General features: G+C 63.2%; 50 protein-coding genes and 4 tRNA genes. 40 read left to right on the top strand and 14 right to left on the bottom strand.

Features of this window, described 5'->3' with window-relative positions; genetic code table 11:
- The 14 genes from P0D96_RS39420 to nagZ all read left to right on the top strand — a co-directional run.
- Positions 1-362, top strand: a 362-nt coding sequence (locus tag P0D96_RS39420) for a hypothetical protein (protein ID WP_408319198.1), incomplete at its 5' end; no start/stop codon positions are given.
- A gap of 101 nt (positions 363-463) precedes the next feature.
- Entirely contained in the window at positions 464-1,063 is a 600-nt protein-coding gene (gene rpoE, locus P0D96_RS39415) for an RNA polymerase sigma factor RpoE (RefSeq protein WP_006051939.1), read from the top strand.
- Positions 1,064-1,146: 83 nt separating this feature from the next.
- Positions 1,147-1,779 (top strand): sigma-E factor negative regulatory protein, encoded by a 633-nt coding sequence (locus P0D96_RS39410; RefSeq protein ID WP_408181691.1) that lies wholly within the window; start codon positions 1,147-1,149, stop codon positions 1,777-1,779.
- Between the two features lie 4 nt (positions 1,780-1,783).
- On the top strand, positions 1,784-2,827 hold the full coding sequence (locus P0D96_RS39405; protein WP_132373576.1) for a MucB/RseB C-terminal domain-containing protein: 1,044 nt from the start codon (positions 1,784-1,786) through the stop codon (positions 2,825-2,827).
- 35 nt (positions 2,828-2,862) lie between these two features.
- A complete protein-coding gene (locus P0D96_RS39400; RefSeq protein ID WP_408181694.1) occupies positions 2,863-4,380 on the top strand; it encodes a DegQ family serine endoprotease in 1,518 nt (505 codons plus the stop codon).
- Positions 4,377-4,640 carry a glutaredoxin family protein gene (locus P0D96_RS39395; RefSeq protein ID WP_408181696.1) on the top strand — a complete coding sequence of 88 codons (264 nt, stop codon included), beginning with the start codon at positions 4,377-4,379 and terminating at the stop codon, positions 4,638-4,640. The genes P0D96_RS39400 and P0D96_RS39395 overlap by 4 nt, the downstream gene beginning before the upstream one ends.
- A 205-nt stretch (positions 4,641-4,845) precedes the next feature.
- A complete protein-coding gene (gene lepA, locus P0D96_RS39390; protein ID WP_132373579.1) occupies positions 4,846-6,639 on the top strand; it encodes a translation elongation factor 4 in 1,794 nt (597 codons plus the stop codon).
- 18 nt (positions 6,640-6,657) lie between these two features.
- Complete coding sequence (gene lepB / locus P0D96_RS39385) at positions 6,658-7,551, top strand: signal peptidase I (protein ID WP_408291718.1); 894 nt, start codon at positions 6,658-6,660, stop codon at positions 7,549-7,551.
- 174 nt (positions 7,552-7,725) lie between these two features.
- Positions 7,726-8,982, top strand: coding sequence for a ribonuclease III (rnc, locus tag P0D96_RS39380; RefSeq protein ID WP_408291716.1), 1,257 nt, complete (start codon positions 7,726-7,728; stop codon positions 8,980-8,982).
- A 55-nt stretch (positions 8,983-9,037) separates the two neighbouring features.
- A complete protein-coding gene (gene era / locus P0D96_RS39375) occupies positions 9,038-9,937 on the top strand; it encodes a GTPase Era (RefSeq protein ID WP_132373582.1) in 900 nt (299 codons plus the stop codon).
- A complete protein-coding gene (gene recO, locus P0D96_RS39370; protein WP_408181701.1) occupies positions 9,924-10,829 on the top strand; it encodes a DNA repair protein RecO in 906 nt (301 codons plus the stop codon). Before era ends, recO begins: the two co-directional genes overlap by 14 nt.
- Positions 10,826-11,590, top strand: a complete 765-nt coding sequence (pdxJ, locus tag P0D96_RS39365) for a pyridoxine 5'-phosphate synthase (protein ID WP_408181702.1) — start codon at positions 10,826-10,828, stop codon at positions 11,588-11,590. The genes recO and pdxJ overlap by 4 nt, the downstream gene beginning before the upstream one ends.
- Before the next feature lie 25 nt (positions 11,591-11,615).
- The gene (gene acpS / locus P0D96_RS39360; RefSeq protein ID WP_132373585.1) at positions 11,616-12,041 is read left to right on the top strand and encodes a holo-ACP synthase; all 426 of its coding nucleotides are present in this window, start codon (positions 11,616-11,618) and stop codon (positions 12,039-12,041) included.
- Positions 12,042-12,112: 71 nt separating this feature from the next.
- Positions 12,113-13,141, top strand: coding sequence for a beta-N-acetylhexosaminidase (gene nagZ, locus P0D96_RS39355; RefSeq protein WP_408319195.1), 1,029 nt, complete (start codon positions 12,113-12,115; stop codon positions 13,139-13,141).
- A gap of 103 nt (positions 13,142-13,244) precedes the next feature.
- Here nagZ and P0D96_RS39350 read toward each other — a convergent pair whose 3' ends face one another.
- On the bottom strand, positions 13,245-14,627 hold the full coding sequence (locus tag P0D96_RS39350) for a sigma-54-dependent transcriptional regulator (RefSeq protein ID WP_408181706.1): 1,383 nt from the start codon (positions 14,625-14,627) through the stop codon (positions 13,245-13,247).
- Here P0D96_RS39350 and P0D96_RS39345 point away from each other — a divergent pair.
- Complete coding sequence (locus tag P0D96_RS39345; protein ID WP_408319193.1) at positions 14,626-14,913, top strand: hypothetical protein; 288 nt, start codon at positions 14,626-14,628, stop codon at positions 14,911-14,913. The genes P0D96_RS39350 and P0D96_RS39345 overlap by 2 nt on opposite strands.
- 37 nt (positions 14,914-14,950) lie before the next feature.
- On the opposite strand, the gene P0D96_RS39340 is transcribed toward P0D96_RS39345, so the two are convergent.
- The 3 genes from P0D96_RS39340 to earP all read right to left on the bottom strand — a co-directional run bounded on the left by P0D96_RS39340 (position 14,951) and on the right by earP (position 17,599).
- Complete coding sequence (locus P0D96_RS39340) at positions 14,951-15,157, bottom strand: CsbD family protein (RefSeq protein ID WP_408181708.1); 207 nt, start codon at positions 15,155-15,157, stop codon at positions 14,951-14,953.
- Positions 15,158-15,438: 281 nt separating this feature from the next.
- The gene (gene efp, locus P0D96_RS39335) at positions 15,439-15,996 is read right to left on the bottom strand and encodes an elongation factor P (protein WP_074764902.1); all 558 of its coding nucleotides are present in this window, start codon (positions 15,994-15,996) and stop codon (positions 15,439-15,441) included.
- 409 nt (positions 15,997-16,405) lie between these two features.
- Positions 16,406-17,599 carry an elongation factor P maturation arginine rhamnosyltransferase EarP gene (earP, locus tag P0D96_RS39330; protein ID WP_408181709.1) on the bottom strand — a complete coding sequence of 398 codons (1,194 nt, stop codon included), beginning with the start codon at positions 17,597-17,599 and terminating at the stop codon, positions 16,406-16,408.
- A gap of 269 nt (positions 17,600-17,868) precedes the next feature.
- Between earP and uvrC the strand changes: the two genes are divergently transcribed.
- From uvrC to P0D96_RS39285, 9 genes are all read left to right on the top strand, one after another.
- The gene (gene uvrC / locus P0D96_RS39325) at positions 17,869-20,067 is read left to right on the top strand and encodes an excinuclease ABC subunit UvrC (protein WP_408319190.1); all 2,199 of its coding nucleotides are present in this window, start codon (positions 17,869-17,871) and stop codon (positions 20,065-20,067) included.
- Between the two features lie 144 nt (positions 20,068-20,211).
- A complete protein-coding gene (gene pgsA, locus P0D96_RS39320; protein ID WP_132373590.1) occupies positions 20,212-20,805 on the top strand; it encodes a CDP-diacylglycerol--glycerol-3-phosphate 3-phosphatidyltransferase in 594 nt (197 codons plus the stop codon).
- A gap of 216 nt (positions 20,806-21,021) precedes the next feature.
- A tRNA-Gly gene (locus tag P0D96_RS39315) sits at positions 21,022-21,097 on the top strand.
- A gap of 62 nt (positions 21,098-21,159) precedes the next feature.
- Positions 21,160-21,235 (top strand) — tRNA-Gly (locus tag P0D96_RS39310).
- Between the two features lie 105 nt (positions 21,236-21,340).
- Positions 21,341-21,414, top strand: a tRNA-Cys gene (locus tag P0D96_RS39305).
- Positions 21,415-21,494: 80 nt separating this feature from the next.
- Positions 21,495-21,734, top strand: coding sequence for a hypothetical protein (locus tag P0D96_RS39300; protein WP_408181711.1), 240 nt, complete (start codon positions 21,495-21,497; stop codon positions 21,732-21,734).
- 45 nt (positions 21,735-21,779) lie between these two features.
- The gene (locus P0D96_RS39295; RefSeq protein ID WP_408319189.1) at positions 21,780-22,538 is read left to right on the top strand and encodes a TraB/GumN family protein; all 759 of its coding nucleotides are present in this window, start codon (positions 21,780-21,782) and stop codon (positions 22,536-22,538) included.
- Between the two features lie 179 nt (positions 22,539-22,717).
- Positions 22,718-23,698, top strand: a complete 981-nt coding sequence (locus P0D96_RS39290; RefSeq protein WP_408319187.1) for a sensor domain-containing diguanylate cyclase — start codon at positions 22,718-22,720, stop codon at positions 23,696-23,698.
- 92 nt (positions 23,699-23,790) lie between these two features.
- Positions 23,791-24,285, top strand: coding sequence for a GNAT family N-acetyltransferase (locus P0D96_RS39285; protein ID WP_408291704.1), 495 nt, complete (start codon positions 23,791-23,793; stop codon positions 24,283-24,285).
- A gap of 60 nt (positions 24,286-24,345) precedes the next feature.
- Here the strand turns inward: P0D96_RS39285 and P0D96_RS39280 are convergent, their stop codons facing one another.
- Genes P0D96_RS39280 through P0D96_RS39270 form a run of 3 tightly spaced genes read right to left on the bottom strand, consistent with a single transcriptional unit; the run spans position 24,346 to position 26,297 of the window.
- Complete coding sequence (locus tag P0D96_RS39280) at positions 24,346-25,230, bottom strand: cytochrome c oxidase assembly protein (RefSeq protein ID WP_408181717.1); 885 nt, start codon at positions 25,228-25,230, stop codon at positions 24,346-24,348.
- A 17-nt stretch (positions 25,231-25,247) separates the two neighbouring features.
- Positions 25,248-25,709 (bottom strand): copper chaperone PCu(A)C, encoded by a 462-nt coding sequence (locus P0D96_RS39275; protein WP_408181718.1) that lies wholly within the window; start codon positions 25,707-25,709, stop codon positions 25,248-25,250.
- A gap of 18 nt (positions 25,710-25,727) precedes the next feature.
- Positions 25,728-26,297 carry an SCO family protein gene (locus P0D96_RS39270; RefSeq protein ID WP_408181720.1) on the bottom strand — a complete coding sequence of 190 codons (570 nt, stop codon included), beginning with the start codon at positions 26,295-26,297 and terminating at the stop codon, positions 25,728-25,730.
- 451 nt (positions 26,298-26,748) lie between these two features.
- On the opposite strand from P0D96_RS39270, the gene otsB reads away from it, so the two are divergent.
- Positions 26,749-27,498, top strand: coding sequence for a trehalose-phosphatase (gene otsB / locus P0D96_RS39265; protein WP_132373597.1), 750 nt, complete (start codon positions 26,749-26,751; stop codon positions 27,496-27,498).
- A gap of 55 nt (positions 27,499-27,553) precedes the next feature.
- Positions 27,554-29,014 carry an alpha,alpha-trehalose-phosphate synthase (UDP-forming) gene (otsA, locus tag P0D96_RS39260; RefSeq protein ID WP_408319184.1) on the top strand — a complete coding sequence of 487 codons (1,461 nt, stop codon included), beginning with the start codon at positions 27,554-27,556 and terminating at the stop codon, positions 29,012-29,014.
- Between the two features lie 105 nt (positions 29,015-29,119).
- Here the strand turns inward: otsA and P0D96_RS39255 are convergent, their stop codons facing one another.
- Positions 29,120-30,955, bottom strand: coding sequence for an ABC transporter ATP-binding protein (locus tag P0D96_RS39255; protein ID WP_132373599.1), 1,836 nt, complete (start codon positions 30,953-30,955; stop codon positions 29,120-29,122).
- Positions 30,956-31,646: 691 nt separating this feature from the next.
- Here P0D96_RS39255 and P0D96_RS39250 point away from each other — a divergent pair.
- The 3 genes from P0D96_RS39250 (at position 31,647) to P0D96_RS39240 (ending at position 34,431) form a co-directional block, all read left to right on the top strand.
- On the top strand, positions 31,647-32,711 hold the full coding sequence (locus P0D96_RS39250; protein WP_132373600.1) for a glycosyltransferase family 4 protein: 1,065 nt from the start codon (positions 31,647-31,649) through the stop codon (positions 32,709-32,711).
- Positions 32,712-32,960: 249 nt separating this feature from the next.
- Positions 32,961-33,815 (top strand): hypothetical protein, encoded by an 855-nt coding sequence (locus P0D96_RS39245; protein WP_408319182.1) that lies wholly within the window; start codon positions 32,961-32,963, stop codon positions 33,813-33,815.
- 151 nt (positions 33,816-33,966) lie between these two features.
- On the top strand, positions 33,967-34,431 hold the full coding sequence (locus P0D96_RS39240) for a DUF2214 family protein (protein ID WP_408319180.1): 465 nt from the start codon (positions 33,967-33,969) through the stop codon (positions 34,429-34,431).
- Between the two features lie 169 nt (positions 34,432-34,600).
- Here P0D96_RS39240 and P0D96_RS39235 read toward each other — a convergent pair whose 3' ends face one another.
- The 5 genes from P0D96_RS39235 to P0D96_RS39215 form a co-directional block, all read right to left on the bottom strand.
- The gene (locus P0D96_RS39235; protein ID WP_408319178.1) at positions 34,601-36,481 is read right to left on the bottom strand and encodes an ABC transporter ATP-binding protein; all 1,881 of its coding nucleotides are present in this window, start codon (positions 36,479-36,481) and stop codon (positions 34,601-34,603) included.
- A 488-nt stretch (positions 36,482-36,969) separates the two neighbouring features.
- Positions 36,970-37,044 (bottom strand) — tRNA-Val (locus P0D96_RS39230).
- Positions 37,045-37,092: 48 nt separating this feature from the next.
- Positions 37,093-37,827, bottom strand: coding sequence for a DNA polymerase III subunit epsilon (gene dnaQ, locus P0D96_RS39225; RefSeq protein ID WP_132373604.1), 735 nt, complete (start codon positions 37,825-37,827; stop codon positions 37,093-37,095).
- Positions 37,828-37,905: 78 nt separating this feature from the next.
- A complete protein-coding gene (gene rnhA / locus P0D96_RS39220) occupies positions 37,906-38,352 on the bottom strand; it encodes a ribonuclease HI (RefSeq protein WP_106283734.1) in 447 nt (148 codons plus the stop codon).
- Positions 38,349-39,224, bottom strand: coding sequence for a class I SAM-dependent methyltransferase (locus P0D96_RS39215; protein ID WP_408181731.1), 876 nt, complete (start codon positions 39,222-39,224; stop codon positions 38,349-38,351). Before P0D96_RS39215 ends, rnhA begins: the two co-directional genes overlap by 4 nt.
- Positions 39,225-39,243: 19 nt before the next feature.
- Here P0D96_RS39215 and gloB point away from each other — a divergent pair, with 19 nt between their 5' ends.
- The 7 genes from gloB to P0D96_RS39180 all read left to right on the top strand — a co-directional run bounded on the left by gloB (position 39,244) and on the right by P0D96_RS39180 (position 49,525).
- On the top strand, positions 39,244-40,035 hold the full coding sequence (gene gloB / locus P0D96_RS39210; RefSeq protein WP_132373606.1) for a hydroxyacylglutathione hydrolase: 792 nt from the start codon (positions 39,244-39,246) through the stop codon (positions 40,033-40,035).
- A gap of 156 nt (positions 40,036-40,191) precedes the next feature.
- The gene (locus P0D96_RS39205; protein ID WP_408181732.1) at positions 40,192-41,886 is read left to right on the top strand and encodes a transglycosylase SLT domain-containing protein; all 1,695 of its coding nucleotides are present in this window, start codon (positions 40,192-40,194) and stop codon (positions 41,884-41,886) included.
- A gap of 210 nt (positions 41,887-42,096) precedes the next feature.
- Positions 42,097-43,338 carry an MFS transporter gene (locus tag P0D96_RS39200; protein ID WP_408181733.1) on the top strand — a complete coding sequence of 414 codons (1,242 nt, stop codon included), beginning with the start codon at positions 42,097-42,099 and terminating at the stop codon, positions 43,336-43,338.
- A 439-nt stretch (positions 43,339-43,777) separates the two neighbouring features.
- The gene (gene carA / locus P0D96_RS39195) at positions 43,778-44,932 is read left to right on the top strand and encodes a glutamine-hydrolyzing carbamoyl-phosphate synthase small subunit (RefSeq protein WP_132373609.1); all 1,155 of its coding nucleotides are present in this window, start codon (positions 43,778-43,780) and stop codon (positions 44,930-44,932) included.
- A gap of 180 nt (positions 44,933-45,112) precedes the next feature.
- Positions 45,113-48,367, top strand: a complete 3,255-nt coding sequence (gene carB, locus P0D96_RS39190) for a carbamoyl-phosphate synthase large subunit (protein ID WP_342961240.1) — start codon at positions 45,113-45,115, stop codon at positions 48,365-48,367.
- A gap of 151 nt (positions 48,368-48,518) precedes the next feature.
- Positions 48,519-48,995, top strand: a complete 477-nt coding sequence (gene greA, locus P0D96_RS39185; protein WP_012433846.1) for a transcription elongation factor GreA — start codon at positions 48,519-48,521, stop codon at positions 48,993-48,995.
- A 20-nt stretch (positions 48,996-49,015) separates the two neighbouring features.
- On the top strand, positions 49,016-49,525 hold the full coding sequence (locus P0D96_RS39180) for a DUF4149 domain-containing protein (protein ID WP_408181734.1): 510 nt from the start codon (positions 49,016-49,018) through the stop codon (positions 49,523-49,525).
- A 139-nt stretch (positions 49,526-49,664) separates the two neighbouring features.
- Here P0D96_RS39180 and P0D96_RS39175 read toward each other — a convergent pair whose 3' ends face one another.
- Positions 49,665-50,192: a YhbY family RNA-binding protein gene (locus P0D96_RS39175; RefSeq protein WP_012433844.1), complete on the bottom strand. Its 528-nt coding sequence runs from the start codon at positions 50,190-50,192 to the stop codon at positions 49,665-49,667.
- 184 nt (positions 50,193-50,376) lie between these two features.
- On the opposite strand from P0D96_RS39175, the gene P0D96_RS39170 reads away from it, so the two are divergent.
- The 4 genes from P0D96_RS39170 (at position 50,377) to glmM (ending at position 55,487) form a co-directional block, all read left to right on the top strand.
- Positions 50,377-51,039, top strand: coding sequence for an RlmE family RNA methyltransferase (locus P0D96_RS39170; protein WP_132373611.1), 663 nt, complete (start codon positions 50,377-50,379; stop codon positions 51,037-51,039).
- A gap of 189 nt (positions 51,040-51,228) precedes the next feature.
- The gene (gene ftsH / locus P0D96_RS39165) at positions 51,229-53,118 is read left to right on the top strand and encodes an ATP-dependent zinc metalloprotease FtsH (RefSeq protein WP_006051983.1); all 1,890 of its coding nucleotides are present in this window, start codon (positions 51,229-51,231) and stop codon (positions 53,116-53,118) included.
- 170 nt (positions 53,119-53,288) lie between these two features.
- Positions 53,289-54,101 (top strand): dihydropteroate synthase, encoded by an 813-nt coding sequence (gene folP / locus P0D96_RS39160; protein ID WP_408319200.1) that lies wholly within the window; start codon positions 53,289-53,291, stop codon positions 54,099-54,101.
- Between the two features lie 27 nt (positions 54,102-54,128).
- Complete coding sequence (gene glmM / locus P0D96_RS39155) at positions 54,129-55,487, top strand: phosphoglucosamine mutase (protein ID WP_408181736.1); 1,359 nt, start codon at positions 54,129-54,131, stop codon at positions 55,485-55,487.
- Positions 55,488-55,564 lie beyond the last annotated feature (77 nt).

Below are 55,564 nucleotides of genomic sequence, written 5' to 3'. Positions count from 1 at the left end.
TCGTTGTGACGGCGACTTTGGCCGTCTTTGCTTGCCTCGCGCCGCATCTGGGTGCGTGGCAAGCAGTTCCGTTGACGCTCGCCGTGTGGGCGTGGCTCGCGCTTTGCGCGCTCCGGTACGAGCGCACGCGGCCCGTTGCGCTGAAAATCGGGCCGGACGGCCTGTCCGTCTGGGGCCGCACCGGCGCGTTGCTGGCGCAAGGCCGCATTGCCGGTTGTTCGCAGTGGAGCGGCCGCTTGCTGATTCTGGCGCTGATGCCGGAACAGGGGCGCTCGCGCACTTTGCTGCTTGCCGCCGACGCACTCCCGGCCCCCATCTTCCGGGAACTGGCCGTGCTGGGCCGGCGTGGCGCCGGCGCCTGACTGTAACGACTGTAACCGCTGTTACCGGCGTAACGTGCCCAGATGACGGGAACGCTACAATGGTGCCCCGCCATGCGCCCTATAGTTAACGGATTTATCAGGTGAGCGAAAAAGAAATTGATCAGGTGCTGGTCGAGCGCGTCCAGAAGGGCGACAAGGCCGCGTTCGAGCTTCTGGTCTCCAAATACCACCGCAAGATTCTCCGGCTGATCTCGCGCCTCGTGCGGGACCCCGCCGAAGTGGAAGACGTGGCTCAGGACGCCTTTATCAAGGCGTATCGGGCATTGCCGCAGTTTCGCGGCGAATCGGCCTTTTATACGTGGTTGTACCGGATTGCCGTCAACACGGCAAAGAACTACCTTGCGACCCAAGGGCGGCGCGCGCCGACCTCGACCGAAGCAGATGCTGAAGAAGCTGAAACTTTCTCGGACGCGGACCAACTAAGGGATATCAACACGCCTGAGTCGATGTTGATGAGCAAGCAGATCGCTGAGACGGTCAATGCTGCGATGGCGGTTTTACCGGAAGAGTTGCGCACCGCCATTACTCTTCGTGAAATTGAAGGTTTGAGCTACGAGGAAATCGCTGAGATGATGGGTTGCCCAATTGGCACAGTCAGATCACGAATTTTCCGCGCTCGCGAAGCCATTGCGGCAAAATTGCGTCCGTTGCTTGACACACCTGAAGGCAAGCGCTGGTAAACCACCAGCCTGCCGAACGGAGCGCGGGTGCAATATCTGGATTAGTGGTGTCACTACGGGGTATTTGTAAGATGGGGAGCATCATGGGGTCGGTCTCGATGCAATCGCAAGCCAGCTCGCGCGGCGAGCGTCTGTCCGCTTTTGTCGACGGTGAGCTGTTCGGCGAAGAGCATCTGAATCTGGATACGTTTATTTCCGGGCTGAATGGCGAGGATCGCACCGCCTGGTCGAGCTATCACCTGATCGGCGACGCGTTGCGTTCCGACGATCTGGCGGTCAGCCCGGCGGCGAGTAGTGCATTCCTGAACGGTTTTGCCGCGCGTTTCGACAACGAGCCGCACGTGCTGGCGCCTGCCGCCATGCCGGTCGCGCGTCGTTTGCTGGCGCTGCGCCGCCGTGTCGTGCCGGCCTTTGCCGTCGCAGCCGCCGCCGCCACGCTGACGTGGATCGTCGTGCCGCAACTGCAAGGCGTGCCGGGCGGTCCGGGCACGGCGCAACTCGCGTCGGTCCAGTCGCATGGCGACGCGCTGCAACGTGTGGCCATGGCTTCGGTGCCGGCGGCTACGGTCCAGCCGGCCGTGCAGGACGCCAACATCATTCGTGACGCCAGTCTCGACCAGTATCTGGAAGCTCACCAGCAATTCGCGCAACAACCGGTCATGCCGGGCTCGATGCCGCTGATTCGCGCTGCCGCAGTCTCTACGCAAGGCCAATAGTTTGATGCAGACTCCGCGGTTGAATAAAACGACTATCTGGGGGCGGCTGCCGGCATTTCTTTTCTGCGCAGCCGTATTGTTGTCCGCTACACCGCGGGTCTTTGCCCAAACCGACGATCCGCTCGTCGCCCGTCGCACGGCTGCGGATCTGCTCGATCGCATCCATCAGGCCGCGCAACAACAAAATTACGAGGGCGCGTTCGTCTACCAGCGCGGCAATTACGTTCAGACTTCGCGGATCGCGCACTATGCGACCCGCTCGGACGGCGAATTCGAGCAACTCGAAAGCCTCGACGGCAAGCCGCGCAAAATGCTGCGTCATAACGAAGAGCTCTACACGTTCGTGCCGGAGCGGCATCTGTGCGTCGTCGAGAAGCGTCAGAACAAAGATTCGTTCCCCGCGCTGCTGGCCGTGAGTGGCGAGCAGGTGCTGTCGGTTTACGAGCCCAAGCTGCTCGGCGACGACCGCGTCGCGGGCGTCGACAGCCAGGTGATCGAACTCGATCCGAAAGACGCGTATCGCTTCGCCTACAAACTGTGGGCCGACAAGAAGACCGGCCTCCTGCTGCGTGCCCAAACGCTCGACCCGAATGGCCAGGTGCTCGAGCAACTGTCCTTTTCGCAGATTCGCATCGGCGTGCCGGTCGACAAGGCCGGCATCGTCAGCGGTATTCGTAATACCGCGGGTTGGACAGTGGTGCGTCCGCCCGTCGAGCCGGTCGACATGGCCGCGCAAGGCTGGCAGATCACGCCGACGGTGCCGGGCTTCCGTAAGATTCGTGAACTGCGCCGGCCCATGGCCGCGCGCGATCCGGGCCAGCCGACTATTCCGGTGGACCAGGCGGTGTTCTCCGATGGCCTTGCGGCCATTTCGGTGTTCGTCGAACCGGTCGAGAACAACACGCGCAAGGAAGGCGCGGGAAGCAGCGGCGCCACGCACGTGCTCGTCAAGCGTCGCGGCGACTTCTGGATTACTCTGCTTGGTGAAGTGCCCCAGACCACATTACAGCAATTTGCGTCTGCCATAGAATACAAGGCTCCGAAGTAATCCTCCGAATCCTGAATCCCTCGGCTTGCTACGATATGACGACTTTCTCGGTGCGCAAATTCCTCGCGGCCGCGGTGGTAGCGGCGTGTTTGCCGCTCGTGCCGCATATGGCGTCGGCGGCTCCTGCCGCCAATCTGCCCGACTTCACTGATCTGGTCGACAAGGTCGGCCCGGCGGTCGTCAACATTCGCACGACTACACGCGTCTCGAACAGCGGTGCTCGCGGCGGCCTGCCGCCAGGTATGGACGACGGCGACATGTCGGAATTTTTCCGGCGCTTCTTCGGCATTCCGTTGCCGCAGTCGCCGCAATCGCCGGGTTCGCCAGGCACGCCGCGCGGCGGTGACAACGGCGGCAGTGGCGGCAGCCAGGACACGCCGGATAACAGCGACGCCGAGCAGAACAGCGGCGTCGGCTCGGGCTTCATCCTGTCGGCGGACGGCTACGTGATGACCAACGCGCACGTCGTCGACGACGCGGACACCATTTATGTCACGCTCACCGACAAGCGCGAATTCAAGGCGAAGCTGATCGGCGTGGACGATCGGACCGATGTCGCCGTCGTGAAGATCAGTGCCGCGAATCTGCCAACCATCACGATCGGCGACTCGAACAAGGTGCGCGTGGGCGAGTGGGTGGTCGCGATCGGCTCGCCATTCGGTCTCGAGAACACGGTGACGGCGGGCATAGTCAGCGCGAAGGGGCGCGATACGGGCGACTATCTGCCGTTCATTCAGACCGACGTGGCTGTCAATCCTGGCAATTCGGGCGGTCCGCTGATCAACATGCAGGGCGAGGTGATCGGCATCAACTCGCAGATCTATAGCCGCACCGGCGGTTTCATGGGCATCTCGTTCGCGATTCCGATCGACGAGGCCATGCGCGTGGCCGATCAGTTGAAGGCGTCGGGCAAGGTCGTGCGCGGCCGGATTGCGGTGGCGATCGGCGAAGTGACCAAAGACGTGGCCGACTCGCTCGGCCTGCCGAAGGCGCAGGGCGCGCTGGTCAGCAGCGTCGAACCGGGCGGCCCGGCGGACAAAGCCGGCGTGCAGCCGGGCGACATCATCCTGAAGTTCAACGGCCATTCGGTCGATACGGCAACGGATCTGCCGCGCATGGTCGGCGACACGAAGCCGGGCACCAAGTCGACGATCACGATCTGGCGCAAGGGCCAGACGCGCGATCTGCCGGTGACGATCGCCGAGATGCAGCCGGATAAATCGGCGAAGGCGGATCAGAAGAAGCCGCAGCCGCCGAAGCAGCGCGCCACGAACGCGCTGGGTGTGGCCGTCAGCGATATCCCTGCTGATCAGCTGAAGGCGCTGAAACTGCGCAACGGCGTGCAGATCGACGCCGCGGACGGTCCCGCAGCACGCGTCGGCCTGCAAAAGGGCGACATCATTCTGCGAGTGGGCGATACGGACATCACTAGCGCGAAGCAGTTCGACGAGGTGAGCTCGCACCTCGATCCGCAAAAGATGGTCGCGCTGCTGGTTCGCCGCGGCGAGAACACGCAGTTCGTGCCGGTCCGCCCGCGCAGCGTCCAGAAATGACGAAGGCGGCGCCGCTCACGCTTTACGGGCGCGCGTGGTGCCACCTTTGCGACGACATGCGTGCCGCGCTCGAGCCCTTGCTGGCCGAATTCGGCGCGCGGGTCGAATTGATCGACGTCGACACCGATCCGTTGCTGGAAGCCCGTTACAACGAACTGGTGCCGGTTCTGGTCTGCGAAGGCGTTGAACTGTGTCACTATCACCTCGACGAAGCGCGGGTTCGTGCCGCGCTCGCCACACGGGTTGCGGCGACGCCCTGAGCTTGGCTCAAGGGTTCGAACACAGCGCCAACGCCGCGCCGTTCACACCACGTTTCACGCCTCTCCTGAGCCGTCTTTTCCGCCCGAGCTTCGCAAGATGCGCCGGGCGATAGCCTTTTCGGCTAAAATAGATAGGTTTTTCACCTACTTACAAGGCGTGCTCCGCTATTGTCCGAGCGCGCCTTTTTTGCTTGATCGGCACTGAATGGATCATATTCGTAACTTCTCGATCATTGCGCACATCGACCATGGCAAGTCGACGCTCGCCGATCGCATCATCCAGATTTGCGGCGGCCTGTCCGACCGCGAGATGGAATCTCAAGTGCTCGATTCGATGGATCTCGAACGCGAGCGCGGCATCACGATCAAGGCACAAACCGCCGCACTGACATACAAGGCCCGTGACGGGCAAGTCTACAACCTGAACATGATCGACACGCCGGGCCACGTCGACTTCTCGTACGAAGTCAGCCGCTCGCTGTCCGCATGCGAAGGCGCGCTGCTGGTCGTCGACGCGAGCCAGGGCGTGGAAGCGCAAACCGTCGCCAACTGCTACACGGCGATCGAACTCGGCGTCGACGTGATTCCGGTGCTCAACAAGATCGATCTGCCGGCGGCAAATCCTGAAAACGCAATCGCCGAAATCGAAGACGTGATCGGCATCGACGCAACCGACGCCACGCATTGCAGCGCGAAGACCGGCCTCGGCGTCGAAGACGTGCTGGAAGCGCTGATCGCCAAAGTGCCGCCGCCCAAGGGCGATCCGGAAGCGCCGTTGCAGGCGCTGATCATCGACTCGTGGTTCGACAACTACGTCGGCGTCGTGATGCTGGTGCGCATCGTCAACGGCACGCTGCGTCCCAAGGACAAGATCCGCATGATGGCGACCGGCGCGCAGTATCCGGTCGAGCACGTCGGCGTGTTCACGCCGAAGTCGAAGAATCTCGAATCGCTGTCGGCCGGGCAGGTGGGCTTCATCATCGCCGGCATCAAGGAACTGGCCGCGGCGAAGGTGGGCGACACCGTCACGCTGGTGAACCGTCCGGCGCCCGAACCGCTGCCGGGTTTCAAGGAAGTGAAGCCGCAGGTGTTCGCCGGTCTCTATCCGGTCGAAGCGAACCAGTACGACGCGCTGCGCGATTCGCTGGAAAAGCTGAAGCTGAACGACGCCTCGCTGATGTACGAGCCGGAAGTGTCGCAAGCACTTGGTTTCGGTTTCCGCTGCGGCTTCCTCGGGCTGCTGCACATGGAGATCGTGCAGGAACGTCTCGAGCGCGAGTTCGACATGGACCTGATCACCACGGCGCCGACCGTGGTGTACGAAGTCCTGCAACGCGACGGCACGACCATCATGGTCGAGAATCCGGCCAAGATGCCGGAGCCGTCGAAGATCGAAGAAGTGCGCGAACCGATCGTCACCGTGAATCTGTACATGCCGCAAGACTACGTCGGCTCGGTGATCACGCTGTGTACGCAAAAGCGCGGCACGCAGATCAACATGCAGTATCACGGCCGTCAGGTGCAGTTGACCTACGAAATCCCGATGGGCGAAGTCGTGCTCGATTTCTTCGACCGTCTGAAGTCGATTTCGCGCGGCTATGCGTCGATGGATTACGAGTTCAAGGAATACCGCGCGGCCGACGTCGTGAAGGTCGACATGCTGATCAACGGCGACAAGGTCGACGCGCTGTCGGTCATCGTGCACCGTTCGCAAAGCCAGTATCGCGGCCGCGAAGTGGCGTCGAAAATGCGTGAACTCATTCCGCGTCAAATGTACGACGTCGCGATTCAGGCCACCATCGGCGCGAACATTATCGCGCGCGAGAACATTAAAGCGTTGCGTAAGAACGTGCTGGCAAAATGCTACGGCGGCGACATTTCTCGTAAGAAGAAGCTGCTGGAAAAGCAAAAGGCAGGCAAGAAGCGAATGAAGCAGGTGGGATCGGTCGAGATTCCGCAAGAGGCTTTCCTCGCGATCCTGCGTGTCGAAGACAAATAAGACGAACAACGGAACCCTATGAATTTTGCGCTGATTCTTTTTGTGCTCGTCATTTTGACGGGCGTCGCATGGGTCGCAGACAAACTGGTTTTCATGCCGCAACGGCGCCGCGCGGCGGAAGCCGCGGTCGCCGAGTTCGACCGCCAGCAGGCACGCATCGGCGAGCGTTTCGCCGACGAAAACGCGGCGCAAACGCGCGCGCGTCTGCGTGACGACAAGCTGCGTCAACCGTGGTGGCTCGAGTATTCAGCGAGCTTTTTCCCGGTGATTCTGGTGGTGTTCGTGGTGCGCTCGTTCGTGGTCGAGCCGTTCAAGATTCCTTCGGGTTCGATGGTGCCGACGCTGCTGGTGGGCGACTTCATCCTCGTGAATAAATTCGACTACGGCATCCGTCTGCCGATCACCAACACGAAGATCACCGAAGGCCGTCCGCTCCAACGCGGCGACGTGGTGGTGTTCCGCTACCCGAAAGACGAATCGGTCGACTACATCAAGCGCGTGATCGGCCTGCCGGGCGACACCGTTGCGTATCAGGACAAGCAGCTCACGATCAACGGCAAGCCGGTGCCGGAAACGCCGCTGCCCGATTACCTCGACGACGAACGCATGGGTTACGCGAAGCAGTTCGAAGAAGATATCGACGGCCGCAAGAACGCGATTCTGAACAATTCGGCCGTGCCGCCGTTCATCGTCGGCGCCGAAGATTATCCGTATCGCGATAACTGCACGTACAACGCACGCGGCGTGATCTGCAAGGTGCCGCCGGGCAACTACTTCATGATGGGCGACAACCGCGATAACAGCGCGGATAGCCGTTACTGGGGCTTCGCGCCGGACAAGAATGTCGTGGGCCGCGCGTTTTTTATCTGGATGAACTTCAGCAATCTGAAACGCATCGGCTCATTCAACTGAGTTCGTGTGCGTCGATTGCACGACACGCCGCGCGGTTGGCCTTCGCCAGGTCACGTGAGCCGCGGCGTGTTATCACGCTACTTTAAGATCCCGCGGTAACGTCGCTTCACCACGCTTTTTCCGCTGGCCGTCCCGCGTTTTCGCCGGGTCTGGCGCCCGCGTTATACTCTGCCCATGCCCCTATCTCCGTTGGAAAGCCGTCTGCGCTACGAATTTCGCAATGCGGAATTGTTGCGCCAGGCTTTAACGCACCGCAGTCATAGCTCCACGCATAACGAACGGCTCGAGTTTCTCGGCGATTCCGTTCTGAATTGCGCGGTGGCTGCGCTTTTGTTCCAACGTTTCGGCAAACTGGACGAGGGCGACCTGTCGCGCGTCCGCGCCAATCTGGTCAAACAGCAGTCGCTTTACGAAATCGCTCAGGCCCTCAATATCTCCGAAGGCCTGCGGCTGGGGGAAGGCGAGTTGCGCAGCGGCGGCTTCCGCCGCCCCTCGATCCTCGCTGACACGCTCGAAGCGGTGCTGGGCGCAGTGTTCCTCGACGGCGGCTTCGAAGCCGCTCAGACGGTCATCAAGCGCCTTTACGTGCCCATTCTGGATCACATCGACCCACGCACGCTCGGCAAGGACGCCAAGACGCTGCTGCAGGAGTATCTGCAAGGCCACAAGATCGCTCTGCCGACCTACACGGTCGTCGCCACGCATGGTGCGGCGCACAATCAACAATTCGAAGTCGAATGCACGGTGCCGAAACTGGACGTGAAAGTCTCCGGTTCCGGCGCGAGCCGTCGTGCGGCGGAGCAGGCGGCGGCCAAGAAAGCGCTCGACGAAGTGATGGCCGCGGCGCCTGCCGTGGTAGCCAAGCCCAAGCGCTCGAAAGGCGCTCGCGCGGCGAAGAACGCCGAGCCGGAAATCGTGCCCGGCGTGACCGGTGTGCAGGCCGCGCTGGATTTGCGCAGCCCGGATCGCAAGAACGAGCGCGGAGCGGGGCGCGGTGAGTCCCGCGCCGCCGCCGCGGCGGAACCGGTAGCCGAACGCACCCCGCTGACAGCCACCGCCGCGCCGTTGGCGGTGATTCGCGCCGCGCACGTGGAGTACAGCGGACAGGACAAAACCGAGCGCGCCGAGAAGGCAGAGAAGACGGCCGCTCACGTGGGCGACAAGTCCGCTGACAAAGCCGCAGCGGAGAAAGCCGCCGAAAAGTTCGACACCAAGGCCGCGGATGCGAAACCCGCCGAAGCCAAGTCCGCCGAAGCCAAACCAGAAGCCAAGCCGGAAGCCGCTGCGGTCCGCAGCGTCGACAAACACCGCAGCCGCGAAGCCACACCCGGTCCCGCCGTGCCCGTGCCAAGCGCAGCAGCGGCACCGACCGAACACGAACCCGGCGTAGCCGACGCGGTGCAAACGCGCGTCGCCGACGCGGGCCATTGATTGCCATCGGCGCGCCATTCCCGCGCGTCGATCTGAAACTTGCCGTAGCCCGAATATGAACGCTCCCACTCCCACTGGTTTTCGCTGCGGCATGGTCGCGATCGTCGGCCGCCCCAACGTCGGCAAGTCCACGCTGATGAACGCGCTGGTCGGCCAGAAAGTCAGTATCACGTCGCGCAAGGCGCAGACCACGCGCCATCGCATCACGGGCATTCATACGCTCGAAGACGCGCAATACATTTTCGTTGACACGCCGGGTTTCCAGACCAAGCACAGCGGCGCACTGAACCGTTCGCTCAATCGCGCGGTCACGTCCACGCTGACTTCGGTCGATGCGATCCTGTTCGTAATCGAAGCTGGCCGTTTCGGCCCGGACGACCAGAAGGTGCTCGACCTGATCCCGCCGTCGGTGCCCACGCTGCTGATCGCGAACAAGCTGGACCGCGTGTCGGATAAGGATTCGCTGTTCCCGTTCATGCAGCAGGTCAGCGCGCTGCACGAGTTCGCCGAGATCGTGCCGCTGTCGGCGAAGAATTCCGACGACATCAAACGTCTGATGGCGACCGTCAAGCCGTTCCTGCCGGAAGGCGCGCCGATCTACGGCGAAGACGACCTGACCGATCGCAGCGAGCGCTTCCTCGCGGCGGAAATCCTGCGCGAGAAAGTGTTCCGCTGGACTGGCGACGAACTGCCCTACACGAGCACCGTGCTGATCGACAAGTTCGAAACCGAAGGGCGCCTGCGCCGCATTTTCGCGACCATCATGGTCGACCGCGACACGCACAAGGCGATGATCATCGGCCAGAAGGGCGCCAAGCTGAAGCAGATCAGCACCGAAGCGCGCCTCGACATGGAAAAGCTGTTCGACGGTCCGGTGTATCTGGAAACCTTCATCAAGGTGAAGAGCGGCTGGGCCGACAACGAAGCCGGGCTCCGTGCGTATGGGTACGAATGACGCGTGGATGACGCTGAATTCCGACGCTGACCCGGACGATTCGGAGCCGGCAGTGCCGGCACGTGAGCCGTCCAAACCCGCTCGTAGCACCCGAAAGTCCTCGACTAAAAGCGCCCAGGGCGCCGAAGGCGAACCACGTAAAGCGCCGCCTCGCCGCGCGCCACGTACCTCCGCGTCCGACTACCGGATCGCGGAGCAACCCGCCTTCGTTCTCCATAGCTATCCGTATCGCGAGACCAGTCTGATCATCGACGTGCTCTCGCGCGATCATGGCCGCCTCGCGCTCGTCGCGAAGGGCGCGAAGCGTCCGCACTCCGCGCTGCGCGGCGTGTTGCAGACGTTTCAGCCGCTCGCGCTGTCGTGGTCGGGCAAATCCGAAGTGCGCACGCTGACCGGCGCCGAATGGGTCGGCGGCATGTTGCCGCTGGCCGGCGACGCGCTGCTGTGCGGCTTCTACGTCAACGAACTGCTGGTCAAGTTCTGCGCGCGCGAAGATCCGCATCCGCAACTGTTCCATCACTACGTCGTCACGATGACGCGTCTCGCGCACGATGAGCCGCCCGTGCAGGTGCTGCGTTCGTTCGAGCGCGTGCTGCTGCGCGAAACCGGCTACGCGATGGCGCTGGATCGCACCGTCGCGCGCAAAGCGGTGCTGGCCGAAGGCCGCTACGTGTTCGACCCGGAGCGCGGCGTGCGCGAAGCCTCCGACGATCTGCCCGCGCAATGGCCGGTAATCGCGGGGCAAACCTTGCTCGACATGGAACAGGACGATTACCATCGAGCGCAGACCGTGGCGCAAAGCAAAACGCTGATGCGCTTTCTGCTCAACACTTACCTTGGCGGCACGCCGCTCGCGACGCGCCAGATCCTGATCGACTTGCAGAACTTATGAGCTTCTTTCTTACGTCGCCGAATGTGATTGACCTGGGCGTGAACATCGATCACGTCGCCACGCTGCGCAACGCGCGCGGCACGTCCTACCCCGATCCGATCCGCGCCGCGCTGATGGCCGAAGAGGCCGGCGCCGATGTCATTACGCTGCATCTGCGTGAAGACCGCCGCCATATCGTCGACGCCGACGTGCACAAGCTGCGCCCGCTCCTGAAGACGCGCATGAATCTCGAATGCGCGGTCACCCAGGAGATGCTCGACATCGCGTGTGAAGTCCAGCCGCACGACGTCTGCCTCGTGCCGGAAAAGCGTCAGGAGCTGACGACGGAAGGCGGACTCGATGTCGCCGGCCAGTTCGAAGCGGTGCGTGCCGCCTGCAAGCAGCTCGCCGACGCGAACTCGCGCGTGTCGCTCTTCATCGATCCGGACGAAACGCAGATTCGTGCCGCGCACGAAGCGGGCGCGCCGGTGATCGAACTGCACACCGGACGTTACGCCGAAGCCCACGATCCCGCCGAACAGGAGCGCGAATTCGAGCGCGTGGTGCGTGCCGTCGAATTCGGCGCGACACTCGGCATCAAGGTCAATGCGGGCCACGGCCTGCACTACACGAACGTGCAGCAGATCGCGGCGATCGAGGGCATCGACGAACTGAATATCGGCCACGCGATCGTCGCGCATGCGATCTTCGCCGGCTGGGACAACGCGGTGCGCGAGATGAAGGCGATCATGGTCGCCGCGCGTCTCGGCGCGCGCGCCTGATGCGACCTGACATGGCAGCCCGCGCATGACGATCTACGGCATCGGTACGGACATTGTTCAGGTGAGCCGCGTGGCCGCGGTCATGACGCGCACCAACGGCCGCTTCGCCGAGAAGGTGCTCGGTCCGGACGAACTGCGCGTCTATCACGCGCGGCACGCGCGCTCAGCCGCGCGCGGGCTCGCGTTTCTCGCCACGCGGTTCTCGGCGAAAGAAGCATTCTCGAAAGCGATCGGCCTCGGCATGCACTGGCCGATGACCTGGCGCGCGCTGCAAACGCTCAACAAGCCGAGCGGCGAGCCCATGGTGGTCGCGTCCGGTGAATTGGCCGAATGGCTCGACGCGCGCGGCATCACGGCGCGCGTCACGATCAGCGACGAGCGCGATTACGCGGTGTCGTTCGTGATTGCGGAAACGACGCAAGCGGGTACGCCCGACGACGTCGCCGAATAAAAAATACTTTTGAACGCGGCGCAGGCCGGCCGCGTCTCTCCTTGCCTCAGGCTTTTTTCCAACGGAAATCGATGAAAACCATTCCCGGACCGGTGATGCTCGACGTGGTCGGCAAAACGCTGAACGGCGACGACAAGCGCCGCCTTGCCCATCCGATGACCGGCGGCGTGATCCTGTTCGCGCGCCATTACGAGAGCCGCACGCAACTGATCGCGCTGACCGACTCGATCCGCGCGATCCGTGAGGATCTGCTGATTGCCGTCGACCACGAAGGCGGGCGCGTGCAGCGCTTTCGCACGGACGGCTTCACCGTGCTGCCTGCGATGGGCAAGCTCGGCACGTTGTGGGACAGCGATGTGCTGCACGCCACCAAAGTGACAACGGCCGTCGGCTATATCCTCGCGACGGAGTTGCGCGCGTGCGGCATCGACATGAGTTTCACGCCGGTGCTCGATCTGAACTATGGTCAATCGCAGGTGATCGGCGACCGCTCGTTCCACCGCGATCCGCGTGTGGTGACCTTGCTCGCCAAGAGCCTCAACCACGGACTCGCGCTGGCCGGCATGAGCAATTGCGGCAAGCATTTCCCGGGGCACGGCTTCGCACAGGCGGATTCGCATGTCGCCATGCCGGTCGACGACCGCTCGCTCGAGGAGATTCTGCGCGACGACGTGGCGCCGTACGACTGGCTCGGCTTGTCGTTGGGGTCAGTGATTCCCGCGCATGTGATCTATCCGCAGGTCGATTCGAAGCCGGCGGGTTTTTCGCGCGTCTGGCTGCAGGACGTCCTTCGCAATAAGCTGCGCTTCGAAGGCGCGATTTTCAGCGACGATCTGTCGATGGAAGCCGCGCGCCAGGGCGGCACGCTGACCGAAGGCGCGAGCGCCGCGCTGCAAGCCGGCTGCGACATGGTGCTGATCTGCAATCAGCCGGACGAAGCGGAGAAGGTACTGGATGCGCTGCGCTTTACGCCGTCGAAGGAATCGCAACGGCGCTTGCAACGCATGCGGCCGCGTGGCAAGGCGTTGAAGTGGAGCAAGCTGGTCGCTGATCCGCAGTACCTGCAAGCGCAAGCGCTGTTGCGTAGCGCGTTTGCATAAGCCGCGAGAACAGTCGGCAAGCAAGTAAGAAAAACGGCGCCTTCAATGAAGGCGCCGTTTTTTCAGCCAGGGCCGACCGCAAGCGATCGCAGAGGCACTCCACTCAATTCAAGCGCATGCGTTGCAGCTTGTTGTACAGCGTCTTCGGACTGATACCCAGCAGCGACGCCGCCCGGTGACGCGTACCGCCGACTGCGTCGAGCGTCGCGCGAATCAGCATTTCCTCGACGTCCGCGAGCGGCGTGCCCACGGTAACTTGCACCCGGCTGCCATTCAGATCGCGGCCGTTCGCCGAGCCCGCCTCATCGGCGCGCAGCGATTCCAGCACGTCGCCGGACGCGTGATATGCGCGCCGCACGCGGTCCTGCAACTCGCGCACATTGCCCGGCCATTCATACGCGAGACACTCGCGCAGGAAGTTCGGCGCGACCTGCTTGGCGGTCTCCGCCGAGCCGCGCGTCAACCCTTCGTGATTCAATTCGTCGACCAACGCCTGGGCGATCAGCGCCGGATCTTCGCCGCGCTCGCGCAGCGGCGGCAGCGTGACGGCGGCCGCTTCGAGGCGCAGCGCCAGATCTTCGTGCAGGCTGCCGTCGGCCACCGCCGCACGCGGCGCCTTGCGTGTCGAGGCGATCAGCCGGAAGTCCGTCACCACCTGATTCGTGCCGCCGACCCGCATGAAGGTCTGCGAATCGAGCGCACGCAGCAGCGCTTCCTGCTGGGCGCGCGGCAACTCGGCGATTTCGTCGATGAACAGCGTGCCGCCGCTCGCCTGCTCGAACAGGCCGGGTTCGCGTTGCTCGGCGCCGTTGAACGCGCCGCGTTCGTGACCGAACAGCAGGCTGTCGAGCGAGCGTTGCGCGGCCGCGCTATTCGCGCTGCGGCAGTCGAATGTGATGAACGGACCTTTACGGCGCCGGCTCATGTCGTGCATCGTGCGCGCCGCGATCTGCTTGCCGGTGCCGGTTTCGCCGGAAATCAGCACGGCGGCTTCGGTCGGCGCGATATGTTCGATCGTGTCGTAGACGTGCTGGATCGCACCGCTGCGGCCGAGCATCGAGCCGAACCGGCCGAGTTGACGCAGCGACGCGCGCAGCGTCTGCACTTCTTCGGTCAGTTCGTACGGCCGCGGGATACGCGCGAGCAGGCTGCGCAAACGCGGAATGTTGACCGGCTTGAGCAGGTAGTCCCAGATGCCGTGCCGCAAACCCTCGATCGCGCTTTCCACTGTCGCATTGCCGGTCATGACGATCACGGGCAAGGCGCCGCCGGGCGGATGCGCGGGGAGGTGTTGCAGCAGGTCGAGTCCGCTGCCGTCCGGCAGGTTCAGGTCGACCAGCACGACGTCGGGAATGAAGCGTGTCAACGCGGCCCGGGCCTCCGCGATCGTGGTCGCGGTGTCGACGGAGAAGCCGTCGGCGGCGAGGATGGCGGACAGGCCTGACAGGCTATTAGGATCGTCTTCAACAATCAGGGCGTGTGGCATGGCGAGCGCAATTTTTAGATGGATGGAATACCCGATGCGCTGCGCCGATACGTTGGCGCGCGTCACGGGCGCGATGCTGGCCGGTACTGTCGGTCGAATTCCGAGTCGAATCCAGCGCCGCGCGCGCAACCTTGGCTCGCGCGGCGCAAGAGCGGCCGCGTCTGAGGTAGACAGGTCGTCCGGCGCGCGCACCAAGCACGGCACCGGGCAGAAAGGCGGCGATTCGACTCAAGTCGTTCAGGTCCTTTGCGTTATTAATTTGGGAGCCCGTCCTGACGTCTTGTAAGCGTGGATGGGCGCCTGTATTTCCTTCACTCGGGCTGTCAGAAATCCCGGTTGCTGTCGAAGAAACGGCGTACTTCGAGTTCCGCTTGTTCGCGCGTCTTGCCGTAACGTTCCTGGATCAGGCCGGCGAGCTTGTCAGCGCGGCCTTTGGCCTTGGTCAACTCGTCGTCCGTGAGTTCACCCCATGCCGTCTTGGCCTTGCCAACCATCTGCTTCCACTTGCCTTCAGCGATGTCGTTATTCATGTCGCATCTCCGGAGTTGAAGAAAATAAAGCCGTACTGCCCTGTATCCAGAGAGAAGCATGGACCGTGCCACGATAATTTATTTAGACTTATCAATGGTCTGGTGACCGACATACGGAAATTTGAGGTTGCGGTGTGGCAATTTCGAGCAAGTCGCCGGTAAAGTTTTCCTCAACCATACACGGCGGCGCAAAAAAGAAAAAGCGCCCAAATTGGGCGCTTTTTTTTGCTTTTTTTTCGCAGCGCCCGGCTTGGGGCGCTGGATTCAGGCGAGCAGGGCGCTTAAGCGCGGCTGCGGTACTCGTGCGTACGCGTGTCGATTTCGATCTTGTCGCCGATGTTGCAGAAGAGCGGCACTTGCAGTTCGAAGCCGGTGGTCAGCTTGGCGTTCTTCAACACCTTGCCCGACGACGTGTCGCCCTTGACAGCCGGTTCCGTGTAGATGATCTCGCGGACCAGCGTGGTCGGCAGTTCGACCGAGATGGCTTTCTCGTTGTAGAACACGACTTCGCAAGCCATGCCGTCTTCGAGGTAATGGAGGGCGTCGCCCATCATTTCGCCTTCGACTTCGAACTGGTTGTAGTCGGCGTCCATGAACACGTACATCGGGTCGGCGAAGTACGAGTACGTAACTTCCTTGCGTTCCAGCACGACGACGTCGAACTTGTCGTCGGCCTTGTACACGCTTTCCATGCCTGCGCCGGTCAGCAGGTTCTTGAACTTCATCTTGACGACGGCGGAGTTGCGGCCCGATTTGTTGTATTCGGCCTTTTGCACAACCATTGCGTCTGCGCCGATCATCACGACGTTACCGGTGCGGAGTTCCTGTGCGGTCTTCATAAAACTGTCCTGTACGAAATTAGTAGCTTCAACTTGTGCTCAACGGCATACGGCGCAAGCGGCTTCGGCGCTTTGCTCACCGCGCGCCGCGCCGCCGAAGCGGCTCGGCGGGTCGCGAGCAAGTCAAGCGTGGCCGGCTTGCCGCGGGGAGCGGCGGGAGCGCCGCAAACCCGCGGTCTCTGCCATTCCCAGCAATCCGTTACCTGCTTTTTACCCGGTGCGGGCGTGTACACGAGTGGCGCCGATTCGCAACATACGTCCCTTTTTTGACATTCCACCTATCACGCTTTGATATTGGGGGAAGGTGTTGCATCTTTCGATGCCGGGTTGGCGAGCCGCTCAAACGAGTTGACCGGATTCCGCCGTTGCGATCGGGCCGCGCTTGCGTCGTCGGCCGTTGGATAACCGCTTATTTTAACTGAGTTTTTGCGAACAAGGCCAGATTTCCGGCGAGGTCGCCCACTTGAGCCAGTTCGCCGGCCCAATCGGCCGCGCGTTGCTTGAGCGCCGGCAAGTGACGCTGGAATTCCGCCCAGTCTGGCCGGCCCGTGCCGTTCCATGCGTGCCAGAAGCGCGCAAGGGCGTCGCGGGCGTCCGCGGGCAGAGTGCGCGCGTAGTGCGCGAGCGCGGCGTCGAGCTTCGGCAGATGGGCGTCGTCGGCTTGCGGGTAGATATGCCAGACGAAGGGTTTGGCGGCCCATTGGGCGCGCACGAACGAATCCTCACCGCGCACGAAATTGATGTCGCTTGCCCACAGCAGCGCGTCGTAGCCGGGCTGGTCGGTAAAGGCGAGGGCATGTGCGCTGAGGTTGCCGCGCACCGCGTGAGCGCCGGTGGCGAACGCGGGCAGCTCGAAAAAGCGCGCGACCGCGCCTGAAACGCGGCCTTCGGGCACGAGCAGGACGACCGGGTCCGCGCTATCGCGCCATTGTTCGAGCAGGCTGTCGGCGGCAGGGTTCTCGTAGGCGAACAGCGAGACGACGGTGGCCGCGGCGGGCGGCGGCGCGTGGCCGGTGGTCTGTTGCCACCATGCTCGGCGCGCGGTGGGCGATGCTTCAAAAGCCGCGCGCGCGCCGTCGAGATGCCGTTCCTTCAGCACGCCGCCGGTGCCGGGGCCGAGTCCGGGGAAAAAGAATGTCTTGGTCAGCGGATAGCGCGGATGAGGCGAGGGCCGCAGATGAAAATCCGCGACCCAGTCCTCGGCACTCAGATATTCGAGGTTGAACCACACCGGCGTACGTTCGCGCGCCGCCATCGCGGCGACGTAGATGGACGGGAGTTCGCAGCCAAACGCCTCGATCACGACGTCGGCGACTTCGAGCCTATCGCCCGCATGAGCCGGCTCATGCCAGTGTTCGACGACGATGCCGCCGACCGTCTGGCGAGCGTGCTCCAGCGTCAGCGACGGGCACAGCTTGTGGAACGCATGCAGGTCGTCGACGAACACGCGTACCTGCCAGCCGTGCTCGCTCGCAAGCTGGCGCGCGAGACGCCAGCACACGCCGATGTCGCCGAAATTGTCGATCACCGCGCAGAAGATGTCGCAGGCGATCGCCGTGGGCGTGTCAGCGGCTTGCTCGGAATGGGGCGTAGCGGAAGACATGATGGCCTGGGTTGCGGATTCGAACGTATGGAAGGAGTGGGGCGGTGCGAGTGACGCCTCGGCACCGCGCTGCGTTGCGCGCCGACCCACGGCTGCCGACGCGTCGCCCGATTCAAGGCAACAGCGTTCGGACGCGCGCGGAATGTTCTAAACTGGCGATTCTAAAGCACTCGTTCACGATTGCGCGCGCGTGGCGTACTCCGGTTCGCTTAAGCGCGCGGCACGCAGAGCAAGGCTTCGCGAGACCGTCCCACCCCAACCGATTCTGCATGACCGAACCCGAAGCAACCGACGCTTTCGAGCCGAAAAAAGTGCTCGCCCAACTGCCGCATCTGCCCGGCGTCTATCGCTATTACGATACGCACGGCGCGGTGCTTTACGTGGGCAAGGCGCGCGATCTGAAGAAGCGCGTCTCGAGCTACTTCACCAAGACGCTACTGTCGCCGCGCATCGCGATGATGGTGACGCGCATTGTGCGCATCGAGACGACCGTGACGCGCTCCGAGGCCGAAGCGCTGCTGCTCGAAAACAACCTGATCAAGGCGCTCGCGCCGCGCTACAACATTCTGTTTCGCGACGACAAGTCGTATCCCTACCTCAAGCTGACCGGCCACAAGTTTCCGCGCATGGCGTATTACCGTGGCGCTGTGGATCGCAAGAATCAGTACTTCGGTCCGTTTCCGAGTGCGTGGGCGGTGCGCGAGAGCATCCAGATTCTGCAGCGCGTGTTCCAGTTGCGCACCTGTGAAGACTCCGTGTTCAATAACCGCACGCGGCCTTGTCTGCTGCATCAGATCGGCCGCTGCACGGCGCCGTGCGTCGCGGCGATCAATGAAGAAGACTACGCGCGCGACGTCGCCAACGCATCGCGCTTTCTGCTCGGCCGCCAGGGCGAGGTGATGAAGGAACTCGAGCAGAAGATGCACGCCTTCGCCGGCGAGCTGAAGTTCGAGCAGGCCGCGGCGGTGCGTAACCAGATGAGTTCGCTGTCGACGGTGCTGCACCAGCAGGCGATCGAAGTCGGCAGCGACAGCGACGTCGATATTCTCGCGGTGGTCGCGCTGGGCGGCCGTGTGTGCGTGAATCTGGCGATGGTGCGCGGCGGACGGCATCTGGGCGACAAGGCGTATTTCCCGGCGCATGTCGAAAGCGCGTTGACGGCCGATGAGGGGGGATTGGAAGACGACGGCGCGGCGTTGACCGATACCGCTATCGAGTCCAGTTCGCTCGCGGAAGACAACGCGGGCGGTGAGGCGGAGTCGGCCGATGCCGCCGATGCGCTCGCGATCGCGCAAGAGATGCCATCGGAAGACGAAGAGGACGACGCGTCCGATGAAGCCGACGACACACCCGACGAAGACGACGCACTCGGGGAAGCCGATTCCGAACCCACGAAACCGCGCAAAGGCCGCGCAACCGGGGGGATCGAAGCCGAAGTCCTCGAAGCGTTCATCGCCCAGCATTACCTGGGCAATCGCGTGCCGCCGGTGCTGGTGGTCAGCCACGCCCCCGCCAACCGCGAACTGGTCGACGTGCTGATCGAGCAGGCCGGCCACAAGGTCACCGTGCTGCGCCAGCCGCAAGGCCAACGGCGCGCCTGGCTCGCGATGGCCGAGCAGAACGCGCGGCTCGCGCTCGCGCGCCTGCTCTCGGAGCAAGGCTCGCAGCAAGCCCGCACGCGCGCGCTGACCGACACGCTCGGCATGGAGTGCGACGATCTCGCGCATTTGCGTATTGAATGCTTCGACATCAGCCACACGATGGGCGAGGCGACGCAGGCGTCGTGCGTGGTGTATCACCATCACAAGATGCAGTCGTCGGAATACCGCCGCTACAACATCACCGGCATTACGCCCGGCGACGATTACGCCGCGATGCGCCAGGTGCTCACGCGCCGCTACGAGAAGATGGTCGAGCAAGCCGCCGCGAATGCCGCTGACGAAGCCGCGGAGTTGCAAAGCGACGCGGCCGCCGATCCGTCGCTCACGCCGGACGCCGCGGAGCCGGTCGCGGCCGGCGGCATCCTGCCGACTATCGTGCTGATCGACGGCGGCAAGGGCCAGGTCGAAATCGCGCGCCAGGTGTTCACGGAACTGGGTCTCGATACCGGCATGCTGGTCGGCGTCGCGAAGGGCGAGGGACGCAAGGTCGGCCTCGAAACCCTGATTTTCGCCGACGGCCGCGCGCCGCTCGAACTCGGCAAGGAAAGCGCCGCACTCATGCTGGTCGCACAGATCCGCGACGAAGCGCACCGCTTCGCCATCACCGGTATGCGCGCGAAGCGCGGCAAGACGCGTCAGACCTCGCGGCTCGAAGAACTCGAAGGGGTGGGCGCGAAGCGGCGTCAGCGTTTGCTCGCGCGCTTTGGGGGACTGCGCGGCGTGGTTGCCGCCAGTGTCGAAGATCTGGCGAGCGTCGAAGGCATTTCGCAGGCGCTCGCGGAGCAGATTTACCGGCAATTGCACTGATCGCGGCGGCTTCAGCCGTCCGCTCAGCCACCTTCGAGGGGCGCTGCCGCGGCGCGCGCGGCCGGCCCGGCGCGCCGCTTTGCTTGTGGCAGGCCTTGTGACACGGCACAATTGCATCTCCCTTGTCAGACGCTGCGCCTGCCCATGCCGTTTAATTTCCCGATTTTCCTGACTTGGCTGCGGATCGTCCTGATCCCGCTCGTCGTCGGTGTGTTCTATTTGCCCGACATGATGATGAGCCCCGCGCACCGCAATCTGGCGGCCGCGACCATCTTCATTCTGGCGGCGCTGACCGACTGGTTCGACGGCTTTCTGGCGCGCAAGTGGAATCAGACCTCGGCATTCGGCGCGTTCCTCGATCCGGTCGCCGACAAGCTGATGGTGACCGCCGCGTTGCTGGTGCTCGTGCAACTCGCGCGAATCGATTCGGCGATCGCGCTCGTGATCGTCGGGCGCGAGATCGCGATCTCGGCGCTGCGCGAATGGATGGCGCAAATCGGCGCATCGAAGAGCGTCGCGGTGAATTCGCTCGGCAAGTTCAAGACGGTTTGTCAGATGGTGGCGATCCCCATGCTGCTGTTCTACGGGCCGCTGTCGTTCGGCGGCGGCGTGGTGGTCGATACGCGTGTGTGGGGCTTGTGGCTCATCTATCTGGCCGCGTTCCTGACGATCTGGTCGATGCTCTATTACATGAAGCTCGCATGGCCGCAGATTCGCGAACGGGGCGGCGTGGCCTGAGTTTTCGTCGTGGTGGAGGGCGCCCGGCGCGTGTCCGAACTTCGCTGGCGCATGAGTGAAATTTGTTCGGTAAAAGAGATACGCAAAAGGGGTTGACACGTTTCAGTCGTTTCTCCATAATCTCGTTTCTCCGATGCGCGCAGTTCGAAACATCGGTGGCAGTAAAGAGTAGTTGCAGTAACAAGGCAGCAGATAGCACGGCAAAAGCAGCACAATGCGGGAGTAGCTCAGTTGGTAGAGCGCAACCTTGCCAAGGTTGAGGTCGCGAGTTCGAGCCTCGTCTCCCGCTCCAAATTTTTGAAGCAACGCGTTGTTTGGCAAGTAACAGTGCAAGGCGTTGTGAAGCAGTTCAATGCGGGAGTAGCTCAGTTGGTAGAGCGCAACCTTGCCAAGGTTGAGGTCGCGAGTTCGAGCCTCGTCTCCCGCTCCATACATAAGGGGAAGCAACGCTTCCCTTTTTGTTTGGTGGCCCGGTCCATCCGGTTGTCCGCTAAACAAAATCTGCGAATCTGTTGCTAGGTTCCAGTCCGCTTGCGGCGCGATAGCAAAGCGGTTATGCAGCGGCCTGCAAAGCCGTTTAGGCCGGTTCGACTCCGGCTCGCGCCTCCAGTAGTTGATGTAAAGAAAAGCCCCGACTTGTCGGGGCTTTTCTTTTTTCGGCGTCGGTTTCTCTGGCGGAGTTGATACATATGCTGACGTGGCAGCAGTTCTCTTTGCTTCTGCTAATCGCGCCGGCAGCCGGGTTGATTCTCTGCGTTGCCGTTATCGTGACGGATGTGGCGCACAATTCGTGGTTCGCGCTTCATCACCCGATCCGGATGGACCTGTATCTCTCGCAGATCGTCTTTCTACTGTTCATCGCGTTCACGGTCCGTACGGCCGGGCGAGGGGCTGTGAACCGGCGCACTGCGCTGCACGTGATCGATTGAACAGCGCGCCTGCTTTACGTCATTGCTTGTCCACACCGAGGCTGCATGTACCTACAACTCACCGGCACCCACGTTCGCCTGCTCGGCTCGATGCATCTCTTTCCGGCGACAAGCCGAAGAACGCCGCCGTGGATTGCCGAAGCGTATGACTGGGCGGAAGCGCTCGTCTTCGAGTCCGATCCGCCGACGATTCTGCCGTTTCTGAAGGCCGACCGACAAGGCGGCGCGGAGCAACTGCAGCCCTTGCTATCCGCCGACGCATGGCAGCAACTTCACGCGGCATGGCCCGTTGAAGGGCCGCTTGCGCCGCTCACCGATCTTCGTCCGTGGGCCGCGTTGATCGTCGCGCCGACGCTGTTCCAACAAGTCGTCGAAGGTGTCGAGCCGCGCATGCTGCGCTCGGCGATTACGCAGGCCAAGCCCTATCGCTATCTCGAGAGCGCGCAGGAGGTAGCGGCGGCGCTCGAATCGATTCCGCTCGACGCCGTCGGCGCGGCGCTCGGCTTGCTGATGTCAGACCTCGACGAACCGCAGCGCACGCTCGAGCGCATGCACGCGGCCTGGCTGGAGGGCGATCTGCTTGCCGTGCACCAGATCGCCATCGATTCGCCGATGTTCAATCTGCCGGGCATCCGGCATGCGATTCTCGACGAGCGCAATCGCGCATGGGCGGCGCGCTTGACTGAGGTCCTCACGCGGCCGGAGCGCACGTTGGTGGTCGTCGGCGCGCTGCATCTGTGCGGCCCCGGCAATCTGATCGACTGTCTCGCGCGGCCCGTCGAGCCGGTCTTTGCCAACCCATAGCAAAGCCGTCGCCGCGCGAGCGTGGCAGCCTGATGCGGCCTGCATCGGTTCGAAAGCGGTCCGGCTCGCACGCGATCCGAGGGAACTCTCGCGCCGGGGTTTTGCCCCAAGGTAAAGCACGTCGCTATACACTACCCGCCTACCACTTCGGCCACGCCGGTCGCCCTAGGGAATACAACATGCATGTGCCACCGACGCCCAGTAACGAAAGCGCCCGTCTCGACACCCTGCGTGCGCTGCATATTCTCGATACGTTGCCGGAAGAGCGCTTCGATCGTCTGACCCGGCTCGCCAAGCGACTCTTCAGTGTGCCCATCGCGCTCGTGAGTCTGGTCGATGCGGACCGTCAATGGTTCAAGTCGTGTGTCGGCCTGAAGACGAGCGAGACCTCGCGTGACGTATCATTCTGCGCGCACGCGATTCTCGGCGACGAAATCATGATGGTGCCCGACACGCTCGCGGACGAGCGGTTTCACGACAATCCGCTCGTCACGGACAACCCGAATATCCGTTTCTACGCCGGCTGTCCGCTCACGGTGCCCAACGGCAGCAAGCTCGGCACGCTCTGTCTGATCGACACCAAGCCGCGCGGCCTCGACGAAGAAGAGCGCGAATTGCTGCGCGATCTGGCGCGCATGGCCGAGCAGGAGTTGGCGGCGGTGCAGTTGGCCACGCTCGACGATTTGACGCTGCTGTCGAACCGGCGCGGTTTCGAGGCACTAGCGCAACATGCGCTGAACGTTTGCAAGCGGATGCACAAACCGGCATCGCTGCTGTTCTTCGACCTGAACGATTTCAAGCAGATCAACGACACGCTCGGCCACGCCGAAGGCGATCGCGCGCTGAAGACCTTCGCCGACGTCTTGCGCACCGCGTTGCGCGAAAGCGATGTGATCGGGCGGCTCGGCGGCGATGAGTTCGTCGTGCTGCTCACCGATACGGACAGCGGCGCCACGCAGGAAGTGACACAGCGTCTCACGCAGTTGCTGGCCGAGCGCAATACCGAAGCGCAGCGTGGCTATGACATCCGCTATAGCGTCGGGCAGATTCAATACGATTCTGCCCGGCACCAATCGATTGCCGAACTGCTGGCGGCCGCCGACGCCGCGATGTACAGCCACAAACAGGCATCGAAGGCGCGCGCGGTCCATCGCAACTGAGCGCGGCACGGCGGCGAAAAAAACCGTCGCGCGCGGCATAATCACGCATCGCCGCTCTCCGTGCGGTGCGACTCTTTCTTTAGAACGTTGTCATGACTGAACCGCAGCAAACCGCCGCCACGCGGCTGGCGCAACTTGATTGGCGCTGGAAATCCTTCGACGACCTCACGGGCATCGAGGTCTATACGATGCTGGGCGCACGCAGCACGGTGTTCGTCATCGAGCAGAACTGCTTGTATGGCGATATCGACGGGCTCGATATGGATGCGTGGCATCTGCTGGTCTATGGCCCCGATGAAAAACGGCCGGCGCTCGCGGGTTATCTGCGCGTGCTGTTGCCCGATGCGGACGACGCCGATATCCGCATCGGCCGTGTGCTCACGACCGCTGAATTCCGTGGCATCGGTCTGGGCAACGCGATGCTCGAACGGTCGCTGCCGCACATTCGCGCGCAGTGGCCCGGCACGCCGATTCGTTTGCATGCGCAGGCGCATCTGCAAGCCTTCTATGGTGCGTTCGGCTTCGCGCCCGTTTCGGAGATTCACGAAGAAGACGGCATCCCGCATGTGTGGATGCGGTCGGCCTGAAGCGGCTACCGCATACAGAGCCCGGCGCGGGCGCGCCGGGTTGTCAATCGAATCGTAGAGTCAGTGCTGGCCGCGCGCCGGCGCCGAAGCCGTGGGCGCTAGGGTCTGCCTGGCTTTCGCACGCTGTTCGCCACGCAAGCGTCCGCGCGCCGACAGCCGCATCCAGTGACGCAAGGCGAGCAGCGCGCCGATCACGCTCATCATCGAACCCGGAATCCACAGCAACAGTCCGCCGATCTGCTGATCGCGCATCGGGCTCAACCACGTGAACGCGCGGCCACAGATCGAGTAGATCGGATACAGCTCGCGCGGCGTGAAGAAGATGAACGCGCCGAGAATGATCTGCGGCGGAATCGCGGCGATCACCACCAGCACGCGCTTGCCCGGCGACAGACGCGCCGGCGGCGCGGGACGTGGATCGAGCACGAGCCACCAGAACAGCAGGCCGTCGATCACCATGCTCCAGTTCATCACGCGATAAAGCCGCCAGTCGAGCATCGCCATGAAATGAATCGGCGACATCAGCCAGAAGTAGATCAGCCCGACGAACAGCGTCACCGCGACGACGGGATGCATCACCACGTCGAGCAGCTTGCGCACTACCGGTGTTTCCAGCGCGGGCCGCACGAAACGCTGCCGCCACCTGAACGGAATCCCCGCGCGCAACGCCGCGCCCGGATACGACAGCGCGATAAAGAACGGCCCGAGGTGATGCAGCACCAGATGCTGCGCGCGATGCATGAAGAACTCATGCTCGAAGAAATAATCGAGCCGCGTATGCAACGCGACATACAACGCCACCAGCCCAAACCAGAAGGAGATGCGCCGCGCGACCGTCACCTTCGCTTTACGCGCGCCGCGCACGAACAGGATCGCGGGCACCAGCAGCGCGATCACGACGGTTGGCGAAAACTCCCAGGGATCGAGCCAGTAGAGCAGATTCATCGCGGCACGTTATCTGGTTACTTGGTTTGCGCCGGCGACTTGACGGCGAACGGCGTGTCGAGCGTTTCGCCGTCGGAGAACTTGAGCGTGAGATGCACGGTGTCACCCGGCGCGACCTTGTGCTTCGCGTCTTCGAGCATCACGTGATAGCCGCCGGGCGCGATGGCGACCTGGCCATGCGCGGGCACCGTCAGCTTGTCGACCATCACCATCTTCTGCGACGAACCGTTCGACACGGTCTGATGCAGCATCGCGTCGCCGTAGTCGTTGCTGGAGATATCGACGAGGTCGACCGGTTTGTCGCTCGCATTGACGAGCGTCACATAGCCGGCGGCGGGCAGGTTGTTGGGCAGCCAGCGGACCCACGCGTCTTTCGCGCTGATCGCGTTGGCGCCCGCCGCTTGCGCGGTCGATGCGGCACCGAACGAAAGGGCGAGGGCGCAACTCAGTGCAGCGAACGTTTTGATCTTGATCGACATGGTTGAACTCGGGAAAGGTCAGGAACGGTCATCGATGATGCGGCGCAGGTCTTGCGCGATCGCATCGGGCGTGTCGTGATCGGTGGCCAGCAGGCGCGCGTGGCCCTCGCTGTCGAACACGTAGACGGCGGAACTATGGGTGACTTCATAGTTGCCGGAAGGATCGCGCTTTTCCATCTGATAGGCGACGCGGTAACGCTTGGCGAGCGACTCGATCTGCCAGTCGGTGCCGGTCAGCCCCTCGGCATGTTTCGAGTCGAAGGCGCCGACGTAGTCGTGCAAAGCCTGCGCCGTATCGCGCGCGGGATCGACGGTGATGAACAGGATCCGCACCTTCCGCGCGTCGGGGCCGAGCTTGCCGAGCACCTGCATCAGCCGGGCCATCGTTTCAGGGCAGACGTCCGGACAATGCGTGTAGCCGAAATAAACGAGCGAGGCGCGGCCCTTGAACGAATCGCCGTTGACGGGGCGGCCATCGTCGCCGGTCAGCTTGAAATCGAGGTCAGGCAAGTGACCGGTCACATTGGTCAATTGCCACGTTTCCGTGCGATGCGTGCAGCCGGCGAGCGCCGTCAGCGCGCCCAGCATAACCGTCGCCGCAAACAGGCGCGCGGACCACGGCCTGCGTGAAATTGCGGGGTGCAGTTGCGGGTGCCGGGATGAGAAGATCGGGAACAAAGCAGGGTTCAGTGACTCGATTGAATGGCGGCGCCGCTCGATGCGCGTGTGGCGCGTGCGCGGTCATAGTGTGCAAATATGGTCGTAACGGCAATGATCCGCGTGGCAGCGACTTTAGCGCAAATTGGCCGATGGCGTCGCGCAGCGCCCACGGGCGCGCGGTTGCGAGGCAATTTGACGCAGGTGGCTGAAAGCTGGGTGAAGCCCGATTGTTCCCATTTTGAACGCAATCGCCGGCGAGGCTCGCGTGTGGCGCCCGGCTGGGCTTGTGCCCAGCCTTACTTTCTCGAAAAATTGGTGGATGCGCGGTAAGATGCGCACACTTTTCCGGCCGCAGAAGGCTGAAAGGCAAAACTAACCGATGCAAGCACTTCCGGCTGTTCTGTCTCCGAGCGAGACGGCATTTTTCTTCGATTTCGACGGCACGCTCGTCGAACTCGCCCCCACGCCGGACGGCGTGCTGGTGCAACCTCGCGTGAACGACTTGCTGAGCGAGTTGCGCAGTTTGACGAACGGCGCGGTCGCGGTCGTGTCGGGCCGCGGTATCGACAGCATCGACAGTTTTCTGAACATGCCCGATCTGCCGATTGCCGGTCTGCACGGCGCCGAGCGGCGCGATGCGAACGGCGACACGCAGCGCATTGGCTTCCATGACGAGCGGCTGCTGCGCATGGAGCAGGTGCTCGCGCAGGTGGTCAACGAAAACCCCGGCATGCTGCTCGAGATCAAGGGCGCGGCCGTGGCGCTGCACTATCGGAATGCGCCGGATCGCGAGCCGCTGGCGCGCGAGGCGACCGAGCGGCTGGTGGCCGATTACGCCGGCTCCTACGTGCTGCAGCCGGGCAAGATGGTCTACGAAATCAAACCCAAAGATGTCGACAAGGGCCGTGCGCTGCGCGCGTTCCTCGACGAGCCGCCGTTCGTCGGCCGCAAGCCGGTCTTTGCCGGCGACGATCTGACCGACGAGAAGGGCTTCGCCGTCGTCAACGAACGCGGCGGCGTGTCGATCAAGGTCGGTCCGGGCGAGACGATGGCGCATACGCGCATCGGCTCGGTGTCGGGCCTGCTCGACTGGCTGGCATCGATCGTCGCGGCGGCGCGCACAGCATGATGACCACGCCGCGTCGCTCGCAGCAAACAACGCACCGTATCGGGAATCGCGCTTCATGAGTCGACTGATCATCGTATCGAACCGGGTTGCGCCAATCTCGGAGGGCGGCCCGGCGGCGGGTGGTCTGGCGGTCGGCGTGTACGACGCGCTGAAGGAAACCGGCGGCATGTGGTTCGGCTGGAGCGGCGACGTTCTCACCTCAGGCCAGCCGCAGATCAAGGTCGAGGAGCGCGGCCCCGTGACCTTCGCGACCATCGCGCTGATGCGCCGCGACTACGATCAGTACTATCGTGGCTTCTCGAACGCCACGCTGTGGCCCGCGTTCCACTATCGCGCAGACCTGCTGCAATACGACCGGCACGACTTCGAGGGCTATTGCCGCGTGAATGCGTGGCTTGCGCAACAGCTCGTGCCGCTGCTGCGCGAAGACGACGTGATCTGGGTCCACGACTACCATCTGATTCCGTTCGCACAAGCGCTGCGCGCGGCGGGCGTGAAGAATCGCATCGGCTTTTTCCTGCACATTCCGTTTCCGGCTTCGCAGGTGCTGCTGGCGGTGCCGCCGCATCGCGAACTCGTCGAGGCGCTGTGTTCGTTCGATCTGCTCGGCTTCCAGACCGCGCCGGATCTGCGCGCGTTCTGCGACTACATCGTCAATGAGGCGAACGGCACGGTCGACGCATCGGCGCAAGGCCCGCTGACGATCCACGCGTTCGGCCGCACGCTGCGCGCGGCGGCGTATCCGATCGGCGTCTATCCGGACGAGATCGCCGAACTCGCGAAGGCGGGTGAGCGCGGCAAACCGGTGCGCACGATGAAGGCGACGCTGCATTCGCGCAAGCTGATCATGAGCGTGGACCGGCTCGATTATTCGAAGGGACTGGTCGAGCGTTTTCGTGCCTTCGAGCGGCTGCTCGAACACGCGGCCGCGCAACGCAACAAGGTGTCCTTCCTGCAGATCGCGCCGCCGACGCGCGCCGACATGCACGCCTACCAGGATATCCGCTTGCAGCTCGAAGGCGAGTCGGGGCGCATCAACGGACGCTTCGCCGAACTGGACTGGACGCCGATTCTCTACATCCACAAGCAGTACGAGCGCTCGGTGCTGGCCGCGCTGTTCCGCACCGCGCACGTCGGCTATGTCACGCCGTTGCGTGACGGCATGAACCTCGTCGCCAAGGAGTATGTGTCGGCGCAGGATCCCGAGAATCCCGGCGTGCTCGTGCTGTCGCGTTTTGCCGGCGCCGCGCAGGAACTGGATGGAGCGCTGATCGTCAATCCGGTCGATATCGACGGCATGGCCGAGGCGCTCGCGCGGGCGCTCGGCATGCCGCTCGCGGAGCGTCAGGCGCGCCATCGCGACATGATGGTGCAGTTGCGCGAGAACAATGTGTCGGTGTGGCGCGATAACTTCATGCGCGATTTGCAGGGCGTCGCTGGTGCAAAGAGCACCCGAAGCGGGAAGGCGCGCGCCGTGTCGGGGAGAAAGGCGGCGCGCGAAACTCAGGCCGGGTAGGTTGCGTTCGAGCCTGCTTGCAGCGCGTGTAAAAGAAAAAGCCGCTCGAGAGCGGCTTTTTCTTTTGGCGGTGACGGCTCGCGGCTCGAAGCCTGCCGCGCGGGTTCAGACCACGTGCTGTTCGTCGACCTTCTTGCCGCCGATGTGCAGCGTGTGGCCCTTGCCATACTGCTTGGTGAGCAGATCGCGATACAGGCCGGGACGCTGGCGCAGTTCTTCCGGGCTGCCGTCGTCGATGACCTTGCCGGCGCTCATCACGATGATCCGGTCGAAGTTGTTCAGCGTCGACAGACGGTGCGCGATCGCGACCACCGTGCGGCCGACCATCAGCCGGTCGAGCGCCTTCTGGATCGCTTCTTCCGACGCGCTGTCGAGCGCCGAGGTGGCTTCGTCGAGCAGCAGGATCGGCGCGTTCTTCAAAATTGCGCGTGCAATCGCGATACGCTGACGCTGGCCGCCCGATAGCTTCACGCCGCGGTCGCCGACGATCGTGTCGTAGCCTTCCGGCATGGCCTCGATGAAGTCCGCGCAGCGCGCCTCGCGCGCGGCCGCGAGCACTTCTTCGCGGCTCGCCTCCGGGCGCCCGTAGGCGATGTTCTCGTACACCGTGCGATGGAACAGGGAGATGTCCTGCGGGACCAGCGCGATCGTGTGGCGCAGGCTGTCCTGCGTGATCGTGGCGATGTCCTGGCCGTCGATCCTGATCGCGCCGCCTTGCGTCTCGTAGAAACGCTGCAGCAGCGCCAGCACGGTGGATTTGCCCGCGCCCGACTTGCCGATCAGGCCGACGCGCTGGCCGGGTTCGATATGCAGGTCGAAGTGATCGAGAATCGGGCGGCGGCGCGGGTAAGCGAACGTCACGCTTTCGAAATCGATGCGGCCGCCTTGCGGCACGAGTTCGGTCGCACCGTCGCGATCCGGCATGCCGTGCGGCTCCAGCAGCGTGCGCACGGCCTCAGCGAGACGCGCCACATGCTGCGTGACGTCGACGAGCGCCACGGCCAGATCGCGCGTGCCGTGCAGGATCGTGAAACCGAGCGAGCTGACGAGCACGATGTCGCCCGAGGTCGCCTTGCCTTGATCCCATAGCCAGAGCGCCCAGCCCAGCAGGCCCGCCGACAGCAGCGCGGTGATCACCGCGTGCAGCAGACGCAACTTTTCCAGATACAGCAGGCTCTGCTGGCGCGCGTCCATCTCGGCCTTGACCGTTGCGCCGAACCGCTGCTGCTCGCGAAACGTCATGCCGAAGGCGCGCACGAGGCCCATGTTGCTGATCACGTCGACCAGCTCGCCGTCCACCGACGCCGCCTTGGTGGCGAAATGGTGATGGCGCGCCGAGCCGCGGCCGGCCAGCTTGTACAGCACGACCGACAGAATGGCCGAGCACAGCATCAGGCCACAGGCCATCAGCGGATTCACCGCGATGATCATGACGATCGCGCCGAGCACCGCGATGCACGGCGGCAGCACGTTCCACGCGGTGGTGTTCTCCGCCGTGTAGACCGCGTTCGAGGTCGCCGTGATCCGGCTGGCGAGCATGCCCGGCTGCTTCTCGGAGTAGTACGTTGGCGAGTGTCCGCTCAGATACTGAAACAGGTCGCGCCGCAGGTCGCCGGTCACGGCGACGAACGTATGCGCGGCGACCCAGCCGCCGACCCGCCACAGCATGTTGTCGGCGGCGATCAGGCCGACCAGGATGGCGAACGCCCCCCACAGCGGGCCGGGATGATGCCGGCCTTCGCCGAGCACGTCGATCAGGTGTTTAATCGCGTATTGCGAAGCGAGCGCACAGCCCACGGCCGCAAACACGCTGCACAGGACGATCGCATGCGCGAGCGGATGTCGGCGGATAAAGCGGAAAAGGAACGCAAGAGGCCGGTGCGCATAGCTCGCGAGCTTTGCGTTCTGGGCATTACGCTGGGCGATGGTTAAATGTTCCAATTGATCGTGAGGTCGATGTGTTTCGGGTTGTGCATGCAAAGCGTAGGCCACATGGAAAAGGTTCGCCGCGAAGCCGATGCTTCGCATTGTAAACATGCAAAAGCGATTGCGCCCTGTGTATCCGGGCCTTGGCGCGATTGATTTCGCGATAGACGTCCGCGACCTACTGCTACTCGACCCGTTCATGGGGTCAGGGTTCACGCAGGCTGCGGAACTTTTAGGGATATAATTACAAACTGCATTCAACCGCGATGCGGCATTTCTTCAACGCTTGCCGGCAAAGTTGACGCAAGAGCTTACGACGCCACCTCGGCGGTCCATGCCGCAAGCCAGTTGCCACTGTAGAACTGTCTTAGAAAACAAGGGTTTGCAAAGTGTTTCGCCTTTGTAACAACGTAAAGACTTTGAAATGTTGTGGTGCAGCGAGAATGCCGGCATTGATAATGCATGCTCTGTAGGCCCGTCGAATTTTCTGACAGTTTGTCAACGTAGGTGTCATGTGTGCGTTTACCGGCACATGCGCAGACATTGATCACTGGTCTGGGCTCACTACCCAAGCGATCCATCGCAGGATTTCTCGAAAGAATCAGGCCCGCGCCGGCATGTTCCGGCCAGACTGCCCTGGCGAGCAAGCGAGTCGCTTTTACCAAACGCAGTACTTTTGCCTGATTTTTTACGAGGAGTTCTTCATATGCGAATCGCTCAAATCGCTCCGTTGCACGAGGCGGTTCCTCCCAAGCTGTACGGTGGTACGGAACGCGTGGTGTCCTATCTGACTGAAGCTTTGGTCGAGCAGGGGCACGACGTCACGCTCTTTGCGAGCGGCGATTCGCAAACCTCGGCGAAACTCGAAGCCTTCTGGCCGCAGGCGCTGCGCCTCGACCCGACCATCCGCGACGTGATGGCGCCGCACATGCTGCTGCTCGAAGAAGTGCGCCGCCGCGCGGACGAATTCGACGTGCTGCATTTCCACATCGACTACTATCCGTTCTCGCTGTTCGCGCGCCAGCCGGTGCCGTTCCTGACCACGCTGCACGGCCGTCTCGATCTGCCGGAACTGCAGCCGATCTTCAATACGTTCAGCGACGTGCCGGTGGTGTCGATTTCGGACAACCAGCGCATTCCGCTGCAACAGGCGAACTGGCTGCAAACCGTCTATCACGGCCTGCCGGAAAACGTGCTCACGCCGATCGCCAACGTCGAGCCGGGCTACCTCGCTTTCCTCGGCCGCGTCTCGCCGGAGAAGGGCCTCGACCGCGCGATCCGCATCGCCGGCCAGGCAGGCATGAAACTCAAGGTCGCCGCCAAGATCGACAAGGCCGACCGCGCCTATTACGAAGAAGTGATCAAGCCGCTGATGGCGCTCCCGCACGTCGAGTACATCGGCGAAATCGGCGAAGCCGAAAAGCGTGAGTTCCTCGGCAACGCGCATGCACTGGTGTTCCCGATCGACTGGCCGGAGCCCTTCGGTCTGGTCATGATCGAAGCGATGGCGTGCGGTACGCCGGCGATCGCGTTTAACCGCGGTTCGGTGCCGGAAGTGATCGAAAACGGCGTGTCGGGCTTCGTCGTCGAAGACGAAATCAGCGCGGTCGCCGCGGTCAAGCGTCTGCACACGCTGTCGCGCGCCGGTGTGCGCAAGGCGTTCGAGTCGCGCTTCTCGTCGAAGGTGATGGCGAAGAACTACGTCGCCACCTACGAAGAACTGCTGCGCCAGAAGCATCGCACCGTGCTGCGCGAAGTCAACGCCAGCTAATCGACGTGATGCGCGGCAGGTAAGAAAGTCGCATCGGCTCGAGGAGCGCTTTCAGGCGCTCCGGCGGCCGCCAGCAACGCCCCGTGCGGCACTTGCCCACGGGGCGTTGTTGCAGGCGCGCCGCGTTTTTCTTAATCAGCGGACGAAAGTGCGGGTTTCGGCCGGTAAGAATGAGCCACTCTCCGTAATATCCCTATAATGGCCCTGCCGCAAATTTGGCTGCGGCGCCGCCGACGACAGGAGGATGCCTTGCCGAGAACGAAAGAGACGCGTGCGAACGCGGCGCCTGGCGCCGGAACGATTTTCGCGTTGCGCGCCATCGGTCTCGTGATCCTTGCTCGCTGGCTTTTTTCGATGGCGGACCTGGATGCCGGCGCGTCGCTGCTGGCCATGCTGTCCTCGCCGTGGGCGTGCATCAACCTCGTTTTCCTGTTCCTGCTGATCTTCCTGCCGGGCGCGCGCGCCGTGGCCGAGCGCCCGTTTCACCCGCTGCCGCAATGGCTGCGGCAGGCGCTGCGTCTGTTCGCTTTCCTCGGGTTCCTGTTTGCGGTCTGGTCGGTCGGCGCGTTTACCGCGAGCGCCGGCTGGCGGCGTGCCGCCAACGCGGTGGCAGCTTCCAACGGCTGGTTGTTGGCCGCGCCGGCGCTGTATGCGGCCGTGCTGTGGATCTGCCGGCCGCGCGCGCTATGGCGCACCAATATCGCCGCGCGCCGTTTCGCGATCGGCCGCTATGCGGTCGCGCTCGATCCGGTCACGCGGACGGTGATCGTGTGGGCGGAGCGTCGCAAGGTGGGACAGTACGACGCGCGCGAATTGTCCGTGCGCTGGGCGACCGGGCAGGGCGTGCGAACGACGCCGACGCCCACTCCCACGGTCGCGTTCGGCACCGCAGGCGAGCCGGCAGGGTCCGGCGCGTCGCTGGGCTCGGCCGCTGCGCCGTCGCTGGCGCACGGCGCCTTTGGGCGCCGTCCGAAGATCGAGTTGCTGTGGGATTCGCCGGCCGCCGCGGGGCACAACCGGCAAACCGTATTCCGCACCGCGCTGACGACCGAAGGCGATCGCGTCGCCGCCCGCGCGCTTGACACATCCTTGCAGCAGGTCTGAGTCTGCCGATTTGTGCAGTCGGCCACACCCCGTGGCCGAAGCAGGCGTTGTAGATTGAGCCGTAGTCGATAATGAAGTCATGGCGCCCGGCGCTTCAGCGCGGGCGAGTGAGACACACAACGATCGTATCGCGTCCTTTGCAGGAGTCGCTATGCTGGTTCGCTGGTTGATTGCCGCCATCCATCTGCTTGCTTATGGCTTCGCGCTCGCGTCGATTCTGCGGCGCACGTGGGCGCTCCGCCGCGCCACCGTACCTGCCGCGCTGCGCTCCGTGTTCCGGGCGGATACAGGGTGGGGCATCTCGGCCTTGGTGCTGATCGTCACCGGATTGATGCGCGCTTTCGGCGGTTTCGAAAAGGGCACCGACTACTATCTCCACGAGCCGCTCTTTCATCTCAAGATGACGCTGCTCGTGATTATTCTCATCCTCGAAGTCCCGTCGATGCTCGCGCTGATGCGCTGGCGCGCCGCGATCAGGAAAGGCGCGGCGCCGGATCTGCGCAAGGCGCGCTCTTACGCACGCTATAGCGTGATACAGACGATTTTGATGGTGCTGATGGTGTTTGCGGCGACAGGGATGGCGCGTGGTGTGGGGTTGCCTGCGGGCGTGGTTTAACTCCGGCGCGGGCGCGTTGGCGTTTGGGCGGTTGGTGCTGACCAGCCGCTTGCGCTTACGCGCTTGAACCTACGCTCGCGCTCGTAAAAAATGGGCGGTGGAACGCCAACCGAAAGCGCCGCCAGCATACTAGCGGTTTCCAGTTGACCTTCCACGCGCCCCCTTCAAATCACTTCCCGACCAGCAAGCTGGAATCGTCGGTCCGGTTCGCGTTCGGCCGCGCGGCCCGAGTCGTCGTGAGTTCCGGCTCACCCAGCCCCTTGATCAGCTCCAGCGCCTGACGCTCGAACAACCGCCGGTACAGGCCGTTCTCGAGCCTGATGAGCGCTTCGTGGCTGCCTTCCTCGATTACCTTGCCCTTATCCAGCACCAGCAGCCGGTCCAGCGCACGCACGGTGGAAAGACGGTGCGCCACCACCAGCGTAGTGCGGCCCATCATCAGCCGCTCCATGGCCTGCTGGATCAGCACTTCGCTTTCGCTGTCGAGGCTCGACGTCGCTTCGTCCAGAATCAGGATCGGAGCGTCGGCGAGAAACGCCCGCGCGATGGCGACGCGCTGACGTTCGCCGCCCGAGAGCTTGACGCCGCGTTCACCGACCAGCGTGTCATAGCCATTGGGCAGCGCTGCGATGAAGTCGTGCGCGCTCGCGAGCTTCGCGGCGCGCTCGATCTCGGCGCGGCTCGCACCGGGCCGCGCATACGCGATGTTCTCGGCGAGCGAGCGGTGAAACAGCACCGGCTCCTGCTGAACGATCGCGATCTGGCTGCGCAACGACGCTTGCCGCACCCGGGCGATGTCCTGACCGTCGATCGTGATCCGGCCTTCCGAAATGTCGTAGAGGCGCTGGATCAGCTTGATGAACGTCGTCTTCCCCGAGCCCGAATGCCCGACCAATCCGACGCGTTCGCCCGGCGCGATGCGCACGGAGAAGTTGTCGTAAAGCGGCTGGCCGTTCGTTCCGTAGTGGAAGGTCACGTGCTCGAAACGGATCTCGCCTTTGCCGATCGCGATCGGACCCGCGCCGGCACGGTCTTCGATACCCAGCGGCTGGCTCTCCAGCGACACCAGTTCCTCCATGTCGTTGACCGAGCGTTGCAGGTTGCGGATGTGCATGCCCACGTCGCGCAGATAGCCTTGCAGCATGAAGAACATGGTCAGCGCGAACGTGATGTCGCCGACGCCGGCTTCGCCGCGCGCCCACAGCAGCAGCGCGGCGCCGAGGATCGCGGCCTGGATCGCCACCAGCATGCCGCCCTGGACGCCGCCGTTGATCGTGCCGCGCATCCATGTGCGGCGTGTGCGGTGCCGCCACTTGCCGATCACGCGCGACAGCAGCACTTCTTCACGCTCTTCCGCGCCGAACGCCTTGACCACGCCGTTGCAGCTGACCGCGTCGGCGAGCGCGCCGCCCATGCGCGTGTCCCACGCATTCGCGAGGCGCGCGGCCGGCGCGACAAAGCCGAGCGACATGGCCACGGTCACCGCGATATACAGCACCGAGCCGATGCCGACGACCGCGCCCATCATCGGCCAGCGCCAGCCGAGCAGAACCGTCGCGCCGACCAGCATCACGAGCGACGGCAACAGGGCGATCAGCAGCGTGTCGTTGAGCAGGTCGAGCGCCCACATGCCGCGGGTGATCTTGCGCACCGTCGAGCCGGCGAAGCTGTTGGCGTGCCAGTCGGTCGAAAAGCGCTGCACGCGATGAAACGCATTCGCGGCGATCTCGCTCATCATCTTGAGCGTGAGCCGGATGATGTTGAAGTACACGCCTTGCCGCAGCAGCGTGGCGCCGAGGCCGAGCGCGCCCAGCACGCAGAAGGCCGTGACCGCCGCATGCCAGGCGACGGCGTCGCTGGCCGCGCCGGATGCGATCGCATCGACGAGGCGTCCGGCGAACATCGGCGTGAGTACGTCGGCCAACGCCGAGAGCAGCACCAGCGCTGTAATGACGACGATGCGCCAGGGCTGCTGCGCCCAGTGACGGAAGGTAAAGCCGAGGACATCTTTGAAGGCTTGTCCACGAAAGTCGAGTTTTTTTCTGGTCATTTGCCACGACCCGGTGGCGCATGAGCGCACCGAGGTTCCAGTCAGAAGCGAAAGGACGAGACAGTCAAAACGCGCCGGAATGCACCGGCGATTGAATTGCGGACTGTCTGGGAATTGCGCGGAGTGCCTTTTCAGGCGACGCCACGTGAACGGCGATCAGGCGACTTAATCGAACGGATTAAGATCGCGAAACCGCTCGCGAGACCATGCCGGGGACGGCGATACGCATTGCAAACATGTGGCGCCTCCCTATGGTCGAATGAAGTGAAGAAAATTGACGGGGCGAATGCCCGAGCGCCAACTATAGCAGCAGTATCTGGCGTCCGCAAACGTACGAAGATCCGGAGTTGACGCCCGAGGCGGACGTTGAGAGCCGGAATCTGCCTGGCATTCCGTACGGTTTCCGAACGCCGAATCACGAAATGAAAAAGGGCTCACGCATTTCTACGTGAGCCCTTTAGTCTTCGGTGATCGACACACCAAAATTCTGGTGGGTAGTACTGGGATCGAACCAGTGACCCCTGCCGTGTGAAGGCAGTGCTCTACCGCTGAGCTAACCACCCGAAGAGAGCCGAATTATGTCAGGGATTTTCGGCCTCGTCCAGTACTTTTTAAGCGGTTTGCTCATCCGCGGCGGGCGCAGGTTCGAGGCGCCACACGCTCGTGCCCTTGATCGCCTTGTCGAGACCGTCGAGCACCGCCTGGTGCGCAGCAAGTTCGTCGTCGCTGGCGGCGATCACGACCAGATCCAGCGAACTGATCGCGATGCGCGGCGCGTGCGCATCGCCACCGGCATGCGACTCGCCGAGCATGTCGATGACGAGGCTTTCCTGGCCGCGCGTCATCGCCAGATAGACTTCGGCGAGCAGTTCCGAGTCGAGCAGGGCGCCGTGCAGCGTACGGTGCGCGTTGCTGATGCCGAAGCGGTCGCACAGCGCGTCGAGTGAATTGCGCTTGCCGGGGAACATCTGCTTGGCGCGCGCCAGCGTGTCGATGATTTCGCCACAGTAGGTGCTCACCTGCGGCAAGCCCAGCAACGCGAACTCGACGTCGAGAAAGCCGATGTCGAACGGTGCGTTGTGAATGATCAGGTCCGCGCCCTGGATGAAGTCGCGGAACTGGTCGGCGATCTCGCCGAACTTCGGCTTGTCGCTCAGAAATTCGGTGGTCAGGCCATGAACGGCCAAGGCGCCCGGATCGCTGTCGCGTTCCGGGTTGATGTAGAAGTGCAGGTTGTTGCCGGTGAGCCGGCGGTTCACCAGCTCGACACAGCCGAGTTCGAGAATCCGGTCGCCGGTGCGGGCATTCAGGCCGGTGGTTTCGGTATCGAGGATGAGTTGACGCATGTCGGATTAGCCTGCCAAAGATAATTGCAGCAAAAAAATGGCGCGCGCGGTTAGCCGGCGCGGCCGTCGCAGCAGGAATTACATCTGCGCGAGTGACGCGACGCCGCGATTGGCCAGCTGGTCGGCGCGCTCGTTCTCCGGGTGGCCGTTGTGCCCACGCACCCAGCGCCACTCGATTTCGTGTTGCGCAACGAGCGCATCGAGCCGCTTCCACAAGTCGGCGTTCTTGACCGGCTGCTTCGCGGCGGTGATCCAGCCTTTCTTCTTCCAGCCGTGGATCCACTCGCTGATGCCTTTCTGCACGTATTGCGAGTCGGTGTGCACGACCGCCTTGCAGGGCCGCTTCAGCGCTTCGAGCGCGGCGATCACGCCCATCAGCTCCATGCGGTTGTTGGTGGTGTTGGCTTCGCCGCCGAACAGTTCTTTTTCCTGGTCGCCGAAGCGCAGCAACGCGCCCCAGCCGCCGGGGCCGGGGTTGCCCTTGCAGGCGCCGTCGGTATAAATGTCGATGAGATCGGAAGTCATTGAGTGTGGTTGCGTGTATTCGGTGTGGCGGCGGGCGCGAGGCCCGCGGCGAGGACGGGTTTCTTCACTTTCAGCGGCCCGACGAGACGCATGCCGCGCACGCGCTTGATCGCCTTGATCATGTAGGTGGCGCCGAAAATCGGCCACCAGCGGTCGCCGGCGGCTTCCATGAAACCGTAGCGGGCGAGCCATTGTTCGCTGCCAAGCGGCGGACGATAGCAGCCGAAGCGCCCGCGTTCAAGGTCGAAGCCCAGCAGCTTGATCCAGTCTTTCAGCCGGGTGAAGGCGATCAGGTCGACGGCCGCCGGCACGAAAGGCCGGCCGGTCATCTTGCCGACCGATTGCCGCGCGCCCCAGAGCGACAGCGAATTGAAGCCGAGAATGATCAACTGGCCTTCGGGCATCAGCACGCGCTCGGCTTCGCGCAGCAGACGGTGCGGGTCGCTCGTGAATTCCAGCGTGTGCGGCATCACGATCAGATCGACGCTTTGCGCCTCGAACGGCAGGTCCAGCAGGTCGCACCATACGGCACTGCGTCCGGCCGGCGCCGGCAGGCCCGCGAGTGCGCCTTGCGCCGCGCCGCTGCCCGAATTGCTGCTCGAACCGTTGCGATTGCCATTGCCAACGTGCCCCGCGCCGCGCGGAAAAGCATACGGCGCGCTCGCCCCGCTCGCGGCGTCGAGCACGAGTCCGCGGCACGGCATGCGGTTCTCGCGCAGCGCGTCGAGTTGCGGCAGGCCGAGTTGCAGCGCATGGTAACCGAACACGTCCGACACCACGCGGTCGAGTTGGGTTTGCTCCCATTCGAGTACGTATCGGCCAGGTGGCGAGTCGGTCCAGGCGGGCCAGTCTATAATCGCTCGGTCAGTCATATCAAAGAATGCGTCGCCTATGAATGCGCTCGAGTACGTACCGGTCCCGGCGTTTGATGACAATTACATCTGGGTCGTTTCCGACGGACACCACGCGGCGGTCGTCGATCCGGGTGAGGCCGCCCCCGTAAAAGCCTATCTGGCGAAACGGGGCTGGCGGTTGAGCGCTATTTTACTCACGCACCATCATCAAGACCACGTCGGCGGGGTGGCCGATCTGCTGAATGGCCAGGCCGTGCCCGTCTACGGCCCCGCCGGTGAAGCGATCGAGCATCTCACGCGCCGTCTGAAAAATGGCGATCATGTGTCGATTGCGGCGCCCGCGCTCGAATTGAGCGTACTCGACGTGCCGGGTCACACGAGCGGCCACATCGCCTATTTCCAGGCGGCCGACCCGCAAGGCACGCCGCACGTGTTTTGTGGCGACACGCTGTTCGCCTGCGGTTGCGGCCGGCTGTTCGAAGGCACGCCGAAGCAGATGCTCGCCTCGCTGGATGCGCTCGCCGCGCTGCCCGGCGCGACCGAGGTTCACTGCGCGCACGAGTACACGCTGTCGAATATCCGCTTCGCGCTCGCGTGCGAGCCGGGCAACGCCGAACTGCAGGCCTGGCGGGACAAAGCGAGCGAACTGCGCGCGCGCGACGTGCCCACGCTGCCCACCACGATCGCCCATGAACGCGCCGTGAATCCGTTTTTGCGCGCCGGCGATCCAGCGGTGCAGGCGAGCTTGCGGGAACAGTTGCACGAGAAGGTGCCGGATCGATTGACGGCCTTTACTTTGATGCGCGAATGGAAAAACCGCTTCCGGTGACCCGATCTCAGGAAGGGTATTCCTCACGCGATGAATCGGAAAAATTCGCCAAGCCCAAGATTTACTTGATTTTTTCGTAATTTTCCGATTGACGTAAACGTTGCCGTTTCGTACTATCGGCTGCAAATTCCAGCCCTTGTGGAAGCCGAGACGTTCATGCGATTTATCTTTAGTGCGTTGCTGGTCCTGACGCTCGCCGCTTGCGCGAGCCAGGGACCGACGACGAGTATTCCGAACACCGCAACAAGCCCCGCCAGTCAGCAAGCCGTAGCCGACGCCCTTCGCAAGACAGCCACCGCCAAAGAGACGATCAACGTCGACCAGGGCTCCGTCACTCAGTTGACGAGCGCCGACGCCGACCTGTGGGGCCGTATTCGCCGTGGTTTCCAGATGCCGGACCTGCAAACCGACCTCGTCGACATGCAGGTCAACTGGTATGCGCAGCGTCCCGATTACGTGCAGCGCATGACCGAGCGCTCGCAGAAGTACCTGTACCACATCGTCGAAGAGCTCGAGGCGCGCCATATGCCGACCGAGCTCGCGTTGCTGCCGTTCATCGAATCGGCGTATAGCCCGCAGGCTTTGTCGGTGGCGAAGGCGGCCGGCATGTGGCAGTTCATGCCGGGCACGGGCCGCACCTACAACCTCAAGCAGAACATGTGGCAGGACGAGCGCCGCGACGTGCTGGCCTCGACCAGCGCCGCGCTCGACTATCTGTCGCGTCTGCATGACATGTTCGGCGACTGGCAGTTGGCTCTCGCGGCGTACAACTGGGGCGAGGGCAACGTGCAGCGCGCGATTGCGCGCAACGAAGCGGCGGGCTTGCCCACCGACTATCTGAGCCTGCGCATGCCGAACGAGACGCGCAACTACGTGCCGAAACTGCAGGCGGTGAAGAACATCGTGATGAACCCGCAGATGTACGGGCTCACGCTGCCGTCCATTCCGAACCACCCGTATTTCGTGACGGTGACCACCTCGCACGACATCGACGTGGACATGGCTGCCAAGCTCTCGAATCTGTCCGCAGACGAATTCCGCTCGCTGAACCCGTCGTTCAGGAAGCCGGTGATTCTCGGCGCGACGCAGCCGCAGATCCTGCTGCCGTTCGACAACGCCAGCGCCTTCGAGCGCAATCTGAAGACGTACTCCGGCTCGCTGTCGTCGTGGACCACGTACACGGTCACCGAACGCGCGACACCCGCGGCGATCGCGCAGAAGATCAGTGTCGATGCCGACACGCTGATGGAAGTGAACAAGATTCCGGTCGGCATGCGTTTGAAACCCGGCTCCACAATCGTGGTGCCGCGCGGTTCGGACGACGACGAAGACATCAGCGCAGACGTGGCTGAAAGCGCCGTGCTGGCGATGGAGCCCGACGTCCCCGATACGCGCAAGATGCTGATCCGCGTGCGCCGTAATCAGTCGATGGCCGCCATCGCCGTGCGCTACGGCGTGTCGGTCGGCCAGTTGAAGGCATGGAACCGCACGCATCGCGACAGCGTGTCGCGCGGCCAGGTAATCGTGCTGCACGTGCCGGTCGGCAAGGCGATGCCGAGCGAGCCGGGTCCGGAGCGCATCGCGACCGACGTGCAAGGCGGCGGAGTCGAGAAGATCGGCACCCGCGTCGCAGACACGCGCAGTGATTCGCGCTACGATAAGAAGAAGGGTCGTGGCCGGACAGAGGTGGTGAAAGTCTCCGATCCGGTAGGCAAGGTCAGCAAGCCGACGGCATCCGGCGCCAATAAGGGCAAGGTGACCAAGGTGTCGGCTTCCACGTCCAGCAAGGCGTCGAAGGCTGCGGCAGAGAGCCGCCCGAAGACCGTGGCCAACGCGAAGAAGGGTAAGTAGACCAATAGCGGCTCACACGGTAGTGACCACATGCGTTGCGGGGGCAGCGCATGAATTGCGCTCCGATCACGCACCGTGCTTTTTCCAACGCCGTCACCTGTGGTGACGGCGTTTTTCATTGTGCAGATCATTTCGCGCAAAGCGAGCGCTTTTCCTTTATCTTTCGTGCTTCGCCCAAACCCATTCGGCCAGCCGCCTAATTCAAAGCTCATGTCGTCGACCCAGTTGCGCGTCTTTTTGCTGTTCTCCGCCGGGTATTTCGTTTCCTACGTGTTCCGCGGCGTCAATCTCGGCTTTGCGCCGTTCATAACGCACGATCTGGGTTTGTCGGCTGCGGATTTGGGCTTGCTCACCAGTCTTTATTTCCTCGGTTTCGCGGGCGCCCAGATTCCGGCCGGCGTGCTGCTGGACCACTACGGCGCGCGACGAGTCACGGCCGTCACGCTGCTGTTTGCGGCGCTCGGCATCTGGGTGTTCGGCGCCGCGCATAGCGTCGGCATGATGATGGTGGGGCGACTGCTGATCGGCGTCGGCGTTTCTGTCTGTCTTGGCGCCGCGTTCAAGGCATTGGCGCAGCACTTCGCCGCGGCGCGCCTGCCATTGATGAACGGTCTGGTGATGGCGATCGGCGGCTTCGGCGGCGTGATGGTTGGCTCGCCGCTGACGTGGGTCCTGACGTTCGCAAGCTGGCGCGTGGTCTGCATCGGACTGGGTTTGCTGACCGTGCTGGTCGCGTTGGCGCAGTGGACGCTCGCGCCGGACACGAAGGAAGCCCATCACCAGGCCAGTATCGGCGCCCAGTTCAAAGGCACGCTGCATATCCTGCGCAGTGCGGCGTTCTGGAAAGTCGCGTCGTTCTCGGTCGTCACGCAAGGCGTCTTTTACGCGATGCAGTCGCTTTGGGTCGGCGCGTGGCTGCGTGACGTGCAAGGCTTCGAGCCGCGCGAGGCCGCCGCGCTCGTGTCGATTCTCGGTTTCGCGATGATGGCCGGTTGCGTGGGCTTCGGCGCGGCGGCGCGCAGTCTCGAGCGGCGCGGCATCTCACTCCATGCGTTTTGCGGCATCGGCATGGCGCTGTACGTTCTGACGCAGTTGCTGATCATGTTCAAGGCGCCGCTGCCCGCGAGTCTGTTATGGGCGGCGTACGGGATTTTCGGCGGCACTGGCATTCTCAGCTACGCGGTCATGACCCGGCACTTCCCGGCGCAGATGATCGGCCGCGTGAATACCACACTGACGTTAATCATCTTCCTGCTGATTTTCGGCTTTCAGATCGGCGTCGGCGCGGTGCTGTCGCGTTGGCCGGCGAGCGGCGGCCATTATCCGGCGGCCGCGCATCTGACCGCGTGGGGCATTCTGGTCGCGCTGCAGGTGTTGAGCGCGATCTGGTACATATTGCCGGGCCGCAAGCTGGTTCGTCCGGCCGAAATCCCCGCCGAACAGGACGCTTGAGCCCGGCCGGTGCGCCGCTTCGTCGGTCGCGCCCCATCTGCCGGCACTATCCCGATTGGCGCTCATGGAAACGCCGCGGAGCGCCGTCCGCCCCTGCCGCAGCAAGGCTTTGAGCGATTTCGAGCCGCGCCGTCCCACGAGTCGAAGCCATCTCGGATTTGGAGGGAAGGGTAGTTTCACGCTATAATTCCAAGGTTTGAGCTTATCAACCCGCACCCTAGCGCCTACCTCTCCCATACCGTTCATCCGCCGCGCGCCACCGGCGTAGCAAGCAGGGCCCCGCCCCCAGCCGATCCGTCCACACAATGGACCCATCGCGCCTCTTGCAACGTCAACGGCAGTTCGCGAGCGAGTCTGCGCGCGCATCCCGGATGCGTTTCGCTGCGGCTCGCAGTCGGATAGACAGGTCGGCAACAGGGTGTTCCCCAAGGAGTCTCCCGTGTTGCCGTCATTTTCTCCCGCTCTGCTCGCGCTCGCCGACGGCACGGTCTTTCGTGGTTACTCGATCGGCGCCCCCGGGCACACCATCGGCGAAGTCGTGTTCAACACCGCTATCACCGGCTATCAGGAAATCCTGACTGACCCGAGCTACGCGCGCCAGATCGTGACCCTCACGTATCCGCATATCGGTAACGTCGGCGTGAACGCCGAAGACGTTGAAGCTACGAAAGTCCATGCCGCCGGCCTGATCATTCGCGATCTGCCGGTTCTCGCGTCGAACTTCCGCATGGAGCGCACGCTCTCGCAATATCTGCAGGACGAAGGCGTGGTCGCCATCGCCGGTCTCGACACCCGCATGCTGACGCGCGTTCTGCGCGATAAGGGCGCGCAGAACGGCGCGATCCTCGCCGGTTCGGACGACGAAGCCAAGGCCATCGAACTCGCACGCTCGTTCCCGGGCCTCTCGGGCATGGACCTGGCGAAGGTCGTGTCGACGAAGGAAACCTACGAGTGGACCCAGACCGAATGGCGTCTGGGTGAAGGCTACGGCACGCAGAAGGCGCCGAAGTATCGCGTGGTGGCGTTCGACTACGGCGTCAAATACAACATCCTGCGCATGCTGGCCGAACGCGGCTGCCACGTCACCGTGCTGCCGGCGCAAGCCAGCGCCGCTGACGCGCTCGCGCTCAATCCGGACGGCATCTTCCTGTCGAACGGCCCGGGCGACCCGGAACCGTGCGACTACGCGATTCGCGCCACGAAGGAGCTGATCGAGCGCGGCATTCCGACCTTCGGCATCTGTCTCGGCCATCAGATCATGGGCCTCGCGGTCGGCGCCAAAACCATGAAGATGAAGACCGGCCACCACGGCGCGAACCATCCGGTGAAAGATCTGGACGACGGCCGCGTGGTGATCACGTCGCAGAACCACGGTTTCGCGGTCGATGCCGACACGCTGCCCGCCAACGCCCGCGCCACGCACGTCTCGCTGTTCGACGGCACGCTGCAGGGCTTCGCGCTGACCGACAAGCCGGCGTTCTGCTTCCAGGGTCACCCGGAAGCATCGCCAGGTCCGCATGACATCGCCTATCTGTTCGATCGCTTCACGGCGTTGATGGATACGAAGAAGGCCGGCAAGACCGCAGCGGCATAAAGCGGCATACAAGTCTCGGAGGCGCGCGGCTCGCGCCGCGCTGCGGTGCGCGTCATCGACGCACACGCGACATACAGCGGCGCACGCGCGGCGAGCCGCACCAGACAGAGCAGAGCGCGCGCAACGTCACAGCGACGCGCGCCGACGGAAAGAATTCAGGAATACATTAGCGAGAGCGTTATGCCCAAGCGGACAGACATCAAGAGCATCCTCATCATCGGCGCGGGTCCGATCATCATCGGCCAGGCGTGCGAGTTCGATTACTCGGGCGCGCAGGCATGCAAGGCGCTGCGTGAGGAAGGCTACAAGGTCATTCTCGTCAACAGCAATCCGGCGACGATCATGACCGACCCAAACACGGCCGACGTGACCTACATCGAGCCGATCACGTGGGAAGTGGTCGAGCGCATCATCGCGAAGGAGCGCCCCGACGCGATCCTGCCGACGATGGGCGGTCAGACCGCGCTGAACTGCGCGCTCGATCTGCACGCGCACGGCGTGTTGGAGAAGTACAAGGTCGAGCTGATCGGCGCATCGCCGGAAGCGATCGACAAGGCGGAAGACCGCCAGAAGTTCAAGGACGCGATGACCAAGATCGGCCTCGGTTCGGCCAAATCGGGCACCGCGCATTCCATGGAAGAAGCGCTCCAGGTGCAGGCCGAGATCGCTGCGCAAACGGGCAGCGGCGGCTATCCGGTCGTGATCCGTCCGTCGTTCACGCTGGGCGGTTCGGGCGGCGGCATCGCGTATAACCGCGACGAGTTCGAAGAGATCTGCAAGCGCGGTCTCGATCTGTCGCCCACGCGCGAGTTGCTGATCGAAGAGTCGCTGCTCGGCTGGAAAGAGTACGAGATGGAAGTGGTCCGCGACAAGAAGGACAACTGCATCATCGTTTGCTCGATCGAAAACCTGGACCCGATGGGCATCCACACCGGCGACTCGATCACCGTCGCGCCGGCGCAAACGCTCACCGACAAGGAATATCAGGTCCTGCGTAACGCATCGCTCGCGGTGCTGCGCGAGATCGGCGTCGATACCGGCGGTTCGAACGTGCAGTTCTCGATCAATCCGAAAGACGGCCGGATGATCGTGATCGAAATGAACCCGCGCGTGTCGCGCTCGTCGGCATTGGCGTCGAAGGCAACCGGTTTCCCGATCGCCAAGGTCGCGGCCAAGCTCGCCGTCGGCTATACGCTGGATGAGTTGAAGAACGAAATCACCGGCGGTCAAACGCCGGCATCGTTCGAGCCGACCATCGACTACGTCGTCACCAAGATTCCGCGTTTCGCGTTCGAAAAATTCCGCGAAGCCGATTCACGCCTGACCACGCAGATGAAGTCGGTCGGCGAAGTGATGGCGATTGGCCGCACCTTCCAGGAGTCGTTCCAGAAGGCGCTGCGCGGTCTGGAAGTCGGCGTCGACGGTCTGGACGAAAAGACCGATAACCGCGACGAGATCATCCGCGAGATCGGCGAAGCCGGTCCGGATCGCATCTGGTACGTGGGCGACGCGTTCCGTGTCGGCATGACGGCCGAAGAGATTTTCGAAGAAACCTCGATCGACCCGTGGTTCCTCGCGCAGATCGAACAGATCATCCTGAAGGAAAAGGCGCTGGCAGGCCGCACGCTCGCGAGCCTCTCGAAGGAAGAGCTGAAGTATCTGAAGCAAAGCGGCTTCTCGGATCGCCGTCTTGCCAGGCTGCTCGGCGCGAAGCCTGCGGAAGTGCGTCAACGCCGTATCGAGTTGAACGTGCGCCCGGTGTACAAGCGCGTCGACACCTGCGCGGCCGAGTTCGCCACGAAAACCGCCTACATGTACTCGACCTACGAGGAAGAGTGCGAGGCGAACCCGACCAACAACAAGAAGATCATGGTGCTGGGCGGCGGCCCGAACCGGATCGGCCAGGGCATCGAGTTCGACTACTGCTGCGTGCACGCCGCGCTCGCCATGCGCGAAGACGGCTACGAAACGATCATGGTCAACTGCAACCCTGAAACCGTTTCGACCGACTACGATACGTCCGATCGTCTGTACTTCGAATCGCTGACGCTCGAAGACGTGCTCGAAATCGTCGACAAGGAAAAGCCGGTCGGCGTGATCGTGCAATACGGCGGCCAGACGCCGCTGAAGCTCGCGCTCGATCTCGAAGCGAACGGTGTGCCGATCGTCGGCACGTCGCCTGACATGATCGACGCCGCCGAAGACCGCGAGCGTTTCCAGAAGCTGCTACAAGACCTCGGCCTGCGTCAGCCGCCGAACCGCACCGCGCGCGCCGAAGACGAAGCGCTCAAGCTCGCCGACGAAATCGGCTATCCGCTGGTGGTGCGTCCGTCGTATGTGCTCGGCGGCCGCGCGATGGAAATCGTCCACGAGCCGCGCGACCTCGAGCGCTATATGCGCGAGGCCGTGAAGGTGTCGAACGATTCGCCGGTGCTGCTCGACCGCTTCCTGAACGACGCGATCGAATGCGACGTGGATTGCATCTCCGACGGCGAAGCCGTGTTCATCGGCGGCGTGATGGAACACATCGAACAGGCCGGTGTGCACTCGGGCGACTCGGCGTGCTCGCTGCCGCCGTATTCGCTGTCGAAGGAAACCGTGGCCGAGTTGAAGCGCCAGACCGGCGCGATGGCGAAAGCGCTGAACGTGATCGGCCTGATGAACGTGCAGTTCGCGATTCAGCAGGTGCCGCAGGCAGACGGCTCGAAAGAAGACGTGATCTACGTGCTCGAAGTGAATCCGCGCGCCTCGCGCACGGTGCCGTACGTGTCGAAGGCGACGAGCCTGCCGCTCGCGAAGATCGCGGCGCGTGCGATGGTCGGTCAGACGCTCGCGCAGCAAGGCGTGACGAAGGAAATCGATCCGCCGTATTTCAGCGTGAAGGAAGCCGTGTTCCCGTTCGTCAAGTTCCCCGCAGTCGATCCGGTGCTCGGACCGGAAATGCGTTCGACCGGCGAAGTGATGGGCGTGGGCGAGACGTTCGGCGAAGCGCTGTTCAAGTCGCAACTCGCGGCGGGTTCGCGTCTGCCGGAGTCGGGCACGGTGCTGTTGACCGTGATGGACGCGGACAAGCCGAAGGCCGTCGAAGTCGCGCGCATGCTGCACGAACTCGGCTATCCGATCGTTGCGACCAAGGGCACGGCCGCCGCGATCGAAGCGGCCGGCGTGCCGGTGAAGGTCGTCAACAAGGTGAAGGATGGCCGTCCGCACATCGTCGACATGATCAAGAACGGCGAAATCGCGCTGGTCTTCACGACCGTCGACGAGACCCGCGCCGCGATCGCCGACTCGCGCTCGATCCGCATGAGCGCGCAGGCGAACAAGGTCACGTACTACACGACCATGTCGGGTGCGCGTGCTGCCGTCGAAGGTTTGCGCTATTTGAAGGACCTGGAAGTCTATGATTTACAAGGCCTCCACGCTCGCCTAAACTAAGGCTTCGAATACCTGTCCAAGATGTAAGTGCCGCGGTTAAGCGGCGTTCCGCAGGTGCTTGGCGCCGAGCTTTGCTCAGCGCTCTGGCCCCGGCGGAATGCACTTAACCGCGGTGATTTTTTTTACGGCTGTTTTTTGCATAGAGTTGTTTATGAGCACTGTTCCATTGACGAAGCGCGGCGCGGAAATGTTGCGCGATGAATTGCAGCGCCTGAAATCGGTTGAGCGTCCTTCGGTGATCAATTCGATCGCGGAAGCGCGTGCCCAGGGCGATCTGTCGGAAAACGCGGAATACGACGCGGCGAAGGAAAAGCAGGGCTTTATCGAAGGCCGGATTGCTGAAATCGAATCAAAGCTGGCCGGCGCGCAGGTGATCGACCCGGCGGCGGTGGAAGCGGACGGTCGCGTGGTGTTCGGCGCGACGGTGGAACTGGAAGATCTGGACTCGGGTGCGTCCGTCAAATATCAGATCGTCGGCGACGACGAAGCGGACATCGACCATGGTTTGATCTCGATCAGTTCGCCGATCGCGCGCGCCCTGATCGGCAAGTCGGAAGGCGACGTTGCATCGGTGCAGGCACCGGGCGGCGTGCGCGAATACGAAATCATCGCGGTTAGCTACGTTTGAAGGCGGTTCCGGTGTCCCAGATGCCGCATCGATTTTTCCGTTTGTTGACGGTGGTGTGGGTCGGTAGTCTGCTGACTATCGGCTATGCCGTCGCACCCGTGCTGTTCACGTCGCTCGACCGGATGACGGCGGGCGCGGTGGCGGCGCAACTGTTTCGCATTGAAGGCGTGCTGGGTGCGGTGTGCGGCATTTTGCTGCTCGGTCTCGCGAATGTGCTGGTTCGGCGCGGCAGCGATGCGTATCGCCGTTTGCGCTGGCTGATTGCCGGCATGCTGGTGTGCGTGCTGGTCGGTTACTTCGCGTTGCAGCCGTTTATGAATGCAATGCGCATTGCCGCGCTAGAAGCGGGCAGCGATGTCGGACACTCGGTTTATGCGACACGCTTCGGCATTCTGCACGGCGTCTCGAGTCTGTTCTATCTGATCGAAAGCCTGCTGGGCGTGGCGCTGGTGTGGAAACTGCCTGCCGGCGCAGGCGTTGTGCCGGCGGAGCAGGGTGCTCGCGGCACGGCGGGGAAGGTCGCCGGCTGAGGCAATCCGCTGAACTGCTTTGCGGCGCCTGAGCGTGCAAGCTGACGCAGCGAGCTTGATAGGCAACGTTGGGCTTTCGGGTCTTGATCACGTAGCCCACGTCAAGGTGCGGACGCCGCCCGCACCTCTCATCATTCGCTTATTTCGACGACTGATGCGAGCGCTTCGCGCTGGTCTGGCGCTTCTTGGCGCGCTTGATATTGCCGCCTTGCGTCACGCGTTCATTGCCGCGTACCACGACCGCTTTGGCCTTGGGTTTGCGCATCGGGATTTCGCTGGGCTTCACGACCGTCACCACGCGTGGCGCGCGGCCTTTACCCGGTTTGGCTTCCACGGCGGCTTCGCGAGCGCTCGGCAGCGCGCCGCGTTTGGTCTTCACCGCCGGCTGCGCGGCTTCCGGCTTCCAGATCACCAGCAGCTTGCCGATATGCTGGATCGGCGCGGCGTTCAGCTTGTCGCAGATTTCTTCATAGATCGCGATGCGCTCTTCGCGTTCGTCGCCGAACACGCGGATTTTGATGAGCTGATGAGCACCAAGGTGGACCTTGATCTCGGAGAGCACAGCGTCGGTCAAGCCTTCGGCGCCGACGAGCACGACCGGTTTGAGCGCATGTGCCTGGGAGCGCAACTCGGCGCGTTGGTCGGAAGAGACTTTGAGGGCGGGCATGGAAAGTGGGAGACTCGACTAAAATGGCGGCACCTGCATTTCCGAGAGATTCGGCCAATTGCGCAGGGCGGCGCGTCAGAACAACAGAATCGCGGATGACTGCCAGTTTTTGGCGGTGTCCGCGCGAATTAACCGCGTATTATCCCCTAAAGCGTGTCATAACGCAGCAAGAGTTCAACGCTTAATGGCAAAAAACAAGTTCAACACGGCGTGGTTGCATGATCACATCAACGACCCGTACGTAAAAATGGCGCAGCGGGAGGGCTATCGTGCCCGCGCGGCCTACAAGCTCAAGGAGATCGACGAGCAGGACAAGCTGATCCGTCCGGGGCAGGTCATCGTCGACCTTGGCTCGGTGCCGGGCAGTTGGAGTCAGTACGCGCGTAACAAGCTCGCAAAGGGTTCGCAGCGCGACGCCGAGCGCGAAGGGGGCATCGACGGCACGATCATCGCACTGGATATCCTCCCCATGGAGCCGATCGCCGACGTCACGTTCATTCAGGGCGATTTTCGTGAAGACACCGTGCTGGGCCAACTCGAAGAATTGGTCGGAGAACGCCAGGTTGATCTTGTAATTTCGGATATGGCGCCCAACCTGTCGGGAGTGGCGGTGGCGGATGCGGCGCGAATCGAGCATTTATGCGATCTCGCGCTGGAATTCTCACAAAATCACCTGAAGTCGGATGGTGCCCTTTTAGTCAAATGCTTTCACGGCAGCGGTTACAGCCAGATTGTCGAAAAGTTCAAGCATCAGTTCAAGGTGGTGGCGGCCCGCAAGCCGAAAGCGTCGCGGGACAAGTCGTCAGAAACATTTATTTTGGGTAAGCATCTCAAGCGGCCCGCATAGGGGCGCTGCAGGACGGTTCCGCATCTGCCGATAATGCGATCACGGCCCCGGAAATGGGTGGAGCAATGGCCCGCTGCGCTATTTCTGTGGTAGTGAAACCTTATGGCAGGGGTCTGCGGACTGGATTAGAATGCTTTCGTGGTGCCGCAAGGCAAATGTAGGCGCCCGTCTAAGTGAAGGAGTGGTGCTTTGAACAACAATATGTTTTCGAAAGCAGCAGTGTGGCTGGTTATCGCACTGGTGCTGTTTACGGTGTTCAAGCAGTTCGACAAGCCCCGTGTCCAGGAAGGCGTTTCCTATTCGCAGTTCATGGACGACGCGAAGAACGGCAAAGTCAAGAACGTCATTGTCCAGGGGCGGAACCTCACGGTCACTCCAGCAGACGGCCAGAAGTACCAGATCGTGTCGCCCGGCGACATCTGGATGGTCGGCGATCTGATGAAGTATGGCGTTCAGGTGAGCGGCAAGGCTGATGACGAACCCAATGCGCTGGTGTCCGCGCTGTACTACCTCGGGCCGACGATCCTGATCATCGGTTTCTGGTTCTACATGATGCGACAGATGCAGGGGGGCGGGAAAGGTGGTGCGTTCTCGTTCGGTAAATCCCGTGCACGTCTGATCGACGAAAACAACAACGCAATCAATTTCACCGACGTCGCCGGTTGCGACGAAGCCAAGGAAGAAGTCTCCGAACTGGTCGACTTCCTGCGCGATCCGCAGAAATTCCAGAAGCTGGGTGGCCGCATTCCACGCGGCGTGCTGCTGGTCGGTCCGCCGGGAACCGGTAAGACGCTGCTCGCGCGTGCTATCGCGGGTGAAGCGAAAGTGCCGTTCTTCAGCATCTCGGGTTCGGACTTCGTGGAAATGTTCGTCGGTGTCGGCGCGGCGCGTGTGCGCGACATGTTCGAGCAGGCCAAGAAGCACGCACCGTGCATCGTGTTCATCGACGAAATCGACGCGGTCGGCCGTCACCGTGGCGCCGGCATGGGCGGCGGTAACGACGAACGCGAACAGACCTTGAACCAGATGCTGGTCGAGATGGACGGCTTCGAAGCGAACTCGGGCGTGATCGTGATCGCTGCAACGAACCGTTCGGACGTGCTCGACAAGGCGCTGCTGCGTCCGGGCCGTTTCGACCGTCAGGTGTACGTCGGTCTGCCGGATATTCGCGGCCGTGAGCACATCATGAAGGTTCACCTGCGCAAGGTGCCGATTTCGAACGACGTCGACGCGGCGGTGATCGCACGCGGCACGCCGGGCTTCTCGGGCGCCGACCTCGCGAACCTCGTGAACGAAGCGGCTCTGTTCGCGGCACGCCGCGGCAAGCGCATCGTCGAAATGACGGACTTCGAAGACGCGAAGGACAAGATCTTCATGGGTCCGGAGCGCAAGTCGGCCGTGATCCGCGAAGAATCGAAGCGCGCCACGGCGTACCACGAATCGGGCCATGCGGTGATCGCCAAGCTGTTGCCGAAGGCCGATCCGGTGCACAAGGTCACGATCATTCCGCGTGGCCGTGCGCTGGGCGTGACGTGGCAGTTGCCGGAGCATGACAACGAAACGTATTCGAAGGACTACCTGCTGGATCGTCTCGCGATCCTGTTCGGTGGCCGCGTCGCGGAAGAGCTGTTCCTGAACCTGATCAGCACCGGCGCATCGGACGACTTCAACAAGGCGACGCAAACGGCGCGTGCCATGGTGGCTCGCTTCGGTATGACTGACGCACTCGGACCGATGGTCTACGTCGACGACGAAAACGACGCCACGCCGTTTGGGCGCGGTTTCACGCGCACCATTTCGGAAGCGACGCAGCAGAAGGTCGACGCAGAAATTCGCCGCGTGCTGGATGAGCAATACAACCTCGCGAAGCGTCTGCTGGACGAGAACCGCGACAAGGTCGAAGCGATGACGGCCGCACTGATGGAGTGGGAAACGATCGACGCCGATCAGATCAACGACATCATGGCAGGCCGTCCGCCGCGTTCGCCGAAGAGCTCGCCGCCGTCGGCAAGCGACGCCTCGTCGGGCGGCAGCCCGGGCACCGAGGTCAAGCCGGGCAGCGCGACCGCGCCGGCCTGATAGGCGACCAGTAGAAAGTGCGGGCCGGTGTGTTTCACACCGGCCCGTTTTGCATTTATCCGTTTTGCGTGAAGCACCACCACGTGTCGAAAGTCGAATTCCCTTCTTTGCCTATTCCCGAGCCGCTGCAATGCGGCCGCTTCAAGCTGACCTTTGAACGCCCGTTGGTCATGGGCATTCTGAACGTCACGCCCGATTCTTTTTCCGACGGCGGCAAGTACGCGATGCGCGGCGATGCGTTGCGCCAGGCCGAGCGCATGATGCTCGACGGCGCGGACATCATCGATATCGGCGGCGAATCGACGCGTCCCGGTGCGCCCCCGGTGCCGCTCGACGAAGAGCTGGAGCGGGTGATCCCGCTCGTCGAACAACTGCGCGGCGCGAATGTACCGTTGTCGATCGACACCTACAAGCCCGAAGTGATGCGCCACACGTTGGCTGCGGGGGCGGATCTGATCAACGACATCTGGGGCTTCCGGATGCCCGGCGCAATCGACGCGGTGCGCGCCAGTGAATGCGGCCTGTGCGTCATGCACATGCTTGGCGAGCCGCAGACCATGCAGCTCGGCGAGCCCGTCTATGATGATGTAGTGAGCGAGGTTCGGGATTTTCTCGAGGTGCGTGTCGCGGCGCTGAAGCGTGCGGGCATCGCGCGTGCTCGTATCAGCGTGGACCCAGGTTTCGGCTTCGGCAAGGCCGTAGTCGAGCATAATTACGCGCTGCTTGCACACTTGCCGGAAACGGCGCCGCGAGCGGAGCCGCCGTACCCGATTCTTGCCGGCATGTCGCGCAAGTCAATGGTCGGCGCGGTGGTGGGACGCCCGGCGCCGGACCGCGTCGCGGGCAGTATTGCGGCGGCGGTGTGCGCCGCTGAACGGGGCGCTGCGATTCTGCGCGTGCACGACGTCGCGCAAACAGTAGATGCATTGAAAGTATGGGCAGCCATGCGCGACGCGGCGAAGCACAGCCGCGCGCGCGGTTGAACCCACAGCCAAGGAGGAAGATAAAACATGGCACGTCGTTATTTCGGAACGGACGGCATTCGGGGCAAAGTCGGCGAAGGGCCTATCACGCCGGAGTTTGTATTGCGGCTCGGCTACGCGGCCGGCAAGGTATTGGCAGGCGCGGACCGCTGGGCGAGGACAGGCACGCGGCCAACTGTGTTGATCGGTAAAGACACGCGGGTGTCGGGCTACATGCTCGAAGCCGCGCTCGAATCGGGTTTCTCCGCGGCCGGTGTGGATGTGATGCTGGCCGGCCCGATGCCGACCCCCGGCATCGCCTATCTGACGCGCGCGTTGCGGCTCGCCGCGGGCGTGGTCATCAGCGCATCGCACAACCCGTACTACGACAACGGCATCAAATTTTTCTCCGCCGACGGCAACAAGCTGCCGGACGAAGTGGAAGCGCTGATCGAAGAGCAACTCGATTTGCCGCTCGCCTGTGCCGCGTCCGAGCAACTCGGCAAGGCGCGGCGTCTCGACGACGCGGCGGGCCGCTACATCGAGTTCTGCAAGAGCACGTTTCCCGCTGCGTTCGATCTGCGCGGTCTAAAACTGGTGGTCGACTGCGCGCATGGCGCCGCGTATGACGTCGCGCCGCATGTGTTCCACGAACTCGGCGCCGAAGTGATTCCGATCGGCGTCGCGCCGAACGGCTTCAACATCAACGACGGTGTCGGCGCGACCGCACCGGATGCACTGGTGCGCGCTGTGCGCGCGAATCATGCGGACTTGGGCATAGCGCTCGATGGCGACGCTGACCGTCTGCAGGTGGTCGATTCGGCAGGGCGCCTCTATAACGGCGACGAACTGCTGTACGTCCTGGTCAAGGATCGTGTTGCGACCGACGGCAAGGTGGAAGGCGCGGTCGGCACCTTGATGACGAATATGGCGGTGGAAGTGGCGCTGCAGGAAGCCGGCGTGAAGTTCGTCCGCGCGGCGGTCGGCGACCGCTACGTGCTCGAGCAGTTGCGCGAACACGGCTGGCAACTCGGCGCCGAAGGCTCCGGCCATATTCTTTCACTCGACCGCCATTCCACGGGCGACGGCATCGTGTCCGCGTTGCTGGTGCTCGCGGCCATGAAACGCAGCGAAAAATCGCTCGCCGACCTGCTCGACGGCGTCACGCTGTTCCCGCAGAAGCTGATCAACGTGCGCATGAAGCCCGACGCGGACTGGAAGAGCAGCGACGTGATCCGCCGTGCCATCGCCAAGGCCGAGAGCGCGCTGAACGGCCGCGGCCGCGTGCTGATCCGCGCGTCCGGCACGGAGCCGGTGCTGCGCGTGATGGTCGAAGCGGAAAATGTCGCCGACGCGCTTCATCATGCGGAGTCGATTGCCGACGCGGTGAAAGAGGCTACGGCGTAAGCCACGTTCTTTAGCGGCACAGCGCGGGGGGGGGGGGGGGGGGGGCCCCCCCCCCCCACCCCCCCCCCCGGCCCGCC

The organism is Paraburkholderia sp. RL17-347-BIC-D, from assembly GCF_046027915.1.
Taxonomy (GTDB): Bacteria; Pseudomonadota; Gammaproteobacteria; order Burkholderiales; family Burkholderiaceae; genus Paraburkholderia.
Note: the sequence above shows the minus strand (reverse complement) of the source record. Positions and strands in the feature narration are given on the sequence as shown.

Coding starts and splice junctions, on each gene's coding strand:
- P0D96_RS39410 (WP_408181691.1), top strand. CDS start 1,147: ATGGGGTCGGTCTCGATGCAATCGCAAGCCAGCTCGCGCGGCGAGCGT.
- P0D96_RS39405 (WP_132373576.1), top strand. CDS start 1,784: ATGCAGACTCCGCGGTTGAATAAAACGACTATCTGGGGGCGGCTGCCG.
- P0D96_RS39400 (WP_408181694.1), top strand. CDS start 2,863: ATGACGACTTTCTCGGTGCGCAAATTCCTCGCGGCCGCGGTGGTAGCG.
- P0D96_RS39395 (WP_408181696.1), top strand. CDS start 4,377: ATGACGAAGGCGGCGCCGCTCACGCTTTACGGGCGCGCGTGGTGCCAC.
- lepA (WP_132373579.1), top strand. CDS start 4,846: ATGGATCATATTCGTAACTTCTCGATCATTGCGCACATCGACCATGGC.
- lepB (WP_408291718.1), top strand. CDS start 6,658: ATGAATTTTGCGCTGATTCTTTTTGTGCTCGTCATTTTGACGGGCGTC.
- rnc (WP_408291716.1), top strand. CDS start 7,726: ATGCCCCTATCTCCGTTGGAAAGCCGTCTGCGCTACGAATTTCGCAAT.
- era (WP_132373582.1), top strand. CDS start 9,038: ATGAACGCTCCCACTCCCACTGGTTTTCGCTGCGGCATGGTCGCGATC.
- recO (WP_408181701.1), top strand. CDS start 9,924: ATGGGTACGAATGACGCGTGGATGACGCTGAATTCCGACGCTGACCCG.
- pdxJ (WP_408181702.1), top strand. CDS start 10,826: ATGAGCTTCTTTCTTACGTCGCCGAATGTGATTGACCTGGGCGTGAAC.
- acpS (WP_132373585.1), top strand. CDS start 11,616: ATGACGATCTACGGCATCGGTACGGACATTGTTCAGGTGAGCCGCGTG.
- nagZ (WP_408319195.1), top strand. CDS start 12,113: ATGAAAACCATTCCCGGACCGGTGATGCTCGACGTGGTCGGCAAAACG.
- P0D96_RS39345 (WP_408319193.1), top strand. CDS start 14,626: ATGGCGAGCGCAATTTTTAGATGGATGGAATACCCGATGCGCTGCGCC.
- P0D96_RS39350 (WP_408181706.1), bottom strand. CDS start 14,627: ATGCCACACGCCCTGATTGTTGAAGACGATCCTAATAGCCTGTCAGGC.
- P0D96_RS39340 (WP_408181708.1), bottom strand. CDS start 15,157: ATGAATAACGACATCGCTGAAGGCAAGTGGAAGCAGATGGTTGGCAAG.
- efp (WP_074764902.1), bottom strand. CDS start 15,996: ATGAAGACCGCACAGGAACTCCGCACCGGTAACGTCGTGATGATCGGC.
- earP (WP_408181709.1), bottom strand. CDS start 17,599: ATGTCTTCCGCTACGCCCCATTCCGAGCAAGCCGCTGACACGCCCACG.
- uvrC (WP_408319190.1), top strand. CDS start 17,869: ATGACCGAACCCGAAGCAACCGACGCTTTCGAGCCGAAAAAAGTGCTC.
- pgsA (WP_132373590.1), top strand. CDS start 20,212: ATGCCGTTTAATTTCCCGATTTTCCTGACTTGGCTGCGGATCGTCCTG.
- P0D96_RS39300 (WP_408181711.1), top strand. CDS start 21,495: ATGCTGACGTGGCAGCAGTTCTCTTTGCTTCTGCTAATCGCGCCGGCA.
- P0D96_RS39295 (WP_408319189.1), top strand. CDS start 21,780: ATGTACCTACAACTCACCGGCACCCACGTTCGCCTGCTCGGCTCGATG.
- P0D96_RS39290 (WP_408319187.1), top strand. CDS start 22,718: ATGCATGTGCCACCGACGCCCAGTAACGAAAGCGCCCGTCTCGACACC.
- P0D96_RS39285 (WP_408291704.1), top strand. CDS start 23,791: ATGACTGAACCGCAGCAAACCGCCGCCACGCGGCTGGCGCAACTTGAT.
- P0D96_RS39280 (WP_408181717.1), bottom strand. CDS start 25,230: ATGAATCTGCTCTACTGGCTCGATCCCTGGGAGTTTTCGCCAACCGTC.
- P0D96_RS39275 (WP_408181718.1), bottom strand. CDS start 25,709: ATGTCGATCAAGATCAAAACGTTCGCTGCACTGAGTTGCGCCCTCGCC.
- P0D96_RS39270 (WP_408181720.1), bottom strand. CDS start 26,297: ATGCTGGGCGCGCTGACGGCGCTCGCCGGCTGCACGCATCGCACGGAA.
- otsB (WP_132373597.1), top strand. CDS start 26,749: ATGCAAGCACTTCCGGCTGTTCTGTCTCCGAGCGAGACGGCATTTTTC.
- otsA (WP_408319184.1), top strand. CDS start 27,554: ATGAGTCGACTGATCATCGTATCGAACCGGGTTGCGCCAATCTCGGAG.
- P0D96_RS39250 (WP_132373600.1), top strand. CDS start 31,647: ATGCGAATCGCTCAAATCGCTCCGTTGCACGAGGCGGTTCCTCCCAAG.
- P0D96_RS39240 (WP_408319180.1), top strand. CDS start 33,967: ATGCTGGTTCGCTGGTTGATTGCCGCCATCCATCTGCTTGCTTATGGC.
- P0D96_RS39235 (WP_408319178.1), bottom strand. CDS start 36,481: ATGACCAGAAAAAAACTCGACTTTCGTGGACAAGCCTTCAAAGATGTC.
- dnaQ (WP_132373604.1), bottom strand. CDS start 37,827: ATGCGTCAACTCATCCTCGATACCGAAACCACCGGCCTGAATGCCCGC.
- rnhA (WP_106283734.1), bottom strand. CDS start 38,352: ATGACTTCCGATCTCATCGACATTTATACCGACGGCGCCTGCAAGGGC.
- P0D96_RS39215 (WP_408181731.1), bottom strand. CDS start 39,224: ATGACTGACCGAGCGATTATAGACTGGCCCGCCTGGACCGACTCGCCA.
- gloB (WP_132373606.1), top strand. CDS start 39,244: ATGAATGCGCTCGAGTACGTACCGGTCCCGGCGTTTGATGACAATTAC.
- P0D96_RS39205 (WP_408181732.1), top strand. CDS start 40,192: ATGCGATTTATCTTTAGTGCGTTGCTGGTCCTGACGCTCGCCGCTTGC.
- P0D96_RS39200 (WP_408181733.1), top strand. CDS start 42,097: ATGTCGTCGACCCAGTTGCGCGTCTTTTTGCTGTTCTCCGCCGGGTAT.
- carB (WP_342961240.1), top strand. CDS start 45,113: ATGCCCAAGCGGACAGACATCAAGAGCATCCTCATCATCGGCGCGGGT.
- greA (WP_012433846.1), top strand. CDS start 48,519: ATGAGCACTGTTCCATTGACGAAGCGCGGCGCGGAAATGTTGCGCGAT.
- P0D96_RS39180 (WP_408181734.1), top strand. CDS start 49,016: ATGCCGCATCGATTTTTCCGTTTGTTGACGGTGGTGTGGGTCGGTAGT.
- P0D96_RS39175 (WP_012433844.1), bottom strand. CDS start 50,192: ATGCCCGCCCTCAAAGTCTCTTCCGACCAACGCGCCGAGTTGCGCTCC.
- P0D96_RS39170 (WP_132373611.1), top strand. CDS start 50,377: ATGGCAAAAAACAAGTTCAACACGGCGTGGTTGCATGATCACATCAAC.
- folP (WP_408319200.1), top strand. CDS start 53,289: ATGGGCATTCTGAACGTCACGCCCGATTCTTTTTCCGACGGCGGCAAG.
- glmM (WP_408181736.1), top strand. CDS start 54,129: ATGGCACGTCGTTATTTCGGAACGGACGGCATTCGGGGCAAAGTCGGC.